This window comes from Arthrobacter sp. lap29 (assembly GCF_032458965.1).
Lineage (GTDB): Bacteria > Actinomycetota > Actinomycetes > Actinomycetales > Micrococcaceae > Specibacter > Specibacter psychrochitiniphilus.
In genome coordinates, this window is record NZ_JAUCEK010000004.1 from 57,672 (window position 1) to 115,342 (window position 57,671).

45 protein-coding genes and 1 tRNA gene (2 of these 46 cut by a window edge) are annotated in these 57,671 nt (G+C 60.4%); 11 read left to right on the forward strand and 35 right to left on the reverse strand.

Features of this window, described 5'->3' with window-relative positions; genetic code table 11:
- The 20 genes from RY113_RS07965 to RY113_RS08060 all read right to left on the reverse strand — a co-directional run.
- On the reverse strand, positions 1-997 hold the 5' portion of the coding sequence (locus RY113_RS07965) for an oligosaccharide flippase family protein (protein ID WP_315914165.1). The gene continues 467 nt to the left of window position 1, outside the view; 997 of the gene's 1,464 nt are visible here — the first part of the coding sequence; the start codon lies at positions 995-997; the stop codon falls past the left edge of the window.
- A gap of 7 nt (positions 998-1,004) precedes the next feature.
- A complete protein-coding gene (locus RY113_RS07970; RefSeq protein ID WP_315914166.1) occupies positions 1,005-2,117 on the reverse strand; it encodes a DegT/DnrJ/EryC1/StrS family aminotransferase in 1,113 nt (370 codons plus the stop codon).
- Between the two features lies 1 nt (position 2,118).
- Complete coding sequence (locus RY113_RS07975) at positions 2,119-2,796, reverse strand: acetyltransferase (RefSeq protein WP_315914167.1); 678 nt, start codon at positions 2,794-2,796, stop codon at positions 2,119-2,121.
- A 1-nt stretch (position 2,797) separates the two neighbouring features.
- Positions 2,798-3,970, reverse strand: a complete 1,173-nt coding sequence (locus RY113_RS07980) for a DegT/DnrJ/EryC1/StrS family aminotransferase (protein WP_315914168.1) — start codon at positions 3,968-3,970, stop codon at positions 2,798-2,800.
- Positions 3,967-4,968, reverse strand: coding sequence for an NAD-dependent epimerase/dehydratase family protein (locus RY113_RS07985; protein ID WP_315914169.1), 1,002 nt, complete (start codon positions 4,966-4,968; stop codon positions 3,967-3,969). The genes RY113_RS07980 and RY113_RS07985 overlap by 4 nt, the downstream gene beginning before the upstream one ends.
- Entirely contained in the window at positions 4,965-6,074 is a 1,110-nt protein-coding gene (locus RY113_RS07990) for a Gfo/Idh/MocA family oxidoreductase (protein ID WP_315914170.1), read from the reverse strand. The genes RY113_RS07985 and RY113_RS07990 overlap by 4 nt, the downstream gene beginning before the upstream one ends.
- 50 nt (positions 6,075-6,124) lie before the next feature.
- Entirely contained in the window at positions 6,125-7,693 is a 1,569-nt protein-coding gene (locus RY113_RS07995) for a sugar transferase (protein WP_315914171.1), read from the reverse strand.
- Between the two features lie 552 nt (positions 7,694-8,245).
- Positions 8,246-10,993, reverse strand: coding sequence for a LuxR C-terminal-related transcriptional regulator (locus RY113_RS08000; RefSeq protein WP_315914172.1), 2,748 nt, complete (start codon positions 10,991-10,993; stop codon positions 8,246-8,248).
- A 3-nt stretch (positions 10,994-10,996) separates the two neighbouring features.
- On the reverse strand, positions 10,997-13,726 hold the full coding sequence (locus RY113_RS08005) for a helix-turn-helix transcriptional regulator (RefSeq protein WP_315914173.1): 2,730 nt from the start codon (positions 13,724-13,726) through the stop codon (positions 10,997-10,999).
- A gap of 131 nt (positions 13,727-13,857) precedes the next feature.
- Complete coding sequence (pth, locus tag RY113_RS08010) at positions 13,858-14,430, reverse strand: aminoacyl-tRNA hydrolase (RefSeq protein ID WP_110104626.1); 573 nt, start codon at positions 14,428-14,430, stop codon at positions 13,858-13,860.
- Between the two features lie 12 nt (positions 14,431-14,442).
- A complete protein-coding gene (locus RY113_RS08015) occupies positions 14,443-15,009 on the reverse strand; it encodes a 50S ribosomal protein L25/general stress protein Ctc (RefSeq protein WP_315914174.1) in 567 nt (188 codons plus the stop codon).
- Positions 15,010-15,273: 264 nt separating this feature from the next.
- The gene (locus RY113_RS08020; protein WP_110104628.1) at positions 15,274-16,254 is read right to left on the reverse strand and encodes a ribose-phosphate diphosphokinase; all 981 of its coding nucleotides are present in this window, start codon (positions 16,252-16,254) and stop codon (positions 15,274-15,276) included.
- A gap of 38 nt (positions 16,255-16,292) precedes the next feature.
- Complete coding sequence (gene glmU, locus RY113_RS08025) at positions 16,293-17,798, reverse strand: bifunctional UDP-N-acetylglucosamine diphosphorylase/glucosamine-1-phosphate N-acetyltransferase GlmU (RefSeq protein ID WP_315914175.1); 1,506 nt, start codon at positions 17,796-17,798, stop codon at positions 16,293-16,295.
- 104 nt (positions 17,799-17,902) lie between these two features.
- Positions 17,903-17,977, reverse strand: a tRNA-Gln gene (locus tag RY113_RS08030).
- 185 nt (positions 17,978-18,162) lie between these two features.
- Positions 18,163-18,999 carry a hypothetical protein gene (locus RY113_RS08035; RefSeq protein ID WP_315914176.1) on the reverse strand — a complete coding sequence of 279 codons (837 nt, stop codon included), beginning with the start codon at positions 18,997-18,999 and terminating at the stop codon, positions 18,163-18,165.
- 202 nt (positions 19,000-19,201) lie between these two features.
- Entirely contained in the window at positions 19,202-20,995 is a 1,794-nt protein-coding gene (locus RY113_RS08040; RefSeq protein ID WP_315914177.1) for an ABC-F family ATP-binding cassette domain-containing protein, read from the reverse strand.
- 41 nt (positions 20,996-21,036) lie between these two features.
- Complete coding sequence (locus RY113_RS08045; protein WP_315914178.1) at positions 21,037-22,068, reverse strand: 4-(cytidine 5'-diphospho)-2-C-methyl-D-erythritol kinase; 1,032 nt, start codon at positions 22,066-22,068, stop codon at positions 21,037-21,039.
- A 12-nt stretch (positions 22,069-22,080) separates the two neighbouring features.
- Positions 22,081-22,959 carry a 16S rRNA (adenine(1518)-N(6)/adenine(1519)-N(6))-dimethyltransferase RsmA gene (gene rsmA / locus RY113_RS08050; RefSeq protein WP_110104632.1) on the reverse strand — a complete coding sequence of 293 codons (879 nt, stop codon included), beginning with the start codon at positions 22,957-22,959 and terminating at the stop codon, positions 22,081-22,083.
- Between the two features lie 156 nt (positions 22,960-23,115).
- On the reverse strand, positions 23,116-24,312 hold the full coding sequence (locus tag RY113_RS08055; protein WP_315914179.1) for a transglycosylase family protein: 1,197 nt from the start codon (positions 24,310-24,312) through the stop codon (positions 23,116-23,118).
- Between the two features lie 257 nt (positions 24,313-24,569).
- Positions 24,570-25,463, reverse strand: coding sequence for a TatD family hydrolase (locus tag RY113_RS08060; RefSeq protein WP_315914180.1), 894 nt, complete (start codon positions 25,461-25,463; stop codon positions 24,570-24,572).
- A gap of 171 nt (positions 25,464-25,634) precedes the next feature.
- Between RY113_RS08060 and RY113_RS08065 the strand changes: the two genes are divergently transcribed.
- From RY113_RS08065 to RY113_RS08075, 3 genes are read left to right on the forward strand one after another with little or no spacing between them, the layout of a single operon-like run.
- Positions 25,635-26,642, forward strand: a complete 1,008-nt coding sequence (locus RY113_RS08065) for a MoxR family ATPase (protein ID WP_245932039.1) — start codon at positions 25,635-25,637, stop codon at positions 26,640-26,642.
- Between the two features lie 6 nt (positions 26,643-26,648).
- Entirely contained in the window at positions 26,649-28,028 is a 1,380-nt protein-coding gene (locus RY113_RS08070) for a DUF58 domain-containing protein (protein ID WP_315914181.1), read from the forward strand.
- Entirely contained in the window at positions 28,025-30,397 is a 2,373-nt protein-coding gene (locus tag RY113_RS08075) for a DUF3488 and transglutaminase-like domain-containing protein (RefSeq protein ID WP_315914182.1), read from the forward strand. Before RY113_RS08070 ends, RY113_RS08075 begins: the two co-directional genes overlap by 4 nt.
- Positions 30,398-30,590: 193 nt before the next feature.
- Here RY113_RS08075 and RY113_RS08080 read toward each other — a convergent pair whose 3' ends face one another.
- Together RY113_RS08080 and rsmI are read right to left on the reverse strand one after the other, a co-directional pair.
- Positions 30,591-32,102 (reverse strand): NAD-dependent succinate-semialdehyde dehydrogenase, encoded by a 1,512-nt coding sequence (locus RY113_RS08080; protein ID WP_110104638.1) that lies wholly within the window; start codon positions 32,100-32,102, stop codon positions 30,591-30,593.
- Positions 32,103-32,323: 221 nt separating this feature from the next.
- Complete coding sequence (gene rsmI / locus RY113_RS08085) at positions 32,324-33,259, reverse strand: 16S rRNA (cytidine(1402)-2'-O)-methyltransferase (protein WP_110104920.1); 936 nt, start codon at positions 33,257-33,259, stop codon at positions 32,324-32,326.
- A 69-nt stretch (positions 33,260-33,328) separates the two neighbouring features.
- Here rsmI and RY113_RS08090 point away from each other — a divergent pair, with 69 nt between their 5' ends.
- Positions 33,329-35,086 carry a phospholipid carrier-dependent glycosyltransferase gene (locus tag RY113_RS08090; RefSeq protein ID WP_315914365.1) on the forward strand — a complete coding sequence of 586 codons (1,758 nt, stop codon included), beginning with the start codon at positions 33,329-33,331 and terminating at the stop codon, positions 35,084-35,086.
- A 506-nt stretch (positions 35,087-35,592) separates the two neighbouring features.
- Here the strand turns inward: RY113_RS08090 and RY113_RS08095 are convergent.
- The 3 genes from RY113_RS08095 to RY113_RS08105 all read right to left on the reverse strand — a co-directional run bounded on the left by RY113_RS08095 (position 35,593) and on the right by RY113_RS08105 (position 38,851).
- Positions 35,593-36,768, reverse strand: a complete 1,176-nt coding sequence (locus tag RY113_RS08095; RefSeq protein WP_315914183.1) for a TIGR01906 family membrane protein — start codon at positions 36,766-36,768, stop codon at positions 35,593-35,595.
- Between the two features lie 65 nt (positions 36,769-36,833).
- Positions 36,834-37,787, reverse strand: coding sequence for an SGNH/GDSL hydrolase family protein (locus RY113_RS08100; RefSeq protein ID WP_110104923.1), 954 nt, complete (start codon positions 37,785-37,787; stop codon positions 36,834-36,836).
- A 71-nt stretch (positions 37,788-37,858) separates the two neighbouring features.
- The gene (locus RY113_RS08105) at positions 37,859-38,851 is read right to left on the reverse strand and encodes a stage II sporulation protein M (protein ID WP_179442371.1); all 993 of its coding nucleotides are present in this window, start codon (positions 38,849-38,851) and stop codon (positions 37,859-37,861) included.
- 50 nt (positions 38,852-38,901) lie between these two features.
- Between RY113_RS08105 and RY113_RS08110 the strand changes: the two genes are divergently transcribed.
- Complete coding sequence (locus tag RY113_RS08110; RefSeq protein ID WP_110104639.1) at positions 38,902-39,699, forward strand: RDD family protein; 798 nt, start codon at positions 38,902-38,904, stop codon at positions 39,697-39,699.
- Between the two features lie 53 nt (positions 39,700-39,752).
- Here RY113_RS08110 and RY113_RS08115 read toward each other — a convergent pair whose 3' ends face one another.
- The 4 genes from RY113_RS08115 to RY113_RS08130 all read right to left on the reverse strand — a co-directional run bounded on the left by RY113_RS08115 (position 39,753) and on the right by RY113_RS08130 (position 42,817).
- Positions 39,753-40,991 (reverse strand): Ig-like domain-containing protein, encoded by a 1,239-nt coding sequence (locus tag RY113_RS08115; RefSeq protein WP_170120868.1) that lies wholly within the window; start codon positions 40,989-40,991, stop codon positions 39,753-39,755.
- A gap of 178 nt (positions 40,992-41,169) precedes the next feature.
- A complete protein-coding gene (locus RY113_RS08120; RefSeq protein ID WP_315914184.1) occupies positions 41,170-42,039 on the reverse strand; it encodes an MBL fold metallo-hydrolase in 870 nt (289 codons plus the stop codon).
- An 86-nt stretch (positions 42,040-42,125) separates the two neighbouring features.
- Positions 42,126-42,320: a hypothetical protein gene (locus tag RY113_RS08125; RefSeq protein WP_315914185.1), complete on the reverse strand. Its 195-nt coding sequence runs from the start codon at positions 42,318-42,320 to the stop codon at positions 42,126-42,128.
- Between the two features lie 92 nt (positions 42,321-42,412).
- Positions 42,413-42,817 carry a DUF3499 domain-containing protein gene (locus RY113_RS08130; protein ID WP_110104926.1) on the reverse strand — a complete coding sequence of 135 codons (405 nt, stop codon included), beginning with the start codon at positions 42,815-42,817 and terminating at the stop codon, positions 42,413-42,415.
- Between the two features lie 64 nt (positions 42,818-42,881).
- On the opposite strand from RY113_RS08130, the gene RY113_RS08135 reads away from it, so the two are divergent.
- A complete protein-coding gene (locus RY113_RS08135; protein ID WP_315914186.1) occupies positions 42,882-43,427 on the forward strand; it encodes a metallopeptidase family protein in 546 nt (181 codons plus the stop codon).
- A gap of 51 nt (positions 43,428-43,478) precedes the next feature.
- Here RY113_RS08135 and RY113_RS08140 read toward each other — a convergent pair whose 3' ends face one another.
- From RY113_RS08140 to RY113_RS08150, 3 genes are read right to left on the reverse strand one after another with little or no spacing between them, the layout of a single operon-like run.
- On the reverse strand, positions 43,479-45,401 hold the full coding sequence (locus RY113_RS08140) for a DUF5719 family protein (protein ID WP_315914187.1): 1,923 nt from the start codon (positions 45,399-45,401) through the stop codon (positions 43,479-43,481).
- Positions 45,394-48,819, reverse strand: coding sequence for a glycosyltransferase family 2 protein (locus RY113_RS08145; protein ID WP_315914367.1), 3,426 nt, complete (start codon positions 48,817-48,819; stop codon positions 45,394-45,396). The genes RY113_RS08140 and RY113_RS08145 overlap by 8 nt, the downstream gene beginning before the upstream one ends.
- Complete coding sequence (locus tag RY113_RS08150) at positions 48,819-49,352, reverse strand: WhiB family transcriptional regulator (protein ID WP_110104644.1); 534 nt, start codon at positions 49,350-49,352, stop codon at positions 48,819-48,821. The genes RY113_RS08145 and RY113_RS08150 overlap by 1 nt, the downstream gene beginning before the upstream one ends.
- 414 nt (positions 49,353-49,766) lie before the next feature.
- Here RY113_RS08150 and RY113_RS08155 point away from each other — a divergent pair, with 414 nt between their 5' ends.
- A complete protein-coding gene (locus tag RY113_RS08155; RefSeq protein ID WP_315914188.1) occupies positions 49,767-50,588 on the forward strand; it encodes a TIGR03089 family protein in 822 nt (273 codons plus the stop codon).
- A gap of 25 nt (positions 50,589-50,613) precedes the next feature.
- On the opposite strand, the gene RY113_RS08160 is transcribed toward RY113_RS08155, so the two are convergent.
- Entirely contained in the window at positions 50,614-51,117 is a 504-nt protein-coding gene (locus RY113_RS08160; protein ID WP_110104645.1) for a GtrA family protein, read from the reverse strand.
- Positions 51,118-51,292: 175 nt separating this feature from the next.
- Here RY113_RS08160 and RY113_RS08165 point away from each other — a divergent pair, with 175 nt between their 5' ends.
- The 4 genes from RY113_RS08165 to manA all read left to right on the forward strand — a co-directional run bounded on the left by RY113_RS08165 (position 51,293) and on the right by manA (position 56,037).
- The gene (locus RY113_RS08165; RefSeq protein WP_315914189.1) at positions 51,293-52,447 is read left to right on the forward strand and encodes a 5-(carboxyamino)imidazole ribonucleotide synthase; all 1,155 of its coding nucleotides are present in this window, start codon (positions 51,293-51,295) and stop codon (positions 52,445-52,447) included.
- A gap of 4 nt (positions 52,448-52,451) precedes the next feature.
- Positions 52,452-53,021, forward strand: coding sequence for a 5-(carboxyamino)imidazole ribonucleotide mutase (purE, locus tag RY113_RS08170; protein ID WP_110104647.1), 570 nt, complete (start codon positions 52,452-52,454; stop codon positions 53,019-53,021).
- 10 nt (positions 53,022-53,031) lie between these two features.
- Positions 53,032-54,657: an LCP family protein gene (locus RY113_RS08175; RefSeq protein WP_315914190.1), complete on the forward strand. Its 1,626-nt coding sequence runs from the start codon at positions 53,032-53,034 to the stop codon at positions 54,655-54,657.
- Positions 54,658-54,741: 84 nt separating this feature from the next.
- Positions 54,742-56,037 (forward strand): mannose-6-phosphate isomerase, class I, encoded by a 1,296-nt coding sequence (gene manA, locus RY113_RS08180; protein WP_315914191.1) that lies wholly within the window; start codon positions 54,742-54,744, stop codon positions 56,035-56,037.
- Positions 56,038-56,075: 38 nt separating this feature from the next.
- Here the strand turns inward: manA and RY113_RS08185 are convergent, their stop codons facing one another.
- Both RY113_RS08185 and glpX read right to left on the reverse strand, forming a co-directional pair.
- Entirely contained in the window at positions 56,076-57,080 is a 1,005-nt protein-coding gene (locus RY113_RS08185; protein WP_315914192.1) for a peptidoglycan bridge formation glycyltransferase FemA/FemB family protein, read from the reverse strand.
- Between the two features lie 71 nt (positions 57,081-57,151).
- Positions 57,152-57,671, reverse strand: the 3' portion of a protein-coding gene (gene glpX, locus RY113_RS08190; protein WP_110104929.1) for a class II fructose-bisphosphatase. It continues 497 nt past the right edge of the window; 520 of the gene's 1,017 nt are visible here — the last part of the coding sequence; its start codon lies beyond the right edge, outside the window — the gene reads right to left on this strand; it ends in the stop codon at positions 57,152-57,154.

Here is a 57,671-nt window from a genome sequence, read left to right on the forward strand (position 1 = left end):
GCGGCACAGCCGCAGGTGCCCATTGTGTCCCGTACACAAACGTCACCAGCGGGACGGCCACACCGGCCATGACGGCAACCACAGGAAGGACCGCCGCCGTAACAACCCCGGTGAGGGACAACATTGCCGAGCGCATGGCAGGGGGATCGTGTTGTAACTTTGCAAAAACGGGTGGTGCCACGCCCCGCAATGGCTGGGAAAAGATACTTGTGGGCCAGCTTGAAAGGTTAAAGGCCAGTACATAGAAGCCCAACGCAACAGCACCAAGGACTTTGCCAGCAATGATCTGGTCCGCGTACCCAACAGCAAAAACAACAATGCTGGAACCTGCCAGTGGCAGGCCAAACACAAGCAATGCTCGCAGCTTGAGCTTATTGAAACCGAACCTCACCGGTAACGGCGAATATTTTATGAACATTATTGCTGCCACAAGGCTGGCCGCTACCCGCCCAATGGCCAGGGACATTGCGCCCAGCCCCACAACAACCAAAACCACGGAGACAATTGCTCCAAGCCATACATTGACCTGATCAATGATCATGCGCCGGCCCTGCAAGAAGTCCCGCTGCATCAGCGCCGCCGGGGTGGCAACGGCTCCGTTGATAATGACACAGCTGGCAATAACTCGGACAACGGCAGTAGCTTCTGGATCCCCCATGGCAGCAGCAAAATAGGGAGCGCCCAGAAAAGCACCCGCAAAAATGAGGGTACTGCTGATAATAGAAATAGTGGTGACGGTTCCGGCAATTTCCTTTGGATCACCAGGCCACCGCACTATGGCCAGGCTGACGCCCAGTTCATTGAAACTCAAAATGGCAATGAGCGCCACAAAGGCAATGGCGTACGTGCCAAATTGTTCCGGCCCCAACAGGCGTGCCAGAGCTATGCCAATCCCAATGGTGCCGAATCTGGATATAACGGTATTGAGCAGGCTCAGAGCAAAGGCCCGTGCAGCGGTGGGTTTTGCCTGCTCAGATTCCTGAAGTGGAGTGGCCATTAATAATTCACCCTGTCCGCAGCGCCTGGCGAAGAGTGCCAACCACCCGTTCCTGCTGTTCCGCGGAGATGTGTGGGAACAGGGGCAGTGAGAGAATCCGGCCAGCCGCAGCTTCGGTGACAGGGAAGTCGCCTGCGCCCTGCCCCAAATAGGAGAAGGCCTTGGTCATGTGGATCGGGGTTGGATAATGAATGCCTGCCCCAATACCAGCAGCGTTGAGCTGGGCCAGGATTGCATCGCGATTGTGCACCTGCACCACATACAAGTGCCACGCGTCCTCGTAACCGGACCGGCCCACAGGAAGGCTGACCCCAGGCACATCATTCAACAGTTCGCTATACAACGCGGCAGCCTTACCCCGCATACCATTCCAACGTGGTAGCCGCTTAAGTTTGGCATCCAATACCACCGCCTGAATGGTGTCCAAGCGAGAATTCATGCCCACAACCTCGTGCACATACTTACTGGGGCTGCCGTGTGCACCGAGCATTCGAACGTGCTCGGCAACCTTGGCATCATCAGTGGTGACGGCACCGGCATCTCCGGCTGCCCCCAGATTCTTCCCGGGATAAAAACTTGTTGCACCAGCGAGGCCGAAGGACCCTGAGAATTTGCCGTTGTAACTGGCACCCTGAGACTGAGCCGCATCCTCAATCACTACGGCACCGCAGGACGCGGCAACATCAAGGATTTCCTCCATGGGCGCCAGCTGTCCAAAGAGATGGACGGGCAGAATTGCCCGCGTCTTGGCCGTGACAGCCTCCGCGGCCAACTGCGGATCAATCAGCAAGTGCACCGGATCCACATCTACCAACACCGGCGTTGCTCCCATGCGCGCCACAGCCTCCGCCGTTGCAATAAAGGAGTTCGCTGGCAGGATCACCTCTGCACCGGCCATCACCCCGCAGGCTCTCAGCGCCAGCTCCAGGGCATCGGTCCCATTGGCCACGCCAACACAATGCGATGTCCCGGCGAAGTCCGCATAAGCGTTTTCAAATCGGCGCACGGCTGGGCCGCCAATGAACGCTGCCGACCGCAACACGTCCTCTATTTCCTCAGAAATATCGTCATAAATTTCCGCCTGCTGCACCTGCAGGTCAACCAAAGGAATGTGTTCCATCTCAGCCAAGCCTCCCCAATTCAACTCTTTTATCTGCTTCCCTGCCCATAGTTGCCAGCGGCCGGGCAGGTACCCCAACCCAGGTTTCCCCGCTAGGTACGTCATTGACGACGGCGGCCCCCATCCCCACCGTGGCACCGGCACCAATGGTGCGCCGTTCCCGCACGCTGGAATTCATGCCCAGGTAGGCGCCGCGGCCAATCCGCACTCCCCCACCGAGGGACACGCCTGCCGTCAGTGTGGCAAAGTCCTCAAGCTCGCAGTCGTGCGTCAAAGTCACTTGCGGCATGATCACAACGTGCCGCCCAACCCGGACATCTGCCGTGAGCACCACGTTGGCCAGCAGGATGCTCCCCTCGCCCACTGCGGTGCCACCGGGAACGGTTGCGGTGGCGGCAATGACGGTGGCAAAGCGACCGGCGCCCACCCCGAGATCCGCCAGTTGGTTGGCAATCCGTTCCCTGATGGCACCCTTCCCGGCACAAATCACAAAGCGCACATCCGGATACTTTCCTGCCTCGGCTAGGGGCCCAAGCACGGGCACACCACCTTGCAGGGTGCCTGCGAGCGCAGGATCGTCATCGAGGAAACCAACCACTTGGTCCTTCCCAGCAGCCTGGAGTGAGACGAGGACTTCGCGTGCCAGGCCACTGGCCGCTACGAGGATCAGTTGCCCCATGTCAGTGCCGCCCCGTGTTTCTCACGGCGTCAATCACGCGGTCCTGCTCGCCGTCTGTGAGCTGGTGGTAGACGGGCAGAATGAGAGTGTTGTCGGTGAGCCTGTTGGTCACTGCCAGCTCGGCGTCGCCTGTATCCCGCCCGGCATAAGCCGGTTGACGGTGGGAGGCCATGATGCCGCGCCGTGCCGAAATACCCTGCACCGCAAGGTGTTCCAGCAACCTTTCACGGCTTGTCCCGAAGCCCGGCAGTACCTCAATCCAAAAGGATTGAAAGTTGCTACTCCCATGCTCGGGATCACCGCAGAGCCGAAGCCCAGGTACCCCCGTGAGGGCTTTCGTGTAGCGTGCCACAATCCGGCGGCGCTGCTCTACGGCCTGTGTAAGGCGCCCCAATTGGACAATTCCCACGGCCGCTTGCATGTCAGTCATGCGGAAGTTGAAGCCAATTTCCGTATACTCCTCAGGCGGTGCAAGTACGGAGGCGTGCCGGCTCGCGGCAGAGGCACTCATGGCATGTTCGCGTAGTTTGGCGGCTCGCTGCGCCCAATCAGCTCGGGAACTGGTGAGCATGCCGCCCTCCCCCGTGGTCAGGATCTTGCGCGGGTGGAAGGACCACGCCGCCAGCTCGGCCCCGGCCCCAACTGGGCGGCCCTTGTAGGTTGACCCGGCGCCGCAGGCGGCGTCCTCAATCACTGTGATGCCCAGCGGATCGCACAGTTCCCGGATCGCATCCAGGTCTACGGGCATGCCGCCTTGGTCCACCACAATGACAGCCCGTGTTTTATCTGTCAGGGCCGCGGCGATGGTGGTTGCGCTCACGTTACCGGTGGCCGGCTCAACATCGCAAAAGACCGGCCGGGCACCCACGTAGGTGGGCGCGTTGGCCGTGGCGATAAAGGAGAAGGAGGGCACAACCACGTCATCCCCAGCTTTGATCCCGGCCACCACCAAAGCCAGGTGCAGTGCCGTGGTGCAATTTGAGGTGGCCACGGCGAATCCGGCCTGTTGCACGGCCGCGAAGGCCGCCTCGAACTCTGCCACTTTGGGACCCTGCGCCACCCAGCCTGAGGCGATGACGCCCGCCAGCGCCTCGGCTTCCTCGGTGCCCAGCCACGGCTTCATGACGTTGATGCGCGGCAGGGCCGTCACATCCGATGACGTTGAGATGGTCATCGGGTACCCGCCCCCACGGTGCGCCCGGCAGCGATTTCCTCACGCAGCGGGCGCCACCACTCAACGAGTTCGCGCAGTCCGTCCTCAAGCTGTGTTGAAGCTGAGAATCCCAGATCACGCTGCGCCGCAGAAACATCAGCCAAGCGCCGAACCACACCGTTGACGGCACGCTCGGGACCATGTTCTACGTGCAGGCTGGAACCCATGGCCCGCAGCAGCGCCTGCGCCAGCTCCAGCAGGGAGGTCTCCTGCCCACTGGCAATGTTATAGACGCCTTCGTTGACTTTGCTTTCGGCGGCCAAAATATTGGAGCGGGCAATGTCCACCGTATAGGCAAAATCCATGGTCTGACGTCCGTCACCGAAGATCAGCGGGGGCTGACCGTCAACGATCCGTTCCATCCAACGCACCAGCACTTCCGTGTACAAGCCGTGAACATCCATGCGGGGGCCGTAGACGTTGAAGTAGCGCAGCAGCACATAGTCCAGGCCGGTCATGGCCCTAAAACTGCGAACCATGCCCTCATTGAAGGACTTGGCCGCCCCGTAGAAGGTGTCATTGTTGTGGTGGTGGTGCCGTTCCGTGGTGGGGAACTCCTCCGCCATGCCATAGACGGAGGCGCTCGAGGCGGCGATCAGCTTACCCACCTTATGTTCGGCAGCAGCTTCTATGACGTTGAAGGTTCCATCAACCAGTACCTCCAAAGCCAGCCGGGGTTCCTCAGCGCATTGGGTGATGCGGATGGCTGCCTGGTGGAAGACGAGGTCTTTGCCCAGGCTCAGATCGTGGACACTGTCTCGGTCCCGCAGATCCGCTTCAATCAGCTCTACTTTTCCGGTGGCAAGCGCGCCGGCCAGATTTGATCTGCGTCCACGCACCAAATTGTCCAACACATCAATGTGGGCAACCCCCGCGTCCAATAGCTGGTCCACAATGGTGGAGCCAATGGTTCCAGCACCGCCGGTTACCAGAACATTTGCACCTTGAAGATTGCTCATCGTGTTCCCTCCAGTTGAACGTCATTGCTTGCCACGAAGCTTCTTTCCCCGCCCAGTTCCAGGCTCCGGCTGGCCGCCTCTAAAACATTGAGTACCCGCATCCCCGCCATGCCACTGGTACGTGAGGGGCGTCCTTGCAAAATGCTGGCCGCGAATTCGGTCACCATAAGTCCCAGGGCTTCCGTCTCGGGCAATGCTGGGGACCAGGTGTCTCCCATGCGGTAGGAAATGGCTTGGGCTTTGCGTTGAGCCGCAGAAGTGGAGGCCTTCTGGAAATTGATGCCCCTGTCATAAACACTGATCCGCTGCTGCGGTACCAGGTCATCCCAGACCAGGGTGCGCTTGGTACCACCAATGATCATCTGGCGGATCTTGGTGGGACTGAGCCAGTTGACGTTGATGTGGGCCATGGCATTGTTGGGCAAGTCAAAGCTCAGGTGACCTACACAGGCTTTGCCGGTCCCCAACGGGTCGGCGCCATGGGCTGCCACAGATTCGGGCCGCAGTCCGCCAGGGAGGATGAAGTCAATGACTGACAGGTCATGAGGTGCCAGGTCCCAAAACACGTCCACGTCCGGCTGGACCAGGCCCAAGTTGATCCGCACCGAATCGATAAACAAGATCTCGCCCAGCTCACCCTCTTGGATGAGTTCGCGAATTTTCAGTGCCGCAGGTGTGTAGCAATAGGTGTGGTCAGCCATCAGGATCAGCCCGCGGCTGGCGGCCGCTTCTACCATTTGCATACCGAGTTCCCGGCTGGCAGCCAGCGGCTTCTCAACCAGGACGTGTTTGCCGGCTTCCAGTGCTTGCAAAGCAAGCAGATGGTGGGTGCGGGCGGGTGTGGCGATGGCGACGGCGTCAACATCGATCTCTGCGAAGAGACGCTCTAGTGATTCAAAGACCGGCACGTCCCCCAAAGGCCCAGCAACCTTCAGAGCTCTGGCAGTGTCTTGGTCCACTATCGCGGACAGCTCACAATCCGGGCTTGCCTTGAAATTCCGAGCCAGGTTGGGCCCCCAGTAACCCGCACCTATCACTGCAACTCTCAAAGGCGCACCGGCGTCAGCCGGTGTTTCCTGATGGAGAGGACCTGAATTTGAGACCATGATACATTCCATTTCTGTTTGAAGTTGTGGTGTTTTCCGCCAGCGGATGCTCAGGAGGCGCCCGCCGGAGAATAGACAGCTTTAGCTGTTCTCCACAAAATGATGAAGTCCCCTGTTAGTGACCAGTTCTCCACGTAGTAGAGATCCAGCCGCACGGCTTCATCCCACGGCAATTCCGAGCGTCCGCTGACCTGCCACAGACCGGTGATGCCAGGCTTGATCAGCAGCCGGCGTCCTACGGGTGCCTGATACTTGGCTACTTCCGTGGGAAGCGGAGGGCGGGGCCCCACCAAGCTCATGTTCCCTACCAAGACATTCCAGAACTGTGGCAGTTCATCGAGGGAGTACTTGCGCATCCAACGCCCACAACGGGTAATGCGCGGGTCACAGGCCATCTTGAACAGCAGCCCTGCCCCCTCATTTTTGTTGGCAAGATCGGCAAGTAACTTCTCCGCATCCATGACCATGGACCTGAACTTGAGCATTTTGAAAGTGCGCCCATCCCGGCCCACACGTTCTTGGTGGAACAGTGCCGGCCCGGAACTGTCCAACCGGACAATGAGTGCCAAAACCAGCAACAGCGGAGAAAGGACCAGCAGTGCCATGGCTGAGAGTCCAACATCCATAGCTCGCTTGTAAACGTGTTTTCCACCTGAATACTGTGGCAGCTCCACATGCATCAACGGCAGCCCCTCCACAGGGCGAAAATGCACCCGGGGTCCGGCAACGTTAGTGAGGCTTGAAGCGAGCACCAACTCAGTTTTCAACTCACCCAAGTCCCAGCCCAGCTGCTGGATGGCACCGGGACCGCCAGGCAGATTTCCGGCAACAATTACGGTGTCAGCACCTGTTACCGCAAGAATCTTCTCAATCTTCGCCTCACTGGAAAAAACCGGAACCCGATACCACGGCCGGTTCAACTCCCTGCCCACGGCCAAAGAGGTCAAGGCCACCCCTGCCACCTTGTACCCCGTGCCGGGGTTGGCACGCAGTTGGGAGATCACATAGCCGGCGTCCTCGGTACCGCCCATGATCACGGCGTTGGAGAAGTAACTCCCTCCGGCCCGCTGCCGAGCCAACCACCGGCGCCACAGCCAGCGGCTCATCAGCAGCAGGAAAATCCCCAACGGCAGCGCAGTGGCGAAGAAGCCGCGGACTACTTCGAGTTTGACAACAACCAAGAGGATGGCCAGAAAACCAAAGGCGCGCAAAGTTGAATGAATGATGCGTTTGTATTCGGTGGCACCGGAGCCAAAAATTTGCCGCTCACGGGTGCGGAACATTTCAAGGTCCGCATTCCACAACACCAGCAGAAGAAGACTCAACAGAATGTACTGTTTGGGCTCCCCGTGCAACTGGGTGGGCTGGTCCAACGTAAACCGGCCCAGAAATGCCACGGTCACAACCAAGCAGGTGACAAGGAAATCGGTCAGGCGGATATTTCGAGCGTAAGTGGTGGACCAGTTGACGCCCATCACGGGGTTGTCCGTGGCCGCGGGCCGAACCACTGCATCCCAAACGGAATGCCTGCTCCGCGCCGACTTCAAGCGCTGACGGCGACCCGGTGCCGGTGCTGTGCCAGCTGATGAAAACAAGGAATGGTTTCTCAAGATGCTCATGACAACCTCTTTCCGAGGGTTGCTGTGAGCGGGGGGAGCCCTGTAAAAGCCCGATCCTGAGGCCAAAAGTAAGGGGGAGCCGACGACGGCTGGGGGAAAGCCTTGGTCTCAGAAGGCTTATCCGCCGTCGACTCCGATCTTGGAGCCCTGTGGCAGGCACAGGGCTGTTTTTTGACGGGTGAGTTCGAAGCATGGGCAACTGGATAGCGTAGGTGCGCTTCGTGACAGGCTGTAACTCCCCCGGCAAGGTGCACCACCGCGTGCATTGGCTGAGACATTGAGACCTTCCTGCACTAAAGTTCGGTGGAATAACTCCAGCTAACGGCTTTTCGGCGCGAGTTACCCGAGTGGGCACTACGTGATTAGTCACAGCTTGCCCAAGTAGCTTCTCTGGAATTACCTAGAGCGGTACTTGCATAGCTGAGTTCACTACTTGGTTTGCCAGGTCTATACATAAAAAACCACCGTCTAATACGCCCTAAAGGACGGTACAAGACAGTGGTTTTTTTGGTTTTTTTCGACGCTAGCGAGTAGCTTTGAATACCGTATTTCTTAGTCTGAAAGGATTAACGCAAGGTCGTTTCGATCGGTTATTTCAAGCTTGGCATACGCCCGGTAGAGGTGACCTTCAACGGTCCGTACTGAGACGTGCAGTTGCGCACCAATGACCTTATCAGTGAGCCCCTGCGCGGCCATGAGCGCAATTTCTAGTTCTCTGGCTGTCAGCCGCTCCCTCATCCGTTGATGGCCACCGGATTTTTTTCCTCCGGGTTCACCCTGCGCACCCAAGGTCTGCTCAATCTGTTCCAGGCCGTGACGGATCCGCCGGTTAATCAGGCTGTCACGTTCTTTAGCCGCTGTTGAATCTGCCAGCCGCAACAACCTGCCAGCATGTTGGTACATCTGTGCTTCTAAGAGTTGTTCGGCAGCATCCACCATGATGGAAGCTTGCCGTTGTTCTAGTGCACTAGCGTACGCGTACAGCCCCGCAGCCCATCTTCCCTCCACCTTGCCGGCGACGGAAAGAATCCGTGCTCTGGCGTTGCCGGGCGCAAAATCCATCAGTAGCGAGAGCGCGTTCAGCTCTGCCGAGAGCAGACCTCGCTCAGCAGAGTCTTCGATCACACCAAGGAGTTCACCAACGCCTGCTCCGTCGCCGTTCAGGTACTCGCGTGCTGCCGCGATGAAAGCCCTCTCGTGAGCGAGCACAATATACATACTGGTGTCTTCGCCGTACTGTTCAATGAGTTCCCGAGCGGTGTCATGGCGTCCCAGCTTGGCTGCGGCATAGGCGGCCATCGAGATGCAGTAGCCCATGAGCTGCTGCGGATCGCTGTGCCGCAACACGTCCAGTCCCTCCAAGAGCACCCCAAGTGCTGCGGCCGGGTGCCCCTGCCGCAGCCTCATCATTCCGCGGGCTACGCCCACACTGCCACCGAATGAAATGGTGCCTTTTCCAACATCGACTGCGAGAACATTAAGACTTTGTTCAGCTTCCTCCCACTGGCCTGCCGTCAGAATTGCTACTTGCGCGCGGCTAATGATCCACTCCGGCACGAAGAATACGTCGTGGTCCTCCGCCTGGACAATGGCAAAGGCTGCCGCTGCTTGTGCCATACCGGCCAGCGGAAAACCTAAGGCACTGAGTTTTTCCGCCTCGAACGCCAACGCAAGGGATCGGTTGCACACGTGATCGGGATCGTTATGCCCGTCACTTCGATTGAGCACTTCCTGGATGTGCCCGCTCATCTGGTTGTAGTTTCCTGCCCTAGAGTGGGCCATCAAGTCAATAATGTGGGCCCGCTCCCCAGATCGCAGCAAAATATCCGCAGCGTTCTCCGGATCCTTCCGGGCCAGCCTCTCACCATGCTGGCGCAACGCGGTGGCCGCATCATGAATGGCCTGCGGTGGCAGAGCCAGTGCGGACTGCAAAGCGGCCCTCAGCAATCCACCAAATAAAAGTTCGCTGATGCTCGCGGCGTTCTCATCGTGATGTTCCAGCAGTGCAGCAGCCTGCGCGTACTCCCCCATGTTGAAGTGTGCACGGGCTTTGACAGCGCGCGCCCTGCCTCGGTTGTGGGGGTCTCTAATCTCTTCGGCAAGCCGCAACGCCACACCAGATTCATAGAGCTTGCAGGCAAAAACGGCTGCAGATAACACTTCAGAGTCCGGGACTGGCAGCCCACTTTCCAAGGTCCAAATAACCATTCTCAACGCCGACTCCGGAGTGCTGGATTCCAATTTGAGCACGTTGATGAGCCTGCTGTGCAGCATCCGGCTCTGGGATCGGGGCACCATCTCCCGAATGACTTCACCATAGATGGGGTTTATCAGCCTTAACAGCCTGATAGAATCAAAACTTTCCTGCACTAAGTCCCGTTCGAAAAGTTCCCGCAACGCCTCTGCGCCTAGCTGTTGGCTGACTATTTCGGCAGAAACCGGTTCAGAAAGGGCCACCAAATCCAGGGTTTTACGTGCATCTGAGGACAGACCACGCAATTGTTCCCGAACCACGGACTGCAATTGGTGCCCCACTGAAACGGACTGGACATCCATGATCCACAGATCGCCTCTGAGCCGCAGCCTGCCGCTGGCCAGCGCGTCCTCCATGACCAGCCGCATAAGCAGTGGGTTCCCGCCGGCAGTGTTCCAGAAGTACCAGCTGCTGTTGGCGGTGGTTGGCCCGCCCAGAAGGCCCACACAAAATTCGTGCCCGTCCTCTCGGTTCAGGGGGCGCAGGTGGAATCTTTCAGCAACTCCCGCTTGCCAGAGTTGGGGCAGCGGGCTGACAGGGTCATTAGCTGCGCGGTGCGCAACCACAACCTTGATTTTCTCTGCCTGTGCAAGGCTGACAACCACCGTAGCAGTTGCCGTGTCAATGTAGTCCGCTTCGTCAATGATGATCAGCGGACGCCCAAGATCTAAGCCCTCCCCCAGTGTGGCCCGCAGATGGGCTTCCTTGTCATCCAAGAGTGCCAACGTCTTTCGGATTGCATCCACATGCGATTCAACAAAGGCACAGGAGGTGCGTCGTAAAAAAGGTGCGAGAATTCCAAAGGGTATAGCTGCCAGCGACGGGGTGCCCTGCAGAGATATGACGGCCACGCGCTTGGACGCAATGGTGGCCAGCTCACGCAGCAGAGACGTTGCACCCATTCCCGTTTCACTGCTAAGGAAAATGGCGCTACAGTCCGGACGCTGCAATTGGGCGTAGAGTTCATCGAGTTCCACCTGCCGGCAGAAATACGTGGACAGCGGCACAGTGCCAGCGGTGCGGGCTTGATTTTGAGTCCCCGGCATATCCTAAAATTCCTGCTCTTGTGCAAGTTCATGCCGCGTTGTGATGCCCAGCTTGCTGTACAGCTGGTACAGGTGGCCTTCGACTGTCCGCACCGAAACACCGATGCGATCTGCGATAGCCCGGTTGCCGAGCCCGCGTTTAGCCAATTTGGCCACTTGGATTTCCCGTTGGGTGAGTTTCACTCCGGCCCGCACCGGCATGTGGGGCAATTTGGGCAAGTTCTTGTTGAGCCGCTCCAAACGCTGTGTGGCCAGTTTAACGAGCGTATTTCGTCCTGCATCTCGCGCGAAGTCCAAGGCGATGACAGCGCAGCGGGACTCCACGGCGTCGAGCTTTAAAGACTGGGCAATATGTGCGGCCTCAAGTGCCAGCTCGGCACTCCGGGTCAGGTAGCTGCGGGCCAGCAATACGCTGACAGTTGCCATGGGACCTTGGCGGAGCAGCGAAACTTCCTCCAGCAGGGCATGATCCTTCTCGCTCGCTTGGACGCTTGCGGCGAAAAGTGAAATAGACGCAGTAGTAACGCGGCTCTTTTCAATGTCGATCAAGGCAGAGCCCCGCAAGCTATCCGCAGCCCGGGGATCATCGAGCCAGCGCATGGCCAGCAGCCTGAAGAATTCAAGCATGGCTTGATTGGTCCACAGTGTGGGTCCTTGAACTGAATCAGCAAGTGCCAGGCATGCCATAGCCTCTTGTTCGTTATTGACCTGGGCATGGCAAAAGGCCAGCGCCGCATAAGCCAAGCTCAAGGCGTTGTCGCTGTTGCGGGCTTCAAGTTGGGCGGCCGCCGACATCAGCACTTGCACCGCCTCGGCACCGCGTCCGGCATAGGCGTGGGCCAGGCCGAGGTTGAGCTCAATCAAGCCGCCGCGGTAAGGAATTGGCCGTTGGCCATCCTCGATTTCCTCACGAAGCAGCTCAACACAGTCCATCCACTGGCCGCTCCAGATTTGGGCAACCGCCAGGCCGTTGCGGTAGTGGTCGCTGAAAAGGGGTGTCATTCCCAGCGCAGTAGTATCATTTTCAATACTCCGGGCCAAGGTGATGGCCTCAAGCTCGCGGCCAACCACAGCCAGCGCAGTCACCAGCAAGCAGGCACAATTGAGGCTGTATTCCGTGTCCTCACCATGGAGCGCAGCTTCCAACGCCGGAATGACAGCGGCGAATTCACCCAGATGAACTTGGAACTCGAACCTGGCCAGATTGATCAGCGTACCGGCCGCGCGGCTAGCTTCCATGGTTGCAGGGCCCTCTGCCGAGGCCAGACGCTGCTCTGCCTGTGCCAACAACGCCACGATTCGGCGATCGCCACCGGGCACCCATAATAGTGCCCCGGCCATGGCCAGGACCCAGGAACCGTACTCTTCAAGAGACAGCCGGGAAATGACCTCTTCTGGCAAGGCATCAAGTTCAGCTACCGCGGTGCCATAATCTGCCAGCAGCCGGAAAGCGGCGCTGCGTGCTTGAACCGCCTTGGCCCGAAGCGGGTTGGCGGAGGGAATTTGGGCAGTGCAGCGCAGCGCCAACTCCGGGTCAAAGTGCCGCAGTGCACTGGACGCGGCAGCCAATGCAAGTGGCGGTTCCAGGACCATGCCGGCGTCCAGGGTCCAGGCGGCCAGGGACATGATCTCCCGCTCGTCAAGCGATTCCAGCTCCTGGTTGAGGCTCAGCGCAATGTCCGCAAAAATTTCAGACATTCTTGTGGAACTGAGGCCGCTACGCACAATGTCACCGATGTAGCGTTCGGCAAGGGATGCGCGGTGCCGTCCTTCCACGGAAATCTCAACAAATCCGCGCTCTTCAAGTTGCCAGAGCACCTCCTGCCCCAAGACGGACATGGCAAGCTGAAGCGGCGCATTGCCCAGAAGAGCCATTCTCTCCACCCCCAGACGCACGGCTGGATCCTCACGGGAGAGCCTGGCCCGAACAATTTCCGCCAGCGCACTATCGGCGTCACTGTTGATGGAATCCTTGACTACCCAGCCGCCCAAGTGTTTCCTGATGCCACCCTTGGCCACTTGCTCGCGAAACAGTGCCTGTAATACCAGTGGAATGCCGTTGCTCGCCTGGTGGAGCGCAGTTACCGCAGTTTCGGAAACGAAGGTTCCAGTGGCCTTCCCAATCAATTCCCCGACCTCAGCCCGGCTGAAGTGCTCCAGCCTGATTTCACCCAGTTGTCCGTCCTTGGCAAGCCATACCAGGTCCTCGGGCATGTCGGTGGAATCGCGCGCCATGACCAGAACTTTCGCAGTTCCACCCATGAGCAGGTGCATCAGCACACCCACGCTCATAAAGTCCAGCCCCGGCAGGTCATCAACTACCAAAAGCACCTTGCGCCCGCCCGCATCGGAGCGAATGAGTTCATCGATCCCACGGATCACCCCGGTAGGTGTTTCCAAGGCGGTGGCAGGCAGCCGGGCCATGAGCATGGACAGAGGGCCGTAGGCGACGAGCGTTTCAGCGGACGAGCCGAAGAGCCGTTCAATGTGTGTAGTGGGGGCCAAAGCTTCTTCGACGGCACGGGCCAAGGTGGTTTTACCAACTCCCCATGGCCCCAAAACAGCGACCCCATAAGTTTTAGGGTCATTTAGTGCAAGGACAGTCCTGTCGATTTCCGTCTGCCTGACGAAAGAAGACCAGAACTTCCTATCAGCCGCCCCCATGGCTTCAAAAGTCCCCGACTTTAAGGGCCTCGACCATTTGGGAGCAGCGACATCATTGAAAATTGCCATGTCGAGACCCCGTTTGTCCAACAGCCAGCGTCCCTCAGAGCCGCCGTGCCGCATATTTGCGATCATAACAGGGTGGCCCGACAAACAGAACAGCATACCGTGACGTGTAGCACAGCGTGCGGGGTGGCTTATTAGTTAAACTTGGCTTGGGCGGCCAGCAATCCCTCTGCAACAAGGAGTTCAACAGCATCGGCACTGTTATCTATCAGAAACGGCAGCGCCTTGTTTTCGGCAGTGGAGAAATCACGCAGCACATGGCTGGCAGCGTCAGCGCGGCCCGGAGGCCGGCCTACACCCGCACGCACACGGTAATAATCCTTGGTGCCAAGGGTTCGGGAAATATCCCGAAGACCGTTGTGCCCGCCTTCGCCACCACCAAGTTTGAGCTTCACGGTGTCAAAGGGGATCTCAATTTCGTCATGCACGGCGATGACATTGGCGGCGGGGAGGTTATAGAACTTGGCCAGTGCCGCCGTGGGGCCTCCATTAAGATTCATGAAGACGGTGGGCTTGGCAAGGATCAACTTGTGCCCGCCCACAGCTAGGCGCCCGGTAGCAACCAGGGCCTTGGCTTTGTGGGTCTTAAAAGTGGCTCCTAGGCGGGAGGCTAGTTCCTCAACCACCATGTAGCCAATATTGTGTCTGTTACGGCTGTAGCCGGGCCCGGGGTTCCCGAGCCCGACTACAAGCCAAGTATCACTCATAAGTATGAGGTATTACTCTGCTGCTTCTTCAGCTTCAGCGACAACAACCGGCTCAGCGAAGTGAACGATCAGCAGGTCAGGCTCGTTGACCAGCACGACGCCGGCAGGCAGTACCAGATCGCCGGCGAGGACGTGCTGGCCGGCGGCCAAGCCCTCAATGCTGACCTCAATGAAGGCAGGCAGGTCGGTTGCGTCGGCGGACAGGCTGACAACAACTTCTTCCTGGTTAACAACGGTGGCCGGGGCAGGCTCGCCAACGAGGTGGACGGGAACGTCAACAATGACCTTCTCACCCTTCTTAACGGTCAGCAGGTCAATGTGCTCTACGATCTGCAGAACGGGATCGCGCTGGATGTCCTTGACCAAGGCCAGGTGAGCTTCGCCGTCGATGGTGATGGTCAGCAGCGCGTTGGAGGCGCGGATGGCGCGAACCGTCTCGCGCTCCGGCAGAACCAAGTGCAGGGGGGCCAGGCCGTGGCCGTAGATAACAGCAGGGATCTGCTTGGCACGGCGGATGCGGCGTGCCGCGCCCTTGCCGAACTCGTTGCGCAGTTCGCCGTTGAGAGTCAGATCAGACATAAAAAATGCTCCTTCTTGATGGGTGGGCGTGGACTAAACAGGTCAACACAATCCACAACACATTCGTCAGGAGCTGCGAGACCCAGTCGATCACGGACACCCACACTATGGGTGTCCCTCGCCAAGGTTTACTGCACAAGTTTAGCAGAACGCGAGGGTAGCAAACGCCAACGGCCGCTTCCCGGAGAGGGGAAGCGGCCGTCAGTGGTGCTGGGCCCTCAGTGTTCAGACGCATCAGCGGCTGGACAGTGGGAGGGCGTGGGACTAGGCATCGCCGTCGAACAAGCTGGTGACTGAGCCGTCCTCGAAGACTTCCTTGATGGCCCGTGCCAGCAGGGGTGCGATGGAGAGCACTGTCAGCGTGGGGAAGCGCTTCTCCTCCGGGATGGGCAGCGTGTTGGTAACAACCACTTCACGGGCACCACAGTTGGCCAGGCGTTCGGACGCTGGGTCAGAAAGGATGGCGTGCGTGGCGGCGATGATGACATCCTTTGCGCCAGCATCCTTGAGGACACGTACCGCACCAGCAATGGTTCCACCGGTGTCGATCATGTCATCGATCAGAACGCAGGTGCGTCCTTCAACCTGACCCACCACGGTCTTGGAGACAGCCTGGTTCGGCACTGTCAGATCTCGTGACTTGTGCACGAACGCCAAGGGGGCACCGCCCAAGCGCTCGGCCCACTGCTCAGCCACGCGCACACGGCCGGTGTCCGGGGAAACTACGGTGACGGCGTCGTCCCCGATGACCTTGCGGATGTGGTCCGCCAGCAGCGGGATGCCGAAGAGGTGGTCCACGGGGCCGTCGAAGAAGCCCTGGATCTGTGCGGTGTGCAAATCAACGCTCATGATGCGGTCTGCGCCAGCGGTCTTGTACAGATCTGCCACCAAGCGTGCCGAGATGGGTTCGCGGCCGCGGCCCTTCTTGTCTTGACGTGAATACGGGTAGAACGGGGCCACCACGGTGATGCGGCGGGCAGAAGCGCGCTTCATGGAGTCAACCATGATCAGCTGCTCCATCAGCCAGTTATTCATCGGGGCAGGGTGAGCCTGGATGATGAAGACTTCCTTGCCGCGCACGCTTTCGCCGGAGCGGACGTAAATCTCACCATTGGCGAAGTCGTAGGCAGACATCGGCAGCAGCTCGGTCCCCAGACACTTGGCCACTTCCTCGGCCAGTTCAGGGTGGGCGCGGCCGGAGGCCAGCACCAGCTTTTTGTCGACATTATGGACTAGTTCGCTCATGATTTTCTTTCTCGCAGTGGTGGGGTCGGTGAGAAGTTTTAGTTGGCGGAATCATCTGAGGCGCGGGCATTTTCGGCAGCCTGGGCGGAAATACTGCCCGGACGGTTCGCCGCGGTCCAGCCTTCGAGGTTGCGCTGTGGGGCCACGGTCAGAGTCAGTGCACCTGCCGGAACGTCCTTGCGGACAATGGCCCCGGCTCCCGTGAAGGCGCCGTCTCCCACCGTGACAGGAGCTACGAAGACAGTGTTGGAGCCGGTCCGCACACCGGAGCCGATGACCGTGCGGTGCTTGTTCACGCCGTCGAAGTTGGCCGTGATGTTGCCGCAGCCAATGTTGGTGTCCTCACCAATTTCGGTGTCTCCGGCGTAGCCTAGGTGGCTGAGCTTGGAGCCGCGGCCAATGGTGACGTTCTTCGTTTCATAGAACGCGCCGATCTTGCCGTCGGCACCCAGAACGGTCCCCGGACGCAGGTAGGTGAACGGACCCACATGGGCGCCCTCGCCAATGATGGCACCGGAGCCGTGGGTGCGCGTGACTTCGGCACCTTCGCCAATCTGGACATCGGTCAGCGTTGAATCTGGACCCACGACGGCGTCCCTCGCCACAGTGGTTTTACCGTGGAGTTGGGTGCCGGGCAAGATGGTGACATCTTCGGCCAGCTGCACAGTGGAATCTATCCAGGTGGTGGCGGGGTCAATGACACTCACACCCGCGCGCATCCAGCTCGCAACAATGCGGTGGTTGTGCTCGGTACCAAGCGCCGCTAGCTGAACGCGGTCATTGGCGCCTTCCACCTGCCAGCGGTCAGTGGTGGAGACTGCGGCCACCCGGCCACCGCTGTTCCTGGCCAGGGACAGCACATCCGTCAGGTACATCTCGCCCTGATTGTTATCTGTGGTGACACTCTTGAGCGCTTCCCGCAGGACGGCAGCGTTGAAGGCGTAGATGCCGGAGTTGATTTCGCGGATTTCACGCTCAGATTCAGTAGCGTCCTTATGCTCACGGATACCCAAGACCGTGCCGTCAGTGCCATCGCGCAGGATGCGTCCGTAGCCGGTGGCGTCATCCAGAACCGCAGTCAGTACGGTGACGGCGTTGGCGTCCTTGTTGTGCGTGTCCACCAACTCGGCCAGCAATGTTGTGGTCAGCAGCGGCACGTCACCGTAAGTGACAACAACGGTGCCCTCCACGGCGGTCTGGGCGCCTGGCTGCTCGCCTGGCTGGGAGCTGGCCTGGGCGTCTAGGGCTTCGAGTGCCTGCTGAACAGCGCGGCCGGTTCCGGGAACCTCATCCTGATCAACAATGCGGGCGCCTTCATCGAGAGCCGCAATGTGCGCTGCAACAAGATCGCGCTCGTGGCGGACAACCACTGCCAGCGTGTCAGGGTTCAAGCCTTGTGCGGCGGCGATGGCGTGGCCCACCATGGAGATCCCACCAATGGTGTGCAAGATCTTGGGTGTGCGTGACTTCATCCGGGTGCCTGCGCCCGCAGCGAGGACAATGACAGCTGCCGGGTTGTTACTGATGATCTCTTGGCGGCTCACTAAGTGGCGCTCCTGCCCGGACCTCGGTCCGATTTCAAACGTACGCAATGGGAAACAATTCCATGGTACCTGCTTGGCCGAGCGGCCTGATCTCTTCCTAAAAGTGGTTCCGCCCACAGGATTCGAACCTGTACTCCACAGCTCCAAAGGCTGGGGTGCTGCCGTTACACCAGGGCGGACCATGAGCATCTTGCTTCCGCTGGAAGCTCACGAGAATATAGTGTGCCATGACGAGTGGCTGTTGCGCGACTTGAGCCCTCCCGTGGCGGAGCTTTTTTTGCCCCAGGGTGGCGAAGCTCACAAATTCTGCGCACCGTTTGGCGCCAAATGGTGCGCAACTTATGGAGCTGAGCACGGTTCGGGGCTAATGGCGCGTGGCTGCAATGCTCTCCAGTGCCTGGCGCACCCACCGCAGCATCTCTTCCGGGTAGTACATGGCCACCGCTGCCCTAAAGTGCAGAACAGGCACGTCTTCAATCACCAGAACGTTGCCGCGACGAAGATCCTCTTCCCAGGCCTTTTCATTGTTATGGTATTCCCGGCCGTCAATTTCAAGCCCTAGTTGGCCATCCACCAGTGCGTCTAGGTGACCCATACCCCGGATATGCGCCTGGCCCTGGACGTTGTATCCAGCCTTTTTCAAGTGGTACCTGGCACAGGTTTCTGCAATGGACATTGATTGGGGGTCAATGGAATCAATGATTGTGCGAACACGGCCGTCATTGCGGCGATTGAATAACGTTCGAAGCTGCGCCAAGGTCACCTTGCGCTTGACTACGGCCGATTCCAACACACACAGGATCTCCAGCTCAGTGCCGCATTGCGCGCAATGGCGAAGGATGTCCCTAAGCGTTAACGTGCCCTTGAATCTGTGGCTCACACAGCCTGATACGGGCCGCCCGTGAGCTATCCCAACGTGAGGTATGTCCTGATCATGAAGGACCCAGAGGCCCTCCTGCTTTGCGCGGCCAAAACACGTCAGCTGTGCCTGGTTCTTAGCCAGGTGTTCGGCCAAGGGCAGCGAGCCCGAAGTGGCATAAACGCCGCGAGAAATACGCCGGATGGCCCCTGATCCAAGAGCACGCCTAATATGCCAGTCGGAGTAGCCTTTGTCCAGGAGCGCTACACGGCGAACCGCACCGCCGCGTGCGCCAATGACGCTTTCAATGGGTCTGCGAGTACTGCTGCCTTGTACGTCCATAGCACCCATAGTGAGCCAAGCGCCTCAGACGGCGACAGCCCCGACGTCGTGAATGTGAACAAGCCGGCGCCGAGCTAGGGCTGTGGAGGAACACGGCTGCGGACAGAGCCCTCTGAAGCTGCGCACCGTTGCAGGAACAATGGTGCGCAACTCTTGGGGCTGCACACCATTGCAGGAACAACGGTGCGCAGCCCCAAACGTGTTACTCGAGCACGCCCGAGGCCTCAAGCCATTCAAGCTCCAGGCCCTCGCGCTCGGAGGCGAGCTTGGCCAGCTTCGCTTGCAGATCAGCCAGGGCGTCATAGTCTCCCACGCTGGTTGCCATCTGAGCGTGGACCTTGGCATCGGCAGCGGAGTTCTTGCCCAGCTGACGCTCCAGCCGGTTCAGCACCTTCCGGGCGTCGCGCTTCTGCCCCTCCGTGGGGCCGGACGGGGCCGCAGTGGCAGCGGCCGGGCTGGACGCTGAGGGCCCCACGCCAGCATTGGCGCGCAGCTCCAAGTACTCGTCCACGCCCCGCACCAACCCGCGCAGCTTGCCGTCGCCCAGCAGCGCCATCTGGTGATCGGTGACGCGCTCCAGCAAGTACCTATCATGCGAGACCACCACGAGCGTGCCGGGCCAGCCATCGAGCACATCTTCCACGGCCGCAAGGGTGTCCGTATCCAAGTCATTTGTGGGCTCATCGAGCATGAGCACGTTCGGCTCCCCCACCAGCAGGCGCAGCAACTGCAAACGCCTGCGCTCACCACCGGAGAGATCCTTGACCATGGTCCACTGCTTGTCCTTGGTGAACCCGAGCTGCTCCACGAGCGTCCCGGCGCTCATTTCCTTGCCGCCCACGTCAAAGGAACGCTTTTCACGCTCAATAACCTCGATGACGCGCATGTTCAGCACGTCATCGAGCTCTTTGACTTCCTGTGTGAGCACGGCGGTCTTGACGGTGCTGCCACATTTGACCTTGCCGGAGGTCGGTTCAACCTCACCGTTGAGCAACTGCAACAAGGTGGTCTTTCCGGCACCGTTGACACCGACCAGGCCCAGCCGCTCGCCCGGGGCAAGACGCAGCGTGATGTTGTCAAAGATCTCCTTGGCGTTCTCACCCTCCCCATAGCTCAGGGAGATGTTTTCAAGGTCAATGACGTCCTTGCCCAGGCGGGCGGTTGCCATCTTCGACAGCGCCACCGAGTCACGGGGTTCTGGCACGTCCGCGATCAGCTCGTTGGCAGCCTCAATACGGAACTTGGGCTTGGCCGTACGCGCCGGGGCGCCGCGACGCAGCCAGGCAAGTTCCTTCTTGACCAGCTGGACGCGCTTGGACTCAACCACTGAGTTCATCCGGTCCCGCTCGGCCCGGGCCAGCACGTAGGCGGCGTAACCGCCGTCGAACGGGTCAATGATCCCGTCATGGACTTCCCAGGTGCGGGTGCAGACTTCATCCAGGAACCAGCGATCGTGGGTGACCACCACAAAGGCGCCCTCGTTGGCCCGCCAGCGCTGGTTCAGGTGCTTGGCCAACCAGGCCACGCCCTCCACATCCAGGTGGTTGGTGGGCTCATCGAGCATGATGACATCGTCATCACCGATCAGCAGTTTGGCCAGGGCAACGCGGCGTTTCTGTCCACCGGAGAGCGAATGGATGTTGGCATGCCAGTCCACCTCTCCCACCAGCGCACCCATGATTTCACGGATCTTGGGGTTGGACGCCCATTCATGGTCCGCCGCCTCCCCCACAATCGCGAAGCCCACCGTATGTTCGCCGTCCAGCACGTCCGTCTGGTCCAGGTAACTGACCTGGACCCCGCCGCGCACGGTGACACGGCCGGAGTCCGCAGTTTGGCGCCCGGCCAGCAGGCGCATCAGCGTGGACTTGCCGTCGCCATTACGTCCCACAATGCCAATGCGGTCCCCTTCTTCAAGCCCGACACTGACGCCGTCGAGCACGGTTCGGGTGGCGAAGGCAATGCTTAGATTTTCTCCGCCCAGCAAATGAGCCACGTGGTACCACTTTCCTTCAGATTTTGGATGTAAAAATTTTTCTAGGCGATTATGTGGGCGCCGTGAACAGGTCCCTGGACAGCCCAGGCCTCATGGCCCAGACCGGCCAGAGCACGAGATAGCGCCTGCGCATGGTCTGCGTCCTCGGCCAGAAACGCGATGGTGGGCCCGGACCCGGACACCAACGCTGCCAGCGCACCCAGCGACTTTCCCTCGGCCAGGGTCTGGGTCAGCGACGGTGCCAGCGACACTGCCGAGGCCTGCAAATCGTTGTGTAACCAGGGGGCCAGTGCCTGCGCATCCCCGGCCCGCAACGCTGCCAAGACACCAGCCTTGATCTGGCTGGGTTCCGAAGCGGTGATCCCGGCAGCCAGGCGCAGCGCATCAAGCCTGTCATAGACCACCGGGGTGGACAGCCCAAAGTCTGCCGGAACCAGCACCCAATGCAGTGGCGTGGGTGCCAGAGCAGGGCTGAGCTCATCCCCAATGCCCAGCCCGACGGCGGCACCCCCCATGAGTGCGAACGGCACGTCTGCGCCCAGTTCGGACCCCAGTTGGGCCAGCTCTTCACGGGAGAGGCCGGTATGCCAGAGCGCGTCGCAGGCCACGAGGGTCGCTGCGGCGTCCGCCGACCCGCCGCCCATGCCACCAGCAATGGGCACATGTTTGGTAATTTCAAGATGAACCCCGCTGGGGTCCTCAGCAATCCCAGCTACCAGAAGTGCAGCTCTGACCACCAAGTTGCTGGCATCCAGCGGTATGGTTGCCAGCAGTTCCGGCTCAAGGGAGCTTTCCGGGCTGAGTGAGACTGTGATCTCCGTGGCGGGCGTACCGGGGCGGGATGTGGCAGCCACTTCCTCGTACAGCGAGACCGCCACATAACTGCTGGCAACGGCGTGGTAGCCGTCCGCACGTAGCGGACCCACCTGAAAATAGGCGTTGATTTTCCCCGGGGCACGCACTTTGACCCGGCGGGCGGCGGGGGCCCACGTGGGATCTGTGACGAAATGATCGGCGGAACCCGGGGCTCCACTGCCTGGTGTGGCGGCCCCGCCTCTTCCGCGCTTGTTCATAGGGTCCATGGGCTAGGCCGTTGCCATGAGCTTTGCTTCGGCGATACGGGCGTAAGCGGCCACATCAATAACTTCGCCACGGGCGGTGGGGTCTATTCCAGCTTGACGCAAGAAGACTTCAGCCTCGGCAGCACCGCCGGCCCAGCCTGCCAAGGCTGCCCGGAGGGTCTTGCGGCGTTGAGCAAAAGCAGCGTCGATGACAGCAAACACTTGCTCCCTCGAAGCCTGGGTGACGGGAGGTTCGCGCCGGGTGAAGGCCACCAGCCCGGAATTGATCTTCGGGGCAGGCCAAAAAACATTCGTACCAATGACGCCGGCCTTGCGCATCTGCGAGTACCAGGCGCCCTTGACGGACGGCACCCCGTACGTCTTGGAACCGGGGCCGGCAACCATTCTGTCTGCCACCTCATCCTGGACCATGACCAGGCCGTGGCGCAGCGAAGGAAAATGCTCCAGTAGATGCAGTACCACGGGGACTGCCACGTTGTAGGGCAGATTAGCCACCAGGGCTGTGGGTTCAGCGGGAAGCTCCGTGATGCGCATGGCGTCCGAGAGCACCACGTCAATATTTCCCGTGAGTAACGGACGGAACGCCGCGATGGTATCTGGGAGCTTCGCCGCCAGCACGGGGTCTATTTCCACGGCGACCACGCGGGCGGCGACATCGAGTAGCCCCAGTGTCAAAGAGCCAAGTCCGGGGCCCACTTCGAGCACGGTTTCGCTGGGGTCCACACCGGCTGCGGCCACAATGCGGCGGATGGTGTTGCCGTCAATGACAAAGTTTTGTCCCAGTGTCTTGGTGGGGCGCACACCTATTTCTTCTGCCAAGCGGCGAATTTCGGTGGCGCCCAGCAGTGGCTGGGTGGCTGGGGTGGGATGCGGGGAGGTCACGCAATAATGGTAGCCGCTATTAACGAAGATACTCCCCGCATCGGTGTTGAAACCACTCCGGGGAGTATCTACTGACTATGACTTGTGCAACGTCACACAGGCTCCGCCGCTCAGTGCGGCCGCTCACTCAGGGAGAGAGCTAGATCAGGCTGGCTGCTACTGCACCACATGTCCACAGCCCCACGGCTGCAGGCCGCGCTGGGCGTAAACACGGTTGGCAATGTCAATCTGCTGGGCTTTAGTGGCCAGGCTGGCATTGGGGGCGTAGGCTCCGCCGCCGCTGCTCAGCCAGGTACCAATGTCAAACTGCAAGCCGCCATAGTAGCCGTTGCCGGTATTGATGGACCAGTTTCCGGTGGCTTCACACTGCGCAATGGCATCCCACATGGCCTCGTTGGACATGGTCGGTGCCTTGGCCCCGGTGTTAGCTCCGGTGTTGGCTCCAGCTTTGGCTTCGGTGTTGGCAGCCTTACTGCTGGTTTCATCCTTCGGGGCGGGGCGTTCCTTGCCACCGATGCTGATTTTCGCGGCAACTGGTTCCTTGACAACCGTGGATCCGGTTTCGGTGCGGCTGACAACCACACCGTCAACAGTTACCGTACGGAAGGTCTTTTGCAGCGTGCCGGCGGCACCTTCGCTGATGGTCTTCTTCTGATCCTTGAAGAGTGCAGGATCCACGCTTTGTTCGGTCTCAAACGGCACATCTGCAGTTTCTTTGGCTGTTCCAGAGGTGTTGACCCGGGTCACCTTGACCACCATGTTCTCAACAACTGTTGCCACGCCGGGAGTGGAGACGAGATCACTCTTAGCCAGCGTCACTCCGGTCTCAGCCAGGAAATCGCCAACATTCTGGGCCGTGGTGGTCTTGACCTGCTTCTTGCCGTCAGCCACGAGCGTGATTTGCTTAGGGGTGATGATGCTCAGGTCAGCCGAATTGGCGAGCAGAGTATCTGCCGGCAGTGAGAGCCTGGCGTTGGCGGCGATGCCTAGTTGGCTCATCAATCCGCTGATCTTTGTGGAGGTGGTGGTGACAGTGTGTTCCGCCCCATCCAAGCTCACCTTGATGTCCTTGGCCGTGTTGACGGTGATGGTTGAACCACTCTCGACGCTGGTATCCAGAGCCGGTGTGATGTGGTCACCAGAGTTCACACTCACGTCTGCATGCTTGAGCACGTCACTGACGGAGGAACCATAAGCCTGAATTGAGCTGGCTTGGCCATCCACCACGAGAGTGACGGTTTTGGTGGCCGTGATGAATGCCATGAGCGCGGCGACGAGTGCTATGAGCACTGCGCCTTGGCAGGCAAGCTTCAAATAACTCAATTTGCCATTGACGGTAAGGAAAGAAGACACGAGTTCTCGTTACTACTAGAGCACCCGGGCACGGGAAAGTACCGAGCAACACTGGTGGATTGTGGCCGCAAGATACTGCGGACGGTCCTGCCAGAATTGTTCTTGCGAACGGTTGCCACGGATCATTTTTTTACGCTATGTCCTATGGCATTTCATCCGTTGGCCTTCCCCGACCACGGCTAATAGTTCCCCAGCGTAACCCAATCGTGACCAAACGGACAAGGTTTGGTCACGGAAAAGTGATCGAAAGTACAGGATCAATCGGACCAGGAGCCGTAAACAGAGCCAGTATTTGTGCGCAGCAGGTGGCCCATTTCACTCAAGTCCAAGCCCATCAATTGTGCCATGCATTGCACCGTGTAAGGCAGCATATAGCTGGCATTAGGGCGCCCTCTGAATGGATGAGGTGTCAGAAATGGCGCGTCAGTCTCTACCAGAATCAGCGCCGGGTCAGCCACCGCAAGGGCCGCACGCAAATTATGGGCATTTTTAAAAGTCAAGGTCCCAGAAAAGGACATGAACCATCCCTTTTCGTTACAAATTTTTGCCAATTCGGCGTCCCCTGAGAAGCAGTGAAAAACCAACCTTGAGGGTGCCCCCACCTCATCCAGTGTTGAGAGGACATCGGTGTGCGCGTCACGGCAGTGAATTTGCAGCGCGAGCTCACGCTGCTTGGCCATGTCCAGGTGCGCACGGAAAGAATGGTGCTGCGCCGCCAAGCCCGCTTCGCCCGTCCTGAAATAGTCCAGGCCTGTTTCACCGATGGCCCTAATGCGGGGATGGGCGGCCATGGCATCAATTTCAGCCAGAGCATCATCCAGAGTGCCCGCCAGAGCCAGTTCGGGGGCGTCGTTGGGATGGATGGCAACCGCGCCCAGCAGGCGTGGGTCCGCATCGACCGCGGCAACTGTAAACCGGGAGGACGCCAGGTCACAGCCAACCTGAACGGCGCCGGCAACACCTACGGCCTCTGCCGCATCCAAGGCCGCACGCAGCTCAACTGGAGAGTCGCCAAAGTCAAAGTGCGTGTGATTGTCATACACGGGGACGGGGAGCGGTGCGGGGGCACCGGCAAAGGCACCCGGGCGGGCTCCGCCAATGTCCGTCAATTCTTCAGGGCGATAAGGGCGCGGAACGTCATGGGTGCACATGGTTGCCAACTTTACCGTTTGCTTAATTTCTTTGTCCCAATGACCCCAAAATCACGCCACACTAGTAGCGTGGATCACACGAGGCAGCTCATGGTGTGTTGTTGGGTTTTTTTCGAAAGGTGAGGCATGCACCTCCAGGAAACTTTACTGGCAGCAGACGTTGCAGGGGCTATGAACCCGCAGGCATCCGAACTGGCCATGGCTCCGGAACATTTTTCTGAGCTAAGCCAAAACATTATGGCCGTCATGAACACTGTTGTGGATGGTAAGGAAGACGCCGTCCGGCTTGCCCTGACAGTGTTACTGGCGGGTGGGCACCTCCTCTTGGAGGATGTACCCGGCGTGGGCAAAACGCTGCTGGCCAAGACGCTGGCCCGCACCCTTGACTGTTCGGTTAACAGGATTCAGTTCACCCCGGATCTGCTCCCTAGCGATATCACCGGGGTGTCAATCTTCAACCAGTCCTCACAGGCCTTTGAATTCCGTCCGGGCCCCATTTTTGCCAACATTGTCATTGGGGATGAGATCAACCGCGCCTCCGCAAAAACACAGTCGGCACTGTTGGAATCCATGGCCGAACGCCAGGTGAGCGTGGATGGAACCACCTACCCTTTGAGCGGCCCATTCATGGTTGTCGCCACACAAAACCCCATTGAAATGGCCGGCACTTATCCGCTGCCAGAAGCCCAGCGTGACCGTTTCATGGCACGCATCTCCTTGGGCTATCCGCATCCCGGCGCAGAAATGGCAATGCTTGAGACCCATCAATCGTTCAACCCGCTTGATGCTGTGCGCCCCGTGGCTACGGCTGCCCAAGTTGGCGCCATGACGGCCACGGTGGCAGCGATTTACGTGTCCCCTGCCGTGCGCGCCTACATTGTTGCTCTGGGACAAGCCACCCGTTCCAGTCCGGAGCTGCGTCTGGGCGCCAGTCCCCGGGCGTTGCTGCAATTGCTGCGGGCGGGAAAGTCTGCAGCTGCCCTTGCCAGCCGCGGCTTTGTTCTGCCCGATGACATCCGTGCCCTGGCCGAACCGGTACTGGCACACCGTTTGCTGGTGGAGCGAAGCGCCGCCAGCCAAGGATCCACGCCTGCTAGCGTCATTACAAAGATCCTGGCGGAGGTTGCTGTTCCTGGCGAGCAGGACGGGCGTGCCGGACAGGACGCTCGCAGCAGGTAGCCGCCCATGTCCCTTTTTCAGCTTCTTCGTCCACGGGGCTGGTTATTGTTTGCCTGCGCGGTTCTTTCCCTCATCTTGGCCTCAATTTTGGGTAGGCGTGATGTTCTGACCCTTGCCGTATTTTGCTTTATGCTGCCAGCCACAGCCTATGCGTCCCTGCATTTCTTCAAATCCGGCTTCAGCCTGCACCGACACATCTCTCCCCTTCTGGGCCGTGTTGGCGAACCCGTTGAAGTGAGCCTTGAGGTCCGTGGGCACAATCCTGGGGGTTCACAAAGCCAGCTGGTGGAGGCTCTCCCCACAACTTTCGCTCAGGTACCCACCTTCAGCCATCCCCAAGCCGGAATACCACGCGCTTCCAGCAGTAACTATCATTACTCCTTACTTCCGCGCCATCGCGGCGTGTTTACCATTGGCCCCTTGCTGTGCACGTTCACCGATCCTTTTGGTGTGGCATCTCTACGGCGCGGAATAGACCACGGCGACCGCCTCACCATTGCCCCTGCAGCTCTCGAACTGCCGGCAATTTCCGTGAGCGAAGGCCACGGCCAAGACGGCTCACAGAGCACCTCGGAGCTGGCCCGTTCACATCAGGATGACCTCATGACTCGTGATTACCGCTACGGGGATCCGCTGCGACGGGTTCATTGGGCGCTCACTGCTCGGCAAGGCCGGCTCATGGTCAGGGGGGAGGAACCCGTAACAACTCCCGAAGCTATCCTTATTCTGGACCGGCGCGCCCTGGCGTTCGGGCCATCTGTACCATCAGCGCCTGCCCCGCCTGCCGCGCCAACAGCGCCTGCCCCGCCAACCAACAAATCCTTGCGCACCGCCACACGAGCCGCCCAGGATCTGCCAGAACTGGCCACCACGGCGGCCTTTGAAGAGGCCATTGTTGCCACCGCCTCCATTGCCGCGCATCTGCTGGAACGCGCGTTCACGCTGACACTGCTGGACCATCTGGGCGCCCCGGCACTGTTGACATCGGCCTCCGCGGCGGAGCCGTCCCGTGCTGAATACAGCGGCGGCGAAGGAAGCTACGCCGTGGCTGCTGGCCTGGCAGCTGTGGAACTTGCCGGACCTGGTGAAACAACGCTGGCCGCCACCCTGGCCCACCGGCTTCATGACCGCGAGCGCCGCGGCCCGGTGATTGCTGTCATGGGAGCCCTCAGTGAGGCCGAGGCCACCTTGCTGGCCGGGAACGCCGAAGGCACACAAAGCTCCTACGCCCTCCTCGTGTGCGCCACCGCCACTGACGCCGAACCCGCGGCACAAATCCTGCGCCGCGCCGGCTGGCATGCTGCACCGGTAACTCCAGCCACTACCCTGTGGCAGGCCTGGGCTAACCTGGACGCCCACCACGGGGGCGGGAAGGGGCGTTCATGACGAATAATGTCCTGGCGAGCCCGAACCCCTCCCACCAGAAAAACGGCGACGGCGGGAGGCCCGAGTCCCGTTCGTTGCACAGCTATTTGGGTACCCAAGCAACGGGCCCGGCACGCTGGGTGCTGGCTTTGGTCATCTTTTCCGCCGTTATGGGCGCCTCGCTTGGTTTGGCAGGAGTGCTCCAGGACATGGCGTGGCTGCCCCAAGCTGCCGTAGTGGTTGCCGGAACGTTGCTGTTCCCAGCCTTGATGCGCCGCTACTCGGCACTGAGCCCAGCGGCTCCGTTGGGTGCTCTTGTTGGCTGGTTCATGGTTCTGACGCTGATGTTCTTCCCTGGCACCGCTGTGCTAGGGGTGATCCCGACTCCTGGAACTCTGAGCTCCGCCTTGGATCTTGCCTCTGATGCATCAAATCTCATCATGACAAATTTGGCACCCGTCCCTTCAGCCTCCCCCATGCACTTTCTGTTCTGCGCCGGGCTTGGTTTTGCCGCCTTACTGATAGACGCACTCGCCATCACGGTAGCTCTCCCTGCCGCAAGTTTCATGGGTCTCTTACTCATCCTGCTACCAGCTGCGCTGACCACCAGGACAGGGATCAGCACTCCCGGACTGGTGGGGACGGCGTCCGGGTTTCTGCTGATTCTGGCGTGTTGCCGGTGGTATGTACCGGATGGAAAATTGCGAACAGACATGCCCAAGGCGCCCAGCGGCACCCTCACGAAGGCACTGGTCATGGGCGCCTCTGTGGTCCTGCTGATGCAGTTTGTCACAGCTGCCCTCCCCGGGTTTACAGAGGGCCGGTATCCGCAAGGTTCTGCTTTGAACGCAACAGGCGAAGGCGGTTCACTGGACGCCATGGTGACCCTCGGTGATGACTTGCGCTCCCAGTCAGAGCGCGTGGTGCTGCGGTACACCACCAGTGCAGAGGAGCCGGAGTATTTGCGGCTGACCACGTTGGAGAACTTCAAGGGCAAGGTCTGGGGTCCCTCGGCACTGCCTTCAAACCTGCAAGCGAAGCTCTCACGTCTTTCTCCCGCTATCGGGCCGTCTTCAGGACTACCCAAGACAAAAACAGTTACTCGTATTACTGTCCCGGGTGTGGGTGATGAGTGGTTGCCCGCTCCGCTCACGGTCACGGATGTCCAGCAGTTGCCTGGAGTGTGGCTATGGAACCCCTCCACAGCCACCATCGTCTCTCAGACCTCGACCACGGCTGGGCAGTCTTATGTAGTGCGCAGTGAAATGCCGGTCCTGACGCCGGATCTGTTGAATCAGGCAACGGCAGCGCCGAGGAAAGAACTTGACCCGGTCTTTTTGGCGCTACCCTCCGATGTTCCCTCAATTGTGAACAGGACCGTCACGGATCTCACCAGTACGGCAGTCAGCCCCTATGCCAAGGCAATAGCCATACAGAACTATTTCCAGTCGGATGAATTCAGCTACAGCTTGAGCGCACCTGTGGCGGACGGGTATGACGGCTCCGGAATGGGTGTGCTGGCAGATTTTCTGGTGAACAAAAAAGGCTATTGTGTCCACTTCTCCGCAGCTATGGCAGTCATGGCGCGTGAGGTGGGGATCCCCTCCCGCATCGCCGTAGGTTATACGGCTGGAACCCGGACGCCGGGCTTGGACAAGCAAGAAGAGAATCTTCAGATGCGCGGCTTTGAAGTTGCCGGCCGCGATGCTCACGCATGGCCCGAACTTTACTTTGAGGGCCTGGGTTGGGTACCTTTTGAACCCACTCCATCCCGCGGTGACGTGCCGGCGTACGCCCAGGAAGACTCCGTCCCAACGCCAGCGCCCCAAAGCCAAGCTGCTACCACGGAACAGCCTTCAACCGCTGCTTCCACTGCCACTACTAGCGTCAGTGCCACCGCTCTATCCGGTACTGGGACAGCGGTTGATAACAGTGGCCGGTGGCTGGCAGGGATGGGGTGGGTGCTGCTAATTCTGGCTGCTCTGGCGTCTCCGGCTCTGCTACGCAGTGCTATTCGACGCCGGCGCCTGGCTAAGATCCACGATCCTCGCGACACTGTTTCCCCAGAGGTGCGGGCTTGGCGAGAACTTCAGGATTCGGCCACAGATTTTGGTTATCGCCAAGATCCTGCCCACACCCCTGCGTTGGCGGCACAACAGTTCGCGGCAATGCTGGGGCCAACAACACCGTCCGGTTTGACCTTGCTGCTCCATGCCTATGAAGAAGCCATCTACGGTGCGGGACTTTCCAAGACACGCCGGGATGATTTGGCGGATGCTGTACAGAGCGTGACCGCGCGGTTACGGACACAATCCACACTAATGGGACGGATGCGCGCCTTGTTGATGCCGGCCTCGCTCATCCGCCGCACCGACACCAACGCAAGCTAGAGAGCCGGCGACACACATGCCAGGTTCCCGGCAGATCGCGCAGCGATATACCGGGCCGGCAGGTGGGTGGGGCCACACATGCCAGGTTCCCGGCAGATCGCGCAGCGATATACCGGGCCGGCAGGTGGGTGGGGCCACACATGCCAGGTTCCCGGCAGATCGCGCAGCGATATACCGGGCCGGCAGGTGGGGACTAGGCGTTGTTCGGGTTGGGGAAGCCGATGTACTGGGTGTACAGGTATTCCTCGATACCTTCGATGCTGCCTTCACGGCCCAAACCGGACTGCTTGACGCCGCCGAAGGGGGCTGCGGCGTTGGAGATGACACCCGCGTTTAGGCCCATCATGCCGGTTTCAATCCGGTTGGCCATACGCAGGCCGCGGTTGTGGTCCTTGGTGAAGACGTAGGCCACCAGGCCGTACTCGGTATTGTTGGCCAGCGCTACGGCCTCGTCCTCATTCTTGAACGTGACAATGGGGGCGACTGGGCCGAAGATCTCTTCCGTGAGGATGCGGGCTCCCGGTTCCACACCCGTGAGTACGGTGGGCTGGTAGAAGTATCCGGCACCCTCCACGGCACTGCCACCTGTGATTGCGGTGGCGCCGCCGGCTACGGCCTCGCTCACGAGTGAGTGCACCTTGTCACGGCTCTTGGCGTCGATCAGCGGCCCCACCTTGGTGGCCGGGTCAGTTCCGCGGCCGGTGGTCATGGCGCTCATGCGGGCAGCAAAGCGGGTGGCAAATTCTTCGGCCACGGATTCGTGCACGAGGAATCGGTTAGCTGCCGTGCAGGCTTCGCCCATGTTCCGCAGCTTCGCGGCCATGGCGCCTTCCACGGCTGCGTCCAGGTCTGCATCGTCAAAGACCAAAAATGGTGCGTTGCCGCCCAGTTCCATGGACGTGCGCAGCACATTCGCGGACGCGTCAGCCAACAGGCGCTTGCCTACGGGGGTGGATCCGGTGAAGGAGAGCTTGCGCAGCCGCGAGTCCTGGATGAGCGGAGCCGTCACTCCGCCGGCATCGCTGGTGGAGACCACGTTCAGGACGCCGGCCGGCAGGCCCGCCTCCATCATGATTTGGGCGAAGAGGTGGCTGGTCAGTGGTGTCAGGTTGGCCGGCTTGAGCACCATGGTGCAACCGGCAGCAATGGCCGGGGCAATCTTGCGGGTTGCCATGGCCAGGGGGAAGTTCCAGGGAGTGATCAGCAGGCAGGGACCAACCGGCTTCTTTTGCACCATGATTTGCTGCGTGCCCTCGGGGTTGGAGGAGTAGCGGCCAAAGGAACGGGTTGCTTCCTCTGAGAACCAGCGCAGGAACTCGGAACCGTAGCTGACTTCGCCGCGGGCTTCAGCAAGCGGCTTACCCATTTCAAGGGTCATCAGCAGAGCCAGGTCATCAGCCCGGGCGGTGACCATATCAAAGGCGCGGCGCAGAATTTCAGCACGGACGCGTGCCGGGGTTGCTGCCCATTCTTCTTGGACAGCCACAGCCGCATCCAAGGCTGCAGCACCATCCTCGGCGCCAGCGTCAGCCACCTCTACCAAGGCCTGACCTGTTGAGGGGTCCTCCACAACAAAGGTTTTCCCGGAAGCCGCAGGCCGCCATTCGCCGTTGATCAACAAGCCGGTGGGAACACTTGCCAGCAAGGCGCGTTCGCGTTCGGTCAGTTTGGCGCCGGAGAGTTCGGCGGTTGGGCTCACTGTCATGGTGACTCCTTTTATCTGGTGCCCGCACCTCAGGCGGGGCCAGGGAGGGCGCCAGAGTTTACCGGGGCAGTGCATGGAAAATAGTGCTGTAGTTCACGGTAGTTCCGGGCGAACAACAGTGTCTACGCATGGACGCACTGCCCATGCAGGAATCGCTGTGCATCTGCACAACAACATCTGCACAACAACATCTGCGGTGAGTACCAGACTGGCAGCTGTGGCTACCCGCGGGCTGCCAGCACGGCGCTGTAGAGTTCACGCTTGCTGACATGCACGTCATGGGCAATCACCGCAACGGCTTCCTTCATGCGCATCCCCTGTGACATGAGCTCGTTGACAGCAGCCACATGGTCTTCAGTGGTACCCAGGTCACCTTCCAAAGCACCGCCAACAACAATGGCGATCTCGCCGCGAATCTGGTTTTCTTCAGCCCATTCCAGCAGTCCCGAGAGGGGTTTGCGTATTACTTCTTCATAGGTCTTGGTCAGTTCCCGGCATACGGCGCCGGGGCGGGAAGGCCCAAAAGCTGTGTGCAGGGCACGCAACATGGCTTCGAGCCTGTGCGGGGCCTCAAAAAACACCATGGTGCGCTTTTCCAGCGCAAGTTCGTGCAGGCGCGCCGCCCGCTCCCCTGACTTACGCGGCAGGAATCCTTCAAAACAGAACCTATCCGTGGGTAGACCTGAGAGGGCCAGTGCCGTCAAAACAGCTGACGGTCCCGGAGCAGCTGTCACCTTTACACCTGCGGCAACTGCCGCGCTCACTAGCCGGAAGCCAGGATCGGACACTGACGGCATCCCTGCATCGGTGACCATGAGAAGTGTCTTGCCGCTTTGTACCTGAGCCAGCAGCTCGGCGGTCTTCACGGCCTCATTGTGTTCGTGGTAACTGATGATCTGCCCGCCCACCTTGACGCCCAGGCTGGTCACCAGCCGGTGCAGCCGGCGGGTGTCCTCGGCGGCAACAATATCTGCAGCACCCAACCAGGCAATCAGCCGAGCTGAGGCGTCACCCATGTTTCCAATGGGTGTTGCGGCCAGAATAATGTACCCCTCCCCGGGGAGCGCAGGAGGCGCAAGGCTTGAATCGAGGGTTTCTTCGGTTGTTTCCGAGTCGTCATGTGCGGGTGCCGGATTTGTGCCAAAGTCATCTTCCATGACACCAGCGTAGTGCGCCCCAGCTTCTGGGCCCACTTGGGTAGCATTGACTCCGTGCAACCCCAAGCTATGGATACCGCCCCGGCGGCCCCGGAGAACCCCACCACCTTTGATCCCCAGGCGGACAGCTCTGCTCTCCCGGTAAGCGCTGACTCGGTCACGGCTGATCCGGCAGTGGAGGCTCCGGTGCCCGCGGCGGGCACGGGAGTTTCTTCGCTGCGGTGGCTGCGAGACCCTGCGCAAGCTTTTACCCGCTCGGCTCTTGGCGCACGGCTGCTTGGTGCACGCTATTCTTTTTCCACTACCCCGGCGAGCCTGCGGCTTTGGTTTTGGCTGGCGCCTGCCTTGACCGCCTTGGTAGGTGGACTGCTGCGCTTCCTACGTCTGGGCCAGCCTCCGTCGTTAGTTTTTGACGAGACCTACTACGTCAAGGACGCCTACAGCTACTTACAAAGCGGCTACGAGCGAAATTGGGCGGAGAAGGCCAACGACCTCTTCAACCAAGGCATTTTTACCAGCCTAGAGACCACCCCCGAATATGTGGTGCACCCTCCCGTGGGCAAGTGGATGATTGCCTTTGGTATGTGGCTCTTCGGCCCGGAAAGCACGTTCGGTTGGCGGTTCTCTGCAGCCTTGGTGGGTACCGTATCCATCTTCCTGCTGGCATTGATTGCTCAGAAGATGTTCCGTTCCACCATTCTGGGCGCCACGGCCGGGCTACTGTTCGCGGTTGACGGGCATGCCATTGTCCAGTCCCGAACATCATTGCTGGACATCTTTGTGATGTTCTTTGCCCTCGCCGCCTTTGGCGCCATCATCATGGACCGTGATGATGGACGACGGCGGCTGGCTGCGAAGCTTTCCATCCTCGCCGGCCCCGGCGGCTTGGTCCCGGCCAAGGAGCTCCTCTATGGGCCGTGGCTGGGCATCCGCTGGTGGCGGCTGGCCGCCGGCGTAGCTCTGGGCCTGTGCATTGGCACCAAATGGTCAGGTTTGTTTTTCCTGGCTGCTTTTGGCTTGATGAGCGTTATTTGGGATATGAATGCCCGCCGCATCGCCGGCATTAAGTATTGGGTGATGGGTGCTATCTGGAAGGACGGCATTGTTGCCTTTGTCAGCATGGTTCCCGTGGCGGCTGCAACGTATTTGGCTAGCTGGACCGGCTGGTTCATGTCCAAGGATGCGTATGACAGGAATTGGGCTGGCGAGAATCCCTCCACGGTGTGGGGTTGGATCCCGGATTCGCTGCGTTCCTTGTGGCACTACCACTCCACCGCCTATAACTTCCACACCGGTTTGGGTTCTGATCACCCCTACAAGGCCAACGCTTGGTCCTGGCTGGTCATGGGCCGCCCCACCTCTTTCTATGTGAAGAACTATGAGAATGGTGACGGCGGCTGCGTAGTGGAAAAATGCACTGCAGCAGTCACCAGCGTGGGCAACCCGCTGATCTGGTGGGGCGGGACCTTAGCCATCCTGTTCCTGGTGGGCGTGTGGGCCATCAAACGCGACTGGCGTGCCGGGGCCATCCTGGCCGGATTCGCTGCCGGCTTCCTGCCGTGGATCTTCTACCCGCTGCGCACCATCTTCTTCTTCTACGCCATTGCCTACGAACCCTTCATGATCTTGGCTCTGGTGCTGGTTTTGGGCATGGTCCTGGGCAAGGTTTCCGACCCTCCCTGGCGTCGTCAACAAGGCGCCATCATCGTAGGGATCTTCCTGGTCCTGGTAGTAGCCCTGAGCGCCTTCTTTTACCCCATTTGGGCGGCGGAGATTATCCCGCAAGAACAATGGCGTCAACACATGTGGCTGCCCAGCTGGATCTAACCACCGCCTTTTTCATGACGTTCACCGGCCGAGCCAGCCGGCGGGTGGACTGGGAAGCAGCGAAGGTTAGCGGGGTGGGGTTGTGGCCTGCTAACGGCTGTCCCCCAAATACCTCCGGATCCGACTATCACACTTCTTCACCAATTGTGAGACCCCTAACCTTTTGGACCACAGAACTACCTCAGAAATAATGTTGGGCCCCATGAAACGCTTTTTGTCACAGCCTGGCTTCTCTGATGCCCTCCCAGGCCTGCCCGCTTTCAAACCCAGTACTGATATATGACTTACTGGCATGAGGCTTATTAGCGCCCGAACCGTGGGTGGCCATGATTACTGAATGACATTGTGCCCGGCACAGCGCCAGAGCCTGGCTAAGGAGGCTGTCAATTGATGGCAAAACGGCCCCGACGGCTTTCCTATGAAAAGAGGTACTATCGCTACCGTTCGCCACGCTGGCAGTATCTACTTTTGGCGCTATTGGCTGCCGCTGCGGGCTTGCTGCACAGCTATGCCGCGCGGCGGCCGGGACGTTGCGCCGCAATGACGGCCACGCGGCGCTCTCTTGTTGGCCAGGTGAAGGCTAACGTCAGCGACGAGACCACTAGGACAAAGGCACCGATGAAGATGCCGGAATCCAACCAAAATTGGCTAGGGAACAACCTGATGAGGGTGTCGTCGGTGTAGAACGTCCACGTTCCTTGGGCGAAGAAAATCTTATGAAAGTCAGTAAAGAACCGTTCCCAGCCGGTTGCGGCAAAAACACCCAAAGCAATGATCAAGACCAAAGTGGCGATCGAGCCTGCGAAAAAAGCCCGGCGATTGCCGCCGAAGCTACGCCGCGAAAGATATATCACGCCAATAGCCATGATGACCGCCAGGAGCAGGGCGCTGAGGAAGGCCATAACAATAACGGTCTTCACATCTGCCATATGCCCCACTTCCCGGGTCAGGAACAAGGGGTTGCCAATGGAGTTGACCAGGTCACCCAAGTACCGGGGCGGGGCAAAGTTGAGCAGGTAGTCCACGGTGTAGGAGCCGTAGGTGAGCCTGTCCTCGGTGCTGAACCCAAAAGAGTCGATCGGGAACCCGGGGCGGTGGTACTCGATCCACAAAAACGTGGAGGTGGTGACCAGCCTGATGGCTAGTACCAGCAGCACGATGGGATAGAAAACTGCGATGATGACCTGAAATACCCGTGTCAGTACTGGCTTTGTATTGACGGCCTTGTCTCTGGCAGCCTTGCGCTTTGCCTGTTCCTCAGCCGAGGGGCGCACAACGGCACTGTCCTCGCCCTGTACATCTGGTGTCCCCGTGCCACCAGCCACGGCTTCGGCCACGGCCGCGCTCTTAGCCAGTGCTGCGGCGATTTCCTCGTCACTGGGCAACTGCGGCATCCGCGATGCCGCCCGCATGGGTTCCTGGTCAGCAACTTGCTCTATTTTGATCCGTGAGACCGAGCTCTCGCCAACAGGTGCCGCCACGCGCCGAGCACGGGCCTTTTCCGCAAGAGCAGCGGCCTCACTGGCAGCAACCTTGGTATCAGCGGCCTTGGTATCAGCGCTGCCGGCGGCGGGACTGCCTTGTTGGGCCTGCGCCCCAACTTCTTGGCGTGCCACAGCATCTTGGCGTGTCACAGCATCTTCGGGTGTCACTGAGTCCTGGGGCTTTGAATTCTCGCTCACAAGTCCAAACGATACCGGCAGGCGGTCCCACCCGGTGACTGCCACCCCGTGATGATGCCAAACTGTCACTCTGGTTCTTTTTCAGGCTTGGGTGCCGCTCCCGCATCTGGTGGACCAGCCTCACCAAAGAGGCGGCCCCGGCTGGAAAGCGGGACACTCTGCAGGGGTGCCGGCACAGGCCGTTTGGCACCGAATCCTCCTGTCGGGGACTCGTGCCGGATTCCTCGGAGTACGTAGGGCATCAAATAGTTCCGGGCCCACGCGATGTCACCGACTCTCGCTTTCCGCCAACTTGTCACAGGAAGCGGTTTGGGCGTCAGTGGCTTCAGGGAGTTCGGCACACCCAGCGTTTCTAGGACCATAGCCGCCACTGCGTGGTGACCCAGGGCTGACGGGTGGAGCCGATCCTGACTCCACATGCGCGGATCATGTAGTTCCTTCATGGCCCACAAATCGGCCACAAGGCACTCGTGGTGTTCGGCGATGCTGCGCATATTTTCATTGAAGATGGCAATCTTCGTACGGAATTGGCCCATGACGGTGGAGCGCCCGGAGTCCGGCCCAACAAAGATCAGGACGCTCACTCCCTGCAGGCGCAGGCGGCTCACGGCTCCCTCTAAAAGAGCGGCCAGCTTGTCAGGGTCCGCACCGGTGTGAAAGAGATCGTTGCCTCCTGCTTGAAATGAGACCAGATCTGGTGTCAGCGCCAGGGCGGGACCCACTTGGGTGTCAATTACCTCGTGCAGTAGTTGCCCCCTGACGGCCAGGTTTGCGTAGGCGAAATCTGGCACTCCCACACTCAACTCCTCCGCTGCACGGTCCGCCCATCCTCGATATCCGCCGGGACTGCCCGGTTCCGGATCATCCAGGCCTTCCGTAAAGGAATCTCCCAATGCCACAAAACGCCGCCACGGGTGCGGTGGAATGAGTTGATCCGCGCTCCCCTGTTGCACCGTGGTCTGGAACAACCCCGTGTTCTGCAACAGTCCGTTGTCCTGGCCTGCAGTGTCATCACCCATATCCCCATCTTGCACCCACGGGGTGATTTTGGGGAGGCCTGCGGCAAGCATCTATTAGCCTGACGCAACTACTAGGACGAGCGGATGGTGGCTCCGGCGTCGTCCGGGTTAAGGTCACCCAACTCCCCTGCAAGGAACGCCTTGCGGCCCAATATCAGGGTGTAGGCCCAGTACGCCCCAAGAACCAGTGCGCCAATGGTGATTTTGGCCCACACAGGAAGCGGGCTTGGTGTGACATAAGCTTCCACGAGGCCGGAGATAAACAAGACGAAGACCAATCCCACGGCCACCGTCATGAGCGAACGTCCTTCACGGGCCAGCGAATCCAGCCGTGTGCGGGGCCCAGGGCTCACCCAAGCCCAAAATATCCGCAGTCCTGCGGCGGAGGCAATGAAGATGGCTGTCAGTTCCATGAGACCGTGCGGAAGAATATAGCTGAAGAAAACATCACCCTTGCCATAGGCGAACATGGCTCCGGCGGTGACACCAACGTTCTGGGCATTCATGAAAATTTGATACGGCACAAAGGCCCCGGTGATCCCGAAGGCCACGCACTGGGCAGCAATCCAGGCATTATTGGTCCAGACGGCGCCGGCAAAGGAGGCTGCCGGATTTTCCGAGTAATAGTTCACAAAGTCGTGATTGACCAGCTGCTGCAGTTCCGCGTCAGATCCCAAAGCCGCCTGTACGGCCGGATCCCCTGCCACCCACAGCGCAAAGAGGGAGGCGATGAGAATAAAAACGCCGCCAATAATAACCGTCAGCCAGCGCAGCCGGTAGAAGGCTGCCGGCAGGGCTACAACGAAGAACGTTGCAATATCAAGAAAAATATTGCTTCGCGCGCCCGTAAACCGAGTCCGGGCGTTGGCCAACGTTGCTGACAATGAGGCGGAGAGAGCACTTTCTGCCGTGAGGGAGCGGATGAGAGACAAATGTCCTGAAACGCTTTGATACAAATGCAGCAGTTCATCCGCCTCGGCACCGCTCAATCGCCGTTTCCGGGCAAGCGTATTTAGCCGCTCCCATTGCGGGCGGTGTACCGAGGTAAAGGCATCCATGTCCATCCGCACCAGCATATAGGGCCGAGGTCCCAGGGCGTGGATAGACTGTTTTCATGTCCGCAATCATCACCGGTGAAGCCGTTGTCCTGGAACTTCGCCCCGCTTCCTTCGCTGCCCGCTCCGTGGCCACGGCCATTGACCTGACAGTCACGCTGGCTGTGGCGTTTGGCTTGTTCGTTTTACTGGGCCAGGTGGCATTCATGCTGGATCCGGCCGCAGCGCGTGCCATCATTTTGGCTATTGTGGTGGGCTTGCTGGTGGTTGTCCCGATCACGGTGGAGACGCTGAGCCGGGGTAAGTCGCTGGGAAAGCTTGTTATGGGGCTGCGTGTGGTGCGCGACGACGGCGGTTCCATCCGCTTCCGGCACGCCTTGGTTAGGGCACTGCTGGCGGTGCTGGAAATTTACCTCACGCTGGGTTCGGTGGCCTGCCTGGTTTCATTGTTCAATGACAAGTCCAAGCGGCTCGGTGACATGCTTGCCGGCACTTACGCCATCCGAGACCGCGCTCCCAAGAGCGTGCCCCTGCAGGTTTCAGTGGCCCCCGCACTGGCACAATGGGCCGCGTTGGCTGATATTGGCCGGCTTCCCGATCCTCTGGCGCGGCGCATCTCCTTGTTCCTGCGTCAAGGAAGCGCCATGGCCGGGAACTCCCGCTTTGCCCTGGCCATGGAATTGGCCAGTGAAGCCAGTGCCCACGTGGCGCCTCTTCCGGCTCCCGGAACCGATCCCACAGTATTCCTCGCCTCACTCATCGCAGAGCGTCGAGACCGCGAATACCGCCGCATGGATGCGGCAGCAGCGCGGGCAGCGGCTATCAGTAGTGCGCTAGGGCGCCACGGGGTTGGTTAGATCACGGGGTTGGCGGGAAGTAGCCTGCCGCTGCGTTTACGTGAGGCGCTGCCTTAGCGTGAGGCGTAGTCCTTGAACGCGAAGTTCCAATCGCCGTAACCATCCGTGGGATGGATGGTGTCATTGGGTGTGCCCACCGTGTGGACAAGATCGCCTGGGCGCATATTCTCAAAGACCCAGCCAGCGCCTTCATGGGAGAGCCCAATGCAGCCGTGTGAGAGGTTGGTGACGCCCAGGTAGGGAATGGCATAGGGGGTGGCTTGATGGATGAAGATGCCACTGTTGGAAAGCCGTGTGGCGAATTCCACGTCCACGGAGCCGTAGTCGCCCGGATCCCCTGGTTTGAGCCCAATGGTTGATGCCTTGAAGGTGGCGTAGCGCTGCTTATCAGCGGTAATCACCATGAACCCGGAGGCTGAGGGGAACCTTTCATCGCCCATGGATGCCGGGAAGGTTTTGGCTACCTGGTCATTGATGAGAATGCTGACGGACATGTTGGCCGCATCCGCTTCCATGATGACCTTGTTGCCAATGTTGACCTCGTAGCTTTTGTTGGCGTTGTAGATCATGCCGTTGCCAATATCGGTGCCAAAGAGTGCCATCTGCACCGTGAGTTTGCTGTTGGCAGGCCAGTAGTCAGCGCCGCGGTAGCGAACCTTGGTATCCGAGTACCAGCGGAACGCGCCCTGTTGGCCCGTGCTGCTGGTGATGGTGATGGCCTTCTCTACGGCTTCCTTATTGATGACTGGTTCGCTGAAGTTGAATTCGAGCGGTTGCCCCACTCCAACAGTGGCACCCTCAGCCGGGTATACCCAGGCATCAGCCTCATGTGAGGCGGCAACGGTGGAGAACGAACTGTACGTGGTGGTCTTGGTGCCTGCGGTGTCCTGGGCCGTAACACTAAAGACGTAATCGGTGCCGAATTTCAGAGGTTCTTTGGAAATCCATTTACGGTTACTCACCACCAGTTCACCAGCAACCGGGGTGCCCGTTGCTTGTTCTTCCAGGACGGCTTTGGCCACCGTGCCATTGGTGACCATGGCGTTTACTTCAGTGGCAGGGTTTACGGAGACGGTTCCTGTTGCGGGGCTGACCAACGTCTGCACCGGAACAGCGGGGGTGGTGGAGGGTGGTGCCGTGGTGGCCGTGCTGGTTTCAGCGGCACCGGGGGCGGGACTTTCGCCCACTGCAGAGCATCCTGTACCGGATAAAGCCAAGCCCAAAGCGAGCAAGGAGATCAAGGCAACTCGCAATCCCTTGCGACGATTCCTGGTCTCATCCAACTCAGCCATGCAAACTCCCATTCGGTGGACTAATTCCAATGTCCGCTATCGTGGCACCACTAGTGCCAGATACAATTTTACGCCACGATTGCGTGCCAGCGAGCCGCGCCAAGCCCAGAGGGCCGCGGTGTTATGGGGTTGTTATGGGAAGTGAAGTCTAGACCCCAGCGGCAGATGTCCGGGGCGGCTAACCGCGCAGGTACAGTAGCTGGGCTTCCACGGACAAATACGCCGCACCCTGCAGATGCTCCGGCACATCTTTGTACACAATCGCCGCCACCTGCGCGGCAGTTGGCTCTGCCGTCCCGATGCTGGCGAGAAGTTCCACGGCGTTGCGAACCTCTGCAATGCGCACAGCCCGGTGTTGCTCATAGGCCTGTGCCGCTGCGGCAATGTCTCCTAGCACCGGGCCATGGCCCGGCAGCGCAGCCACACCAGCTCCTGCAACAGGGCCGGTAACGCCAGCTCCGTTAACTCGCGCGCCGCGCCTGCGCAAGGCCGCAAGGGAGTCCAGGTAATCCCCCAGCTTGCCGTCAGGATGGCAAATCACTGTGCTGCCGCTGCCGAGGATGGTATCTCCGGTGAGAACAACCGTGCCGGCGCCCTGTCCGAAGGAATCCCTCGCTAGTGGATCTGTGACAACAAAACACAGCGAATCGCTGGTGTGTCCTGGTGTAGCGAGGACCTCGAGTGTGAGGCCGCCCGCCTGGATGATCTCGCCGTCGTGCAATGCCTGCGCGCCATGACAAAAGGCGGGCAAGGCCGCCCGGACAGGGGCACCCGTGAGCTGATGCAGCCGGGCGCTGCCGTCGGTGTGGTCCCCGTGGTGATGGGTGATCAGGATCAGCTCTACTGAACCGGCCGCTGCCAACTCGCCAAGATGCCTCTCCTGGAGCGGGCCGGGATCCACCACAACCACCCCTGATGCCCCGGGAGCGGTCAGAATATAGGAATTGGTACCGTCAAGGGTCATGGGTCCGGGGTTTTCAGCCCTCCGGCGCCGCACGAAGCTCCCAATGTTCTCCCACGCTGACACCACGGCCCACCCCTTCGTCACTGAACTTCTCGCTTGGTTGATGATAGGAAAGCACAGGCACTGGCTGGCCCGGTGCGCTAAGCCGTGAGCTGCTAAGCAGTGAGCTGCTAGGCGGTGAGCTGTTCGGGGCTGAGCTGTTCGGGGGTGAGCAGCAGCGCAATCCCCTCATCGATCTTGTACCGCACGGGCGTGCCGCCCTCGCTGTTGGCTGTGCTCAGTAATTCTTCGCCCACCTGGATCAGTGGTGAGTTGGTGACGGGACAACGCAGCAACGCCAAGAGGCTTTCGTTTATCTTTGCCATGGCCGGTGCCACTCCATTTCACTTTTTTAGGGGAAGTTTTCGGTTACTGCCCTGACGGTGGGCCGTGAGCTGCGGACTCAACTTCTAGGAGTTTAGTCCTCCAGGATGCGAAGGTGCCCGCGGCGGCTGGGGGGTCCCGAATATGAGGGCAGGTGCGACGGCGGTTCCAGGGCTCCCCGGTAGTCTCTCCGCGTTGCGCTCACGCCAGTGGCCTTTTCCGGGCCTGGATTCGCGGCTTCCCGGACGGCGTCGGCCAGTGCCAGCAGATCATCCGGGCCCGGAGCTGGTGGCTTATCTGAGCGTGCCAGATGGATAACTTCCCACCCTCGCGGGGCCGTGAGGCGTGCGGAATGTTTGGCACACAAATCGTAGCAATGTGGTTCTGCAAATGTGGCCAGAGGACCCAGGACAGCCGTTGAGTCCGCATAAACGTACGTCAAAGTGGCCACGGCCGTTTCCCGGCAGGCTGATCTGGTGCATTGACGAAGGATACCCACGTTTGCCAACACTACCCTTCCCGCGAGGATATTTCCCCTCCGCGAGCCCGCGGCCTAGAATGAAATGATGGAGTTCAAGGCAATTCATGGCGAGCGTTCGATCCAGATCTCACTTGATCTGCAGGAATCCGATGCTACTGCGGCACCAAACCCGGCGGTCCGAACGTTTCAGCGGCGCCGCCGTGACAGGCATGGCAGGGGGCGCCGTGGCCCGCTCTTAGCTGCCGCCTTGCCCGCCTCGCGGACCCGTGCTGAGAAGTTTGATGACCTGGTGGTGGACTCCGCCGAACGCCTTCGCACCTTGTGGCCCGAGGCACTGGCCACGGTGGAATACCTGGTGGAGGAAGTTCCCGATCAGTTGGAGGCCCTGCTCGCTTCCGGAGCGCAGGCGCCCTTGGGCAAGTATCTCGCCGCCCTCCCCGCAGCTGACGGCCGCCAGGGGGAACCGCCCGCCATCATCATTTACCGCCACCCGGTGGAAGCGCTCTGCGATACTGCCGGACAAGTGCGGGAGCTGGTGCACGAGGTCTTGGTGGAGCAAGTGGCTGGCCTTCTCAATATTGATCCGGACGCAGTTGACCCCTTGTTCCGGCGTTACCGGGGCAACTGACCGGGAGCAACTGACCAGCGCAACTGACCAGCTCAACTGAACGGGGGCGCTCTAGTACCGGGTGCTGATATTGATTGCTTGGGTTCCGGCGGAGGACTGGGCCAGCGGCAGCACGGCAATACCGGCGCCCCCATCCTTGACGAGTACTTGTGAGCCGAAGGCCGGTGCACCCGAGACGGAAGCTATCACGGCAACGCTTTCACTACCCAGCAGTTTCTTGGCGTTGACGGCTACCGAGGTGCCAGCCCGTACCTCCACGTCCTTGCCCTGACCCAAGACCCCGCTTGCTGAAACGGGCACCAAATTGATAGTGGCGCTGCCTTCAAAGGCGGCAAACACCAAGCTGGTATCAACATCATTTTGCAAGGTCATCAGATGGGTCTCGCCCAGCCGGGGCGAGGATGGAGCGTAGGCGAAGTCTACGGCGGCCCCTGGCTTGGTGAAGCTGCTGAGCCGCACAGCGGCCGTAACGGCGGTGTCCGCTGTGATGGCCAGTGAATAGCTGCCCTCGGGCAGCCCTGCCAGAGAGAGCGTACTGACCTTGCCCGCGGCGGCGCTCAAAACGCCTCCGTTGGGCAGGGCCACCTGGCCGTCTTTGCCGAAGGCCTTGACCTCCAGGACCGCGTCCTTTATCCCAGGTACCGTGACCATCAATGCGGTATCGGCATCTGCGTAATCATTCTGCGCCGTGATCTTGGCGGATTCCGCCACGGACCGAACCTGCACGCCCGCAATGGCCAATGAGCTGGCCGGTGCTTGGACCGGCGCCAAATAATCGATCCCGCCCGGGGTCAGACCGCGGAGCACCGACTGCTGAATCACTGCGCTGACGGGGCCTCCCACACTCTTGACATGGACGCTGAGCGCGTCCGAGTCCGGGGCAAGGCCTGACAGTACAACGGAGCGCACAGTTCCCGGCGCAACCACCAATCCCTTACTGCCTGCTGACTGCACGGGTCCATCTGAACCAAAAAGTTCAAGGGAAACAGTAGCGGGACTCAGGGAGGAGTTAGCCAAAGCAAGGATTGCGGTCCGTCCCACCATGGTGCTCGCCCCGGTAAGCCAGACTTCATTGCTTGGCTGTTGGCAGGTGGCAGCCGCTAGCCCGGCAAGATCACCGTCAGTGGCCTCAACGATGACAGATCCGCTCCCCTGTGAACTCTCGGGGCCGAGCGGGTCAAGACGAAGCACCGACGGGCCCGCCACGGTTTTCCCGATCAATACTTCGGCACGGGCTTTTGGTTCACCGCTCAGCACCGGCGCACTCGCCGAAGCCTGAGCTGAAGCAGAGGTTGCTGATGGTTTGGCAAGGACAGCCAGAGGGGAGAACTTGCCGTCCAGCCCCTGAATCTGCGATCCCGGGATGTCTCCCGCGGCGCTGCTGAGCACCACGGCGTTGACGGAGGTCTTGGTGCCTGAAGAACTTGGCGAAAACTCCGGATCGGCCCCTGCTGCGGAACCGGCCAGCAGTTGAGTGGGACCTTGACAGTTCGCCATGGATTCGCCAACAGGAAGTACATGCGGGCTCGGTGTCGTCACGGCGGTGGCATCCACGCCAGGGAACAAACTGCCGGCACCCACTACGGCAACAGCCACAGCCGCCGTGGCCACGCCGGCCACAATGGCCGGCCAGCGGCGCGCGGCCTTCCGGGTAGCCCTACCTCGCGGGGTAGCAGCTTTCTGCGCCTTCTCAGCCTTGGTGGGCTTCTCGGATTTCTCGACTTTGGCTGCTTTGGCGGCCTTCTCGAATTTCTCGGCTTTGGAGGGCTTGGCGGCTTTCACAGCCTTGGCGGGCTTGGCTGCTTTCTCAGCCGAAGCGACAGCCTTGGCGTCAACCGTGGCGGCTTTCTCAGCTGAAGCGGCAGCCTTGGGGTCAACGGCTGGTTCACTCAGCGGGGTCTCGATGAGCTTTTCGCCCTGAGTTTCACTACCAGCCGAGTTAGCCTCAACGTTGTTGTCCTTATTTTCAGGCACGTCTACCAACCCTTTGCAACGATGCTTCATCCCGGTATGCACCGGTGCGGCCACGACGGGCCCGGACGGGAACTGCCAACAGGATTGTCAATCCGAAGATCAGCAACATGACAATGGTAAACACTGCATCCAGTGGCTGAATATAGCGAATCTCCAAGGTTCCGGCACTAGCAGGTAGCTCAAAGGCCTGAGCCCAGCCTGCGGTGACGGGCTTGAGCGGCTTGCCGTTAAGCCAGGCCTGCCACTGGGAGTCTGCACGTTCGGCCATCACCACAGTGCGGCCAGGTGCCCCGGCAGCAATGGCACTTTTCACACCGAGGCCGTTCGATGGCACGGGAGAAGTAGCTTTTCCACCCGCATCGACCAGCCGTACACGATTCACAACGTCAGTGTCACCCGCCGTTGTGTAGCTGGGTGCAACACGCCACAACCACCCTGATTCGGTGGGTCCAACGCTATTGAGCCCGGGAACCCCTTCAAGTTCGCTGGCCAGTAGCTCAGCGGCTGTGTCACCGGGACGCAGCACCACGAATCCTACGCCCAGATCCACCAGTTGGTTTCGGGGGTCAATGCCCGACTTGGACACCAGGGCGGCCACCGTTGACTCCAAAATCTGTGTTGGCGCATCGCTGGCAAGAATTGCCTCGTTCCCCGGCGCACCCGTGATGCGTGCTGCTGCGGAAATTCCTGAGAGCGAGTCCAAAGTTGTTCCGGCACCTTGCATGAGTGCCGCGTCAATGCTGCCGTCAGGGCGGACCGTGAGCACAATGGTGCGGCTGGCTTCAGGACCTGTACCGCGGTCAGCTGCCGTGGCCGGAATGGTCCCGGCTGTGGCACCTTCCAGCAGGAACGGACCACTCAGCGCCGCACCCGAGTGGTCGGAGGAGAATTGCTGCACTGTCCACGCACCGAGGCTCGCCACCGGCGCTGCCACCAGCACCACTGAGAGCACCACGGCGGTAGCCTTCGCAGCCGGGTGCCGCTCCTTAGAGGTACGGGACGGTTCATAGGCCTGACGGTGAATTGCGTCAAAGCCCACCAGAGCAGCCCCGAGCAAGGCGAAGAATGCAAGGGAAACAGCGGGACCGTTGAACACGGTGACGAGGGTACCGCCGTCGAACGCAACAGCCAGGAGCTTACCGCCGTAGGAAACCCCCAGCGCCAACAGGGCAAGGAGACACAGGCTGCGCACCATGGCGGCGCGGCGCAGGGGAAGCAACAGGGCAATCACGGCCGCTGCCACTACCGGCACTCCAATGATTCCCACGAAAACGCCGGTCAGCCAGGGCGCTGCACCCAAACCGAGGACGCCTTCAACAGTGTCCAGCTGAAGCGGGAAACCAAGGATCTGTTGCCAGAGAGGGCCCTGAGTTGCCGCGAGGGGAAGCCCCGGATCGGCCAGAAGCGCACGGGGATTTTCCCAGGCAGACCAAACAAAAGGCAAGAAGAGAGCGGCCGTTGGCAGCAAGGACCACCAAATGGTCCTACCCCGGCGTCCCAGAAGCACGGTTGCGGCCAGTACACCCACCACGGCCACCACAAACAGGCTCGGCGCAGCGGCGCACACAACGGCCAAGGCAAGGCCCGCAGCGGCAGCGGCAGTCCACGAGGGGTTGCCGCCCACGCCCGGCCGGCCAAGCTTGAACACTGCAGACTTAGAGGTTGCGGACTTCGCTGTTGCGGATTTGGTGCTGGGGAGGGCACCCTCCACGGTGCCCGGAACGCTCTCGGGGCTTACCGCGCCACCGACAGCGCGGATCATTCCCAGCATGACGATGGGAATCAGGATGTGGGCCAGGAGGGCACCCACGCGGCCCTGGCCCAGTGCGATCAGCAGTGCCGGGGCACCTGCCCACCCCAGAGCCGCAACCACGCGCGGCCAGCGGCGCAGAGTTAACGCACCGGCTGCCAGCCAAGCTGTGAAGGCTGACAGCGGTAGGGCCAACAGCACGAGCCACAGGACGCTCAGCGAAGCGTTTCCGCCCAGTGCGCCGAGCAAAAACAAAATAAAGTTGAAGGGATTGCCCCGGCCGGGCATGCCCGATCCGAGAGAAATCCACCAATCAGTGGCATGGCTCCAGATGGTGCCAATATCAGCGGAGAGGGGCAGCAGGGCCCCGCCCATCAAAGCCGGAACTCCAAGGAACCGTGAGAGCGCCACAAGCGCGAGCACCCCCAGCACCACTACCAAGGCGAGCCCACTGATGATGGGTGCCGTTCTGGTGGCGGCCAGCGGAGTCACATTTTCCCTGTGACTTTCTCCTGTGGGTTCCAAAAGGGAGGGACCTTCAAGAATGTCCTCGGAGCTGTGCTCTTCCGGGCCAACGGATTCACGGAGCATTTTCAGGTGGTCCCTTGCCGTCCGTTCTGGCACGTGCAGACCCTTGTGGACGGAGCGGCGTTGGGTTCGGGTGGCGGCTAGGGAAGCCCTGCTGCGCCGCAACGCGAGGGGATGCATCAGGCCCGCGCAGGTGGCGATGAACATCCGCACGGCATGACCGGGCGCCTTCAGCACAAATCCTGCCAAGAGCCAATAAATAGCGGAGAAGAACGTGCCAATGCACAGCAAGGGGACACCCCAGGCCGGGGCGTGCTTGAGCCTGAGAAAAATGCCTGCCTTACGGGCAGCCACGGCTGAACCTACGCCGTTGGGCCTGTGCACCACGTGAAACATATGGGCTGCGGGTACTACCAGAACCCTGTCTCCGGCCATCCGGACGCGGGCGCAGAAGTCCAGGTCATCTCCGGGGCCGGGCAGTGCCGGGTCAAATCCGCCCAGTCTTTCAAAGACATCTCGACGCACCAGCATGCCGGCGGTATTCACGGCAAACATGTCAGTCAAGTGATCGTACTGGCCTTGATCCTGCTCATCGAGTCCCACCAGGGAAAAGCGGTCAAACCACTTGTTGGCGCGCAACCCCACATCGACGAGTCGCCTGTGGTTGTCCCAGTCGAGCTGCTTACAGCCAACAACAGTGGCCGTGGTGGCCCGCTCGGTGGCTTCAATCAACAGCTGAAGGGCATCCGGGGCGGGCGCCGCATCATCTTGCAGGAGCCAAAGCCATTCGTTGCAGGTGGGCAGCTCCTCCTCGAGCACACCCACTCCCCCGGAAGGTCCCTGTGATCCGTGGCGCGCTGTGCGGGCAGGCAGAACGGCAGCGCCGTGGAGCCGCTTTTGGTGCTCGAGCACTGCATTGACGGCTGACCCGTAGCCTTTGCGGGCTTCGAGGGAGATCACATGACGCTCACCGAGTTCCTTGCGCAGCAACTCACCAGAGTCATCTGTGGAGCCAACGTCTGCGGCCAACACCTGATCCGGCTGATGTGTCTGTGCGGCCAAAGCGGCCAGGACTGCGGGTAGATAGGCACCGCCGTTGTGGGCAACCAGAACGGCCGTGACTTTTACTGCTTCAAGAATTAGACCGCTCGCTTCCGCAGCCGCCGGCGCTCACGCTCCGACAGGCCGCCCCAGATTCCAAACCGTTCATCATTGGCCAAAGCATATTCAAGGCACTGAGCTTTGACGTTGCACGCCCCACACACCTTCTTCGCGTCCCGGGTTGAACCGCCCTTTTCAGGGAAGAACGCCTCTGGATCGGTTTGTGCGCACAGGGCGTCAGTCTGCCAGCCTAGTTCACCTTCGTCACTAAAATCATCACGAGGCAGGCCCAAGCCGATCCAGATGGGGTCAGGGTCCGCTCCTTCAACATCCGAAAGTCCCTGATCCAAGGCGGGCTCTGTGGGTGCCTGCAACTCATGTGCGGTCAGGAACGCCGTGGCAGCATCAGCCAAAACCTGACGATTTTCACGCTCATGAAACTCTGCGGCATCCGGATCTGCAGGGTCCACATACCAATCGGTGGGCACACCCCGAGAACGGTATGCGGCTGCAGCTTGCGCCGCTACCGAGTCGTCACGAAAATCCTCCACACTCAGCTGCGCTTGCCCCATAATCGTCCTCCTGAATGTTGCCGCTGACACTGTCAATCAACCATCCGGTTCCCGCAACATGCGGACTGCAGTGCCAAACTCAGCGGTTGGTGCGTCTAATTACATCCATGTAAGTCCGCCACGTCAAGCCGGGAGGAGATGATAACCACTCCCAGTGCGGTTCTACCCGCACGCCACGCCCGGCATTTTCAGACCAATACATTCGTGTCTTTTGGTCTCTAACCGCCAAAATCCCGTGTTCTTGGGCAGAATTGGAAGTTTTTTGAGAATTCATGGGGAATACCCAGCTTTATCCGTGTAACGCACATCACGTAACAATTGGATTTCCTCCAATCGGTGGAGATCTGCTCCGCGTTGACCTCTGTGTTGACCTCCGTGTTGACCATGGCAAAATGGGCTCTCATGGACCGCTCTGTGAATACCCCCGAAAAGCTACTGCACGCCTTCCGCACCGATAACCCCACATCACCCCGTTTGACGTGGTACGGCCCGGGCTCCGAAAGGGTGGAATTCTCCGGGCGGGTCTTAGATAACTGGGTGGCCAAAACAGCCAACTATCTGGTGGATGAGCTCGACGCCGAACCCGGCACCGTGGTTGCCCTGCACTTGCCGCTGCACTGGCGTTCCATGGTCTGGTTGCTTGCCACGTGGGCTGTGGGAGCGAAGGCAGTAACGGTTCCCGGCACAACTATCTCCAGCACTACTGATGCCCCCGGAGCGGATGCGGAGACCGACCTGTGGGCCGAGCTGGCCGCAAACGCAGACATTCTCGCCACAGCCTGGCCGGACGTGGCGCACAGCCATTTGACCGGGGCTAAGAGTGATCTGCTGGTTGTGGCCGTTGCCCTGCCCGCTCTGCAGATGCGCTGGATGTCAGAGCTGCCCCCACGAACTCTTGATTACTCCGGCGACGTGCGTTCGCACGCCGATGTTTTCTTTGCCGACAGCGCCGCTGACTCACAGGACGTGGCCTGGCAGCACCACAGCACGGGGACCAGCGAGTGCAGCACCACTTATGCAGCACTGCTCACCCCAGGTGCCGAATTACTTTCGGTGCCGCACATACCATTGCCACTTGACCCCCAGCGGGTCCTGCTGCATGTGAGGGACGGATGGGACGCCGTTGTGCGGGACGCCTTGAGTATTTGGGCGGCCGGCGGATCAATAGTTTTACTCGCTGACGGCGTAGCCGATACTCCCGCCCTGCGTGCCAGCGAACAGATTACGCTGCGCTAATCTACGCTGGGGCCAGCGCAGAAACTCAGGCCTCGTGTTCAGCCTGAATCAGGCTGTGGTCAGCCTCATATCCGGGCTCCTGATCCAGCTCGTCAGTGAAAACCCAAAATCTGTAGGCGAAGAACCGGAAAATTGTCCCCAGAACCAAGCCGATGATAGAGCCGGAGACAAAGTCAGCGGTGGTGGATTCAAAGCCCAGCACCCAGTGCGAGATGTATACACAGGCTGCCGCAATGCCCATGCCAATACCGTTCATGATGATGAACAGGAATACTTCGCGGAGCACATTGGCTTGGCGGCGGTGGCGGAACGTCCAGTAACGGTTGGCGAGCCAGGAGAAGACGGTAGCCACCGCGGCGGAGATGATCTTTGCCTTGGTGGGGTGCCCGCTCATGCCGCCACTGAGCAGCCACAGATAAATTCCGGTGTCTATAACGAAGGCAAAACCGCCCACAACACCGAACTTTGCCACTTCACGCCAAAAGAGGCCCATCAGGCCTTGGATGCGATCTACAAGCTTTTGAAACATGGTCCTCCGTCAGGCATTTTGGCCAAAAACGGATGATTCTCGCTGCAGCCTCTGGTGAAATTCTAAGCCAAAGATTCCACTACTGACGTGCGTGTGTTGCCTAAAACACCTTATAAAGGCCTAGCAGCACTGGTCAAAGCATGCATCTGGCCAGAGGTTCGGTACGCTGGGGACTGTGACTTTTCCTGTAATCGGTGTGGTGGGTGGCGGACAGCTAGCCCGCATGATGGCCCCCGCAGCCGTGGCCCTTGGTTTTGAATTACGCGTCCTTGCTGAATCGCCGGAGGTGTGTGCGGTGCCGGTAGTGGCCCACGCCCCCGTGGGCGATTACAAGGATCTTGATACTATGCGTGCTTTTGCCCGCGGCGTGGACGTGCTCACTTTTGACCACGAACACGTCCCAAACAGCCATTTGCAGACGCTGATCGCGGAGGGCGTCAACGTCCAGCCCCGGCCCGATGCGCTGGTCAATGCCCAGGACAAGCTGGTCATGCGCGCCGCCATTGAGCGCCTTGGCTTGCCCAACCCGGCTTGGGCCGCTGTGGCCTCACCGGCAGACGTGGCCGCCTTCGGTGAAAGCCACGGCTGGCCCGTTGTCCTAAAGATGCCCCGTGGCGGTTATGACGGCAAGGGTGTGCGGGTGTTGCGCTGCGTTGCCGACGCCGAGGCTGCCGCCGATTGGTTTGCGGCCATGAACCCACTGCTGGTGGAGGAGATGGTTGAGTTCTCCCGCGAGCTTTCCGCGCTGGTGGCCCGCACGCCGTCCGGCCAGGCCAAGGCCTGGCCGGTAGCAGAATCCATCCAGGTTGACGGGGTGTGTGATGAAGTCATTGCCCCCGCCCCGGACATCGCGCCCAAGGTGGCCAGCGCCGCAGCGGCTGCCGCCCTGCGCATTGCCAACGAGCTCGCCGTGACAGGTGTCATGGCCGCCGAACTGTTTGAAACCCCGGGCCGCGCCCCCGGCTTCCTCATCAATGAACTGGCCATGCGTCCGCACAACACCGGGCACTGGACCATGGACGGGGCCGTGACCGGCCAGTTCGAACAGCACCTGCGTGCCGTACTGGACCTCCCCTTGGGTGACACCGACGCGCTCGGGCCGATTGTGGTCATGAAGAACTTTTTGGGCGGCGCCAACCAGGACTTATTCAGCGCCTACCCCGCCGCACTGGCTGCCGAGCCGTCCGTTAAAGTGCACAGCTATGGCAAGTCTGTGCGCCCCGGCCGCAAGATTGGTCACGTGAATGTGATTGGTGCCAAGCACGACGACGTCACTGCAGTACGTGCCCGCGCCACCACCGTGGCAAACATCATTAGAGACGGAGCGTAAAACCATGAGCAGCACACCCACACCCCTTGTTGGCATTGTCATGGGTTCAGATTCTGACTGGCCTGTCATGGAGGCTGCGGCGGCGGCCCTGTCCGAGTTCGGCATCCCCTTTGAAACTGACGTTCTCTCCGCTCACCGGATGCCCCTTGAAATGATTTCCTACGGCCAACAGGCTGCTTCCCGCGGCATCCGCGTCATCATTGCCGGCGCCGGCGGTGCCGCACACCTGCCCGGTATGCTCGCCTCCGTCACAACTTTGCCCGTGGTAGGTGTCCCTGTTCCGCTGAAGACCCTTGATGGCATGGACTCCCTCCTCTCCATTGTGCAAATGCCTGCCGGAGTACCCGTGGCCACCGTGTCCATCGGCGGGGCTCGCAATGCAGGGCTCCTGGCCGTGCGTATGCTGGCGGCCGGAACTGACGAGCTGGCAGCCTCCTTGGCGGCCCAATTGGCAACTTTTGCCCAGGAACTCAACCACCAGGCCACAGCCAAGGGAGCAGCCCTGCGGGAGAAGGCAAGCGCCACGTACCCGCTGGCCATGGCCCGGCCCGTTTCCGCCCTGACCGGGGCGTGATCACAAGAGCATGAGCTTTAGCAGTCCCAAGGTTTCGCGGCCCTCTAATTCTCCGCCCACGTTGACAGACCCTGCCCGTTTCCCGGAACCGGCCTCGGCCCCCGTGCGTTCGAGGCGGGCCTGGATCTTGTTGCTGCTGACACTTATACTTCCTGGCGCCGCCCAGGTAGTGGCAGGCAATAAGCGTCTGGGCCGGTTGGCACTGCGCTGTACCTTCACGGTCTGGGCTTTGGTGATTGCCGCCGTCTTACTGGCTTTGCTCCAGCGCGAGACACTGCTGAATCTTTTTACCAGCCCCGTGCCGTCCTTGCTCATCATTGTGGTTTTGGTTGCTTTGGCGGTGGGCTGGGCCTACATGTTCCTGAACACCCTGAGCATCATCCGGCCCGGCCTGCTGGCACCGGGAATGCGCGGCATGATCAGTATTGCCGTGGTTGTCTTGATGGTGCTGACCAGCGGCTCCTTGGGCTACGGCGCTTTTCTCATTAATTCCGGACGCAATGCCATCACCAGCATTTTCGCGGCCGGCCCCAATATGAAACCAGTTGACGGCCGCTACAATTTTCTCCTCATGGGCGGCGACGCCGGTGAGGACCGCAGTGGCAGGCGCCCGGACTCCATCATGGTGGTCAGTGTTGATGCAAAAACCGGTCAGGCTGCCACCATCAGCATTCCGCGCAACTTCCAGAATGCGCGCTTTGAGCCCGGCTCTCCCCTATGGGATGTCTACCCGGATGGCTACAACTGCGGGGATCAGTGCATCATTAACTTCCTCTACACCGATGTCACTAACAACCACCCCACTCTGTATCCGGGTTCGGCGGATCCCGGCGCCAGCGCCATGATGGATGCCGCCGGCGGCATCCTGGGCCTGAGTATCCAAGGTTATGTTCTGGTGGACATGGCTGGCTTCTCCAATTTAATTGACGCCTTGGGCGGGGTCACAGTCAATGTGGGCGGCTGGGTACCAATCAGCGGCGATGACATCAACGGTACCGGCGATCATCTGCCACCCACCGGTTGGATTGCCCCGGGTGTGCAAAAGCTCGACGGCTACCATGCCCTCTGGTTTGCCCGCTCCCGGCAATGGGTGCTGGAGTACAACCGGAGCCAGCGCCAGCAGTGCATTCAGGCCGCGATGCTGGCCCAGATGGACCCGGCCACCATCTTCACCAAATTCAGTGCACTTGCTGATGCCGGATCAAAGGTTGTTGAATCAGACTTACCTGCCGGACAGTTGGGCAGCTTCGTCTCGCTGGCGCTGAAGTCCAAGGGACACCCGCTGGCCCGCCTGACTATTGGTCCCCCAGATTTCGATAAAAACTTCCCCACATATCCGGACTTTGGGGTGCTGCACCAGCGGGTCAAGCAGCTCCTGAACCCTCCGGCGAGCACTCCCAAGGCGCCTACATCTAAGGCGCCCGCACCGGCAGAGCCGGCAGCACCTGCAGCACCGGCCCCGGAAGTACCCGCCGAACCGGCTCCGGAAGCTCCTGCTGCCCAGGCACCAACTCCGGCGGCGCCCTCTTCGGGGCCGGAGATCACTGCCGAATACCTGCAGCAACTTGCCATCAACGGTGACGATCTCACGCTGGGGTCACTGTTGGCGAACAACGGCACCTGCTCCCCCGGCTAAACACCCCACACGGGTGCCGGGGCCCGGCCACGGGCCACAACTTTCAATCGATCTACAGCTCGTCTTGGACCAGGAGAAATTTTTATGTTTGCTCTGACGAACGTGACCCGTGACTACGCATGGGGTTCAACCACGGCCATTGCCGCACTTTTGGGCACCACGCCCAGCGGCGGTCCCGAGGCGGAGTTGTGGATGGGCGCCCACTCTGACTCCCCTTCGATCGCTTCCACTCCTGACGGTGGGGTGCCCCTTGATGAGCTGATTGCCCAGCATCCACTTGAGACGCTGGGCCAGCAGGTCCATGCTGACTTTGGTGCGAAGTTGCCTTTTCTGGCGAAGCTTCTCGCAGCCGAATCCGCACTTTCCCTCCAGGTGCACCCCACGCTGGAGCGGGCCGGGGAACGGTTTGCGGCCGAAGAAGCCGCTGGTATTCCGCGCGACGCCGCGCACCGCAACTACAAGGATGCGAACCACAAGCCGGAGATGATTCTGGCTCTGACACCTTTCGAGGCCTTGTGCGGATTTCGGCCATGCGCCGAGGCCGCGGCCCTCTTCCGTGCCGTGGCGGCAGCCATCGAGGCTCACGGCGCTCAGGTTCCAGAGCTTCTGCACCAGCTAGAGATGACCTTGAATTCCCGTATGGCTGCCCCCATGGTGGTGCGCCGCGCCTTTGAAACACTCGTGGACGGTGGGGCTGCCACCACAGCCCTTGTGGAACTGGCCGCCGCCGCTCTGGCAGCGGACAGCACAGCTCTGGCAGCGGGTGAGGGCGCCGCCTCCAACACTTGTGCAGGGCTGCCGGATAACGGCGCCGCCTCCCTGCGCACCGTGGTGGAACTGGCGGGGCAATATCCTGGAGATGCCGGGGTGCTGGTCTCGTTGTTGTTGAACAGGGTATCGCTGCGCCCCGGTGAGGCCATCTACATGCCAGCTGGCAACATCCACGCGTACTTGAACGGCCTGGGTCTTGAAGTGATGGCGTCATCGGATAATGTGCTGCGCGGCGGCCTGACGGCCAAGCATATGGACGTCCCGGAGCTGCTTGACACGGTGAACTTTAGCCCCAACACGGTCCCCATGGTCCCCACCCGCACCACGGATCTCGGTCAGCAGGTCTGGGAGCCGCCTTTCGCCGAATTTGCGCTTCAGCGAGTGGAGCTTTCAGCCGGGGCCGCCCCGGTCCCCTTGGTCCAGAACGGCCCGCTACTGGTACTGGCGGTGCAAGGCTCCGTCCTGCTGGACTCGCCGCGCAGCGACATGGCGCTACACCGGGGTGGCTGCGTCTTCATTCCTGCTGTTGAAAACCCTGTGATGGTTCACCCCGGCGCCCAGGCGGGCAGTGAACCGGCCGTCATTTTCGCGGTCACCGTCGCGGGGTGACCGCCATGGTTTAGCCTGAGAGTCACCGCGCCCGAACGTCAGCGCTTGAGCAGTCCGCGGACCTTCTTGAGCGAGCGGCGTGCCACGGGAAGGGCCTTGGCGAACACGGGGTACAGCGGAGAAAGCCCCAGATCCCAGGTGCCTGCGAGCATGTTCTCATGGTCGGCGAAGCCAAATTTGAACTTCGAAACACCGTCATTGAGCAGGCCGTTGAAATCGTAGCGGCGTATCCCCCGCGCCTTCATCTCCTGGATAGCCAGCCACTTCAGGGAGAAGTTTGCCCGCAGCACACTGCCTTCCTCGCTCATGCCGCCATACAGCTCAAACGCGGTGGACTCGCTTGACGCGAGCCACAGGAATGCCACCAGTTTCTCGCCGTCAAACGCGCCATAGATGGGTGATCCCTGCGCCAAATTCGCCAGAATGTCACTGTAATAAGCGTCCTCGTGGATACCGAATTCGGCACGCTGGGCGGTTTCCTTGTACACGGCCATGCACAGGGGAAGCTCGGCGGCTGTGACAGCGCGGTACACCAGCGCCTCCCTGCTGGACTTGCGAATGTACTGGCGCGTCTTCTTGCTCATGGCCGCCAGCAACTGCTCCTCGGTGCGGGTCAGATCCAAAATGAGGGTCCGCGGAATGAGGATGCTGGTGGGGCTGGGAGTCCAGCCCGTTGCGGGCAGGGTGGCCACGGCCACGGTATCCGCGTCCCAATCCGGTTCAATGCTCAGCGCCACGGATTTGTGGGTGGCCTTCACATACCGGCCCACGGCGTCAAGCACTTCATGCTCCCGGCCCGGCTCCGCCTGTGGTCCTCTCGCGAGGTACGCCAACGAGCGGAAGGGTACGGGCAGTGAGCGCAGCAGGATCTGTGCGGAGCCCACAAGCATCTGGCCGTCCTTGACCAAAACACGATCCACACTCCAGTTGTGGGCAGCTTTGGTCTCACCCCAACCCCACAGCTGCATGGGGTGGCCCTGCTGCGAGTTCACTACGGCATCCCACTCGTCACGGACAAGGCACGGCACAACACTTAAAGTCATGCTTCAACCCTACCGGCTACTGCTGGTGCCGGGTCCCGCAGGCCGCGTGACCCGGCTCCGTTAGCTGGTGCTTAGCCGCGGCGGGCGTAGGTCTCCCACTTGGCTGCCTGGTGTTCGCCCTCCACGAAGCGGATGGTTCCGGACTTGGAGCGCATCACGATGGACTGGGTCAGGACACGGCCCTTATCGTAACGGACACCCTTAAGCAGGTCTCCGTCAGTGATGCCAGTGGCTGCGAAATAGCAATTATCGCTGGTGACAAGGTCATTCGTTGACAAAACCCGGTCAAGATCGTGGCCGGCATCAATGGCTTTTTGCTTCTCGTCATCGTCAGTGGGCCAGAGCCGGCCCTGAATGACGCCGCCCAGGGTCTTCATGGCACAGGCCGCCACAATCCCTTCAGGGGTTCCACCAATACCCATGAGAGCGTCAACACCGGTTCCGGGGCGGACAGCAGCAATGGCCCCGGCAACATCGCCGTCGAGGATGATCTTGGTCCGGGCACCGGCGTCGCGAATTTCTTGGATCAGGCCCTGGTGACGGTCACGGTCAAGGACCATCACCGTGAGCTGGTTAATTTTCACACCCTTG

Bases quoted from the DNA above. Each gene is read 5' to 3' on its own strand.
- RY113_RS07975 (WP_315914167.1), bottom strand. From the start codon at position 2,796: ATGGGGCAACTGATCCTCGTAGCGGCCAGTGGCCTGGCACGCGAAGTC.
- RY113_RS08115 (WP_170120868.1), bottom strand. From the start codon at position 40,991: ATGGCTGAGTTGGATGAGACCAGGAATCGTCGCAAGGGATTGCGAGTT.
- RY113_RS08035 (WP_315914176.1), bottom strand. From the start codon at position 18,999: ATGGACGTACAAGGCAGCAGTACTCGCAGACCCATTGAAAGCGTCATT.
- RY113_RS08075 (WP_315914182.1), top strand. From the start codon at position 28,025: ATGACGAATAATGTCCTGGCGAGCCCGAACCCCTCCCACCAGAAAAAC.
- RY113_RS08000 (WP_315914172.1), bottom strand. From the start codon at position 10,993: ATGCCGGGGACTCAAAATCAAGCCCGCACCGCTGGCACTGTGCCGCTG.
- RY113_RS08060 (WP_315914180.1), bottom strand. From the start codon at position 25,463: ATGTGCACCCATGACGTTCCGCGCCCTTATCGCCCTGAAGAATTGACG.
- RY113_RS08070 (WP_315914181.1), top strand. From the start codon at position 26,649: ATGTCCCTTTTTCAGCTTCTTCGTCCACGGGGCTGGTTATTGTTTGCC.
- RY113_RS08045 (WP_315914178.1), bottom strand. From the start codon at position 22,068: ATGAACAAGCGCGGAAGAGGCGGGGCCGCCACACCAGGCAGTGGAGCC.
- RY113_RS08105 (WP_179442371.1), bottom strand. From the start codon at position 38,851: ATGGACATGGATGCCTTTACCTCGGTACACCGCCCGCAATGGGAGCGG.
- manA (WP_315914191.1), top strand. From the start codon at position 54,742: ATGTTTGCTCTGACGAACGTGACCCGTGACTACGCATGGGGTTCAACC.
- RY113_RS08005 (WP_315914173.1), bottom strand. From the start codon at position 13,726: ATGGCAATTTTCAATGATGTCGCTGCTCCCAAATGGTCGAGGCCCTTA.
- RY113_RS07995 (WP_315914171.1), bottom strand. From the start codon at position 7,693: ATGAGCATCTTGAGAAACCATTCCTTGTTTTCATCAGCTGGCACAGCA.
- RY113_RS08080 (WP_110104638.1), bottom strand. From the start codon at position 32,102: ATGACAGTGAGCCCAACCGCCGAACTCTCCGGCGCCAAACTGACCGAA.
- RY113_RS08015 (WP_315914174.1), bottom strand. From the start codon at position 15,009: ATGTCTGATCTGACTCTCAACGGCGAACTGCGCAACGAGTTCGGCAAG.
- RY113_RS07970 (WP_315914166.1), bottom strand. From the start codon at position 2,117: ATGGAACACATTCCTTTGGTTGACCTGCAGGTGCAGCAGGCGGAAATT.
- RY113_RS08160 (WP_110104645.1), bottom strand. From the start codon at position 51,117: ATGTTTCAAAAGCTTGTAGATCGCATCCAAGGCCTGATGGGCCTCTTT.
- RY113_RS08175 (WP_315914190.1), top strand. From the start codon at position 53,032: ATGAGCTTTAGCAGTCCCAAGGTTTCGCGGCCCTCTAATTCTCCGCCC.
- RY113_RS08135 (WP_315914186.1), top strand. From the start codon at position 42,882: ATGATGGAGTTCAAGGCAATTCATGGCGAGCGTTCGATCCAGATCTCA.
- RY113_RS08125 (WP_315914185.1), bottom strand. From the start codon at position 42,320: ATGGCAAAGATAAACGAAAGCCTCTTGGCGTTGCTGCGTTGTCCCGTC.
- RY113_RS08150 (WP_110104644.1), bottom strand. From the start codon at position 49,352: ATGGGGCAAGCGCAGCTGAGTGTGGAGGATTTTCGTGACGACTCGGTA.
- RY113_RS08110 (WP_110104639.1), top strand. From the start codon at position 38,902: ATGTCCGCAATCATCACCGGTGAAGCCGTTGTCCTGGAACTTCGCCCC.
- RY113_RS07985 (WP_315914169.1), bottom strand. From the start codon at position 4,968: ATGAGCAATCTTCAAGGTGCAAATGTTCTGGTAACCGGCGGTGCTGGA.
- RY113_RS08020 (WP_110104628.1), bottom strand. From the start codon at position 16,254: ATGAGCGAACTAGTCCATAATGTCGACAAAAAGCTGGTGCTGGCCTCC.
- RY113_RS08065 (WP_245932039.1), top strand. From the start codon at position 25,635: ATGAACCCGCAGGCATCCGAACTGGCCATGGCTCCGGAACATTTTTCT.
- RY113_RS08185 (WP_315914192.1), bottom strand. From the start codon at position 57,080: ATGACTTTAAGTGTTGTGCCGTGCCTTGTCCGTGACGAGTGGGATGCC.
- RY113_RS07980 (WP_315914168.1), bottom strand. From the start codon at position 3,970: ATGACCATCTCAACGTCATCGGATGTGACGGCCCTGCCGCGCATCAAC.
- RY113_RS08100 (WP_110104923.1), bottom strand. From the start codon at position 37,787: ATGGGTGATGACACTGCAGGCCAGGACAACGGACTGTTGCAGAACACG.
- pth (WP_110104626.1), bottom strand. From the start codon at position 14,430: ATGAGTGATACTTGGCTTGTAGTCGGGCTCGGGAACCCCGGGCCCGGC.
- RY113_RS07990 (WP_315914170.1), bottom strand. From the start codon at position 6,074: ATGGTCTCAAATTCAGGTCCTCTCCATCAGGAAACACCGGCTGACGCC.
- purE (WP_110104647.1), top strand. From the start codon at position 52,452: ATGAGCAGCACACCCACACCCCTTGTTGGCATTGTCATGGGTTCAGAT.
- rsmI (WP_110104920.1), bottom strand. From the start codon at position 33,259: ATGGAAGATGACTTTGGCACAAATCCGGCACCCGCACATGACGACTCG.
- RY113_RS08090 (WP_315914365.1), top strand. From the start codon at position 33,329: ATGGATACCGCCCCGGCGGCCCCGGAGAACCCCACCACCTTTGATCCC.